Annotated in this window: 59 protein-coding genes (2 of these 59 cut by a window edge); 30 read left to right on the top strand and 29 right to left on the bottom strand. The window is 50.2% G+C overall.

Annotation, left to right across the window (positions count from 1 at the left end):
* The 4 genes from DQW12_RS06130 to DQW12_RS06115 form a co-directional block, all read left to right on the top strand.
* Positions 1–151, top strand: partial view of a S9 family peptidase gene (locus tag DQW12_RS06130; protein ID WP_232819904.1) — the 3' end only. The gene continues 2,291 nt to the left of window position 1, outside the view; the window shows 151 of its 2,442 coding nt (coding positions 2,292–2,442); the start codon falls outside the window, past its left edge; it ends in the stop codon at positions 149–151.
* Positions 152–242: 91 nt separating this feature from the next.
* On the top strand, positions 243–860 hold the full coding sequence (locus tag DQW12_RS06125; RefSeq protein ID WP_113906958.1) for a glutathione S-transferase family protein: 618 nt from the start codon (positions 243–245) through the stop codon (positions 858–860).
* 75 nt (positions 861–935) lie between these two features.
* Positions 936–3,272: a Tex family protein gene (locus DQW12_RS06120; protein WP_113906957.1), complete on the top strand. Its 2,337-nt coding sequence runs from the start codon at positions 936–938 to the stop codon at positions 3,270–3,272.
* Positions 3,273–3,274: 2 nt separating this feature from the next.
* Entirely contained in the window at positions 3,275–4,198 is a 924-nt protein-coding gene (locus tag DQW12_RS06115) for an AEC family transporter (RefSeq protein ID WP_113906956.1), read from the top strand.
* Positions 4,199–4,200: 2 nt separating this feature from the next.
* On the opposite strand, the gene DQW12_RS06110 is transcribed toward DQW12_RS06115, so the two are convergent.
* From DQW12_RS06110 to DQW12_RS06100, 3 genes are all read right to left on the bottom strand, one after another.
* A complete protein-coding gene (locus tag DQW12_RS06110) occupies positions 4,201–4,959 on the bottom strand; it encodes a putative metalloprotease CJM1_0395 family protein (RefSeq protein ID WP_157957863.1) in 759 nt (252 codons plus the stop codon).
* A gap of 17 nt (positions 4,960–4,976) precedes the next feature.
* Positions 4,977–5,216 (bottom strand): hypothetical protein, encoded by a 240-nt coding sequence (locus DQW12_RS06105; protein ID WP_113906954.1) that lies wholly within the window; start codon positions 5,214–5,216, stop codon positions 4,977–4,979.
* A 66-nt stretch (positions 5,217–5,282) separates the two neighbouring features.
* The gene (locus tag DQW12_RS06100; protein ID WP_113906953.1) at positions 5,283–6,380 is read right to left on the bottom strand and encodes an acyl-CoA desaturase; all 1,098 of its coding nucleotides are present in this window, start codon (positions 6,378–6,380) and stop codon (positions 5,283–5,285) included.
* Positions 6,381–6,515: 135 nt separating this feature from the next.
* On the opposite strand from DQW12_RS06100, the gene fabR reads away from it, so the two are divergent.
* Positions 6,516–7,145 carry an HTH-type transcriptional repressor FabR gene (gene fabR / locus DQW12_RS06095; RefSeq protein ID WP_113906952.1) on the top strand — a complete coding sequence of 210 codons (630 nt, stop codon included), beginning with the start codon at positions 6,516–6,518 and terminating at the stop codon, positions 7,143–7,145.
* Between the two features lie 50 nt (positions 7,146–7,195).
* Entirely contained in the window at positions 7,196–9,202 is a 2,007-nt protein-coding gene (locus DQW12_RS06090) for a S9 family peptidase (RefSeq protein ID WP_113906951.1), read from the top strand.
* Between the two features lie 271 nt (positions 9,203–9,473).
* On the opposite strand, the gene pckA is transcribed toward DQW12_RS06090, so the two are convergent.
* Complete coding sequence (gene pckA, locus DQW12_RS06085; protein ID WP_113906950.1) at positions 9,474–11,075, bottom strand: phosphoenolpyruvate carboxykinase (ATP); 1,602 nt, start codon at positions 11,073–11,075, stop codon at positions 9,474–9,476.
* A gap of 99 nt (positions 11,076–11,174) precedes the next feature.
* A complete protein-coding gene (coaD, locus tag DQW12_RS06080) occupies positions 11,175–11,672 on the bottom strand; it encodes a pantetheine-phosphate adenylyltransferase (RefSeq protein ID WP_113906949.1) in 498 nt (165 codons plus the stop codon).
* A 205-nt stretch (positions 11,673–11,877) separates the two neighbouring features.
* On the opposite strand from coaD, the gene DQW12_RS06075 reads away from it, so the two are divergent.
* Genes DQW12_RS06075 through DQW12_RS06060 form a run of 4 tightly spaced genes read left to right on the top strand, consistent with a single transcriptional unit; the run spans position 11,878 to position 15,269 of the window.
* Positions 11,878–13,068, top strand: coding sequence for a glycine C-acetyltransferase (locus DQW12_RS06075; protein WP_113907234.1), 1,191 nt, complete (start codon positions 11,878–11,880; stop codon positions 13,066–13,068).
* 41 nt (positions 13,069–13,109) lie between these two features.
* Positions 13,110–14,138 (top strand): L-threonine 3-dehydrogenase, encoded by a 1,029-nt coding sequence (tdh, locus tag DQW12_RS06070; protein ID WP_113906948.1) that lies wholly within the window; start codon positions 13,110–13,112, stop codon positions 14,136–14,138.
* Between the two features lies 1 nt (position 14,139).
* Complete coding sequence (glpE, locus tag DQW12_RS06065) at positions 14,140–14,466, top strand: thiosulfate sulfurtransferase GlpE (RefSeq protein ID WP_113906947.1); 327 nt, start codon at positions 14,140–14,142, stop codon at positions 14,464–14,466.
* Positions 14,466–15,269, top strand: a complete 804-nt coding sequence (locus tag DQW12_RS06060) for a rhomboid family intramembrane serine protease (RefSeq protein WP_113906946.1) — start codon at positions 14,466–14,468, stop codon at positions 15,267–15,269. Before glpE ends, DQW12_RS06060 begins: the two co-directional genes overlap by 1 nt.
* An 8-nt stretch (positions 15,270–15,277) precedes the next feature.
* Here DQW12_RS06060 and DQW12_RS06055 read toward each other — a convergent pair whose 3' ends face one another.
* Positions 15,278–15,673 (bottom strand): flagellar basal body-associated FliL family protein, encoded by a 396-nt coding sequence (locus DQW12_RS06055; RefSeq protein WP_113906945.1) that lies wholly within the window; start codon positions 15,671–15,673, stop codon positions 15,278–15,280.
* A gap of 154 nt (positions 15,674–15,827) precedes the next feature.
* Here DQW12_RS06055 and DQW12_RS06050 point away from each other — a divergent pair, with 154 nt between their 5' ends.
* Positions 15,828–16,433 carry a chorismate--pyruvate lyase family protein gene (locus DQW12_RS06050; protein WP_113906944.1) on the top strand — a complete coding sequence of 202 codons (606 nt, stop codon included), beginning with the start codon at positions 15,828–15,830 and terminating at the stop codon, positions 16,431–16,433.
* Positions 16,434–16,471: 38 nt separating this feature from the next.
* Positions 16,472–17,347, top strand: coding sequence for a 4-hydroxybenzoate octaprenyltransferase (ubiA, locus tag DQW12_RS06045; protein ID WP_113906943.1), 876 nt, complete (start codon positions 16,472–16,474; stop codon positions 17,345–17,347).
* A gap of 11 nt (positions 17,348–17,358) precedes the next feature.
* On the opposite strand, the gene plsB is transcribed toward ubiA, so the two are convergent.
* A complete protein-coding gene (plsB, locus tag DQW12_RS06040) occupies positions 17,359–19,839 on the bottom strand; it encodes a glycerol-3-phosphate 1-O-acyltransferase PlsB (RefSeq protein WP_113906942.1) in 2,481 nt (826 codons plus the stop codon).
* Between the two features lie 194 nt (positions 19,840–20,033).
* Here plsB and lexA point away from each other — a divergent pair, with 194 nt between their 5' ends.
* From lexA to DQW12_RS06010, 6 genes are all read left to right on the top strand, one after another.
* Positions 20,034–20,657 (top strand): transcriptional repressor LexA, encoded by a 624-nt coding sequence (lexA, locus tag DQW12_RS06035; RefSeq protein WP_113906941.1) that lies wholly within the window; start codon positions 20,034–20,036, stop codon positions 20,655–20,657.
* Entirely contained in the window at positions 20,654–21,082 is a 429-nt protein-coding gene (locus DQW12_RS06030; protein WP_113906940.1) for a SulA-like leucine-rich domain-containing protein, read from the top strand. The genes lexA and DQW12_RS06030 overlap by 4 nt, the downstream gene beginning before the upstream one ends.
* A gap of 287 nt (positions 21,083–21,369) precedes the next feature.
* Positions 21,370–22,512, top strand: coding sequence for a cytochrome c oxidase subunit II (gene coxB, locus DQW12_RS06025; RefSeq protein WP_370444352.1), 1,143 nt, complete (start codon positions 21,370–21,372; stop codon positions 22,510–22,512).
* Positions 22,513–22,523: 11 nt separating this feature from the next.
* Complete coding sequence (ctaD, locus tag DQW12_RS06020) at positions 22,524–24,119, top strand: cytochrome c oxidase subunit I (RefSeq protein WP_113906939.1); 1,596 nt, start codon at positions 22,524–22,526, stop codon at positions 24,117–24,119.
* 2 nt (positions 24,120–24,121) lie between these two features.
* Positions 24,122–24,697 (top strand): cytochrome c oxidase assembly protein, encoded by a 576-nt coding sequence (locus tag DQW12_RS06015; RefSeq protein ID WP_113906938.1) that lies wholly within the window; start codon positions 24,122–24,124, stop codon positions 24,695–24,697.
* A gap of 9 nt (positions 24,698–24,706) precedes the next feature.
* Positions 24,707–25,594, top strand: a complete 888-nt coding sequence (locus DQW12_RS06010) for a cytochrome c oxidase subunit 3 (RefSeq protein WP_113906937.1) — start codon at positions 24,707–24,709, stop codon at positions 25,592–25,594.
* Positions 25,595–25,609: 15 nt separating this feature from the next.
* Here DQW12_RS06010 and DQW12_RS06005 read toward each other — a convergent pair whose 3' ends face one another.
* Entirely contained in the window at positions 25,610–25,831 is a 222-nt protein-coding gene (locus DQW12_RS06005; protein WP_232819902.1) for a DUF2909 family protein, read from the bottom strand.
* Positions 25,832–25,852: 21 nt separating this feature from the next.
* On the opposite strand from DQW12_RS06005, the gene DQW12_RS06000 reads away from it, so the two are divergent.
* The 5 genes from DQW12_RS06000 to DQW12_RS05980 are packed head-to-tail and all read left to right on the top strand — an operon-like array spanning position 25,853 to position 29,735.
* Entirely contained in the window at positions 25,853–26,626 is a 774-nt protein-coding gene (locus DQW12_RS06000) for an SURF1 family protein (protein ID WP_113906935.1), read from the top strand.
* Positions 26,627–26,628: 2 nt separating this feature from the next.
* The gene (locus DQW12_RS05995) at positions 26,629–27,201 is read left to right on the top strand and encodes a redox-active disulfide-containing membrane protein (RefSeq protein WP_113906934.1); all 573 of its coding nucleotides are present in this window, start codon (positions 26,629–26,631) and stop codon (positions 27,199–27,201) included.
* Positions 27,202–27,212: 11 nt separating this feature from the next.
* Positions 27,213–28,223, top strand: a complete 1,011-nt coding sequence (locus DQW12_RS05990) for a COX15/CtaA family protein (protein WP_113906933.1) — start codon at positions 27,213–27,215, stop codon at positions 28,221–28,223.
* Positions 28,216–29,106, top strand: a complete 891-nt coding sequence (cyoE, locus tag DQW12_RS05985) for a heme o synthase (RefSeq protein ID WP_113906932.1) — start codon at positions 28,216–28,218, stop codon at positions 29,104–29,106. Before DQW12_RS05990 ends, cyoE begins: the two co-directional genes overlap by 8 nt.
* The gene (locus tag DQW12_RS05980) at positions 29,106–29,735 is read left to right on the top strand and encodes an SCO family protein (protein ID WP_232819901.1); all 630 of its coding nucleotides are present in this window, start codon (positions 29,106–29,108) and stop codon (positions 29,733–29,735) included. Before cyoE ends, DQW12_RS05980 begins: the two co-directional genes overlap by 1 nt.
* A gap of 7 nt (positions 29,736–29,742) precedes the next feature.
* Here DQW12_RS05980 and DQW12_RS05975 read toward each other — a convergent pair whose 3' ends face one another.
* Positions 29,743–31,098, bottom strand: coding sequence for an MATE family efflux transporter (locus tag DQW12_RS05975; RefSeq protein WP_232819900.1), 1,356 nt, complete (start codon positions 31,096–31,098; stop codon positions 29,743–29,745).
* On the opposite strand from DQW12_RS05975, the gene DQW12_RS05970 reads away from it, so the two are divergent.
* On the top strand, positions 31,088–32,209 hold the full coding sequence (locus tag DQW12_RS05970) for a polysaccharide deacetylase family protein (RefSeq protein ID WP_157957862.1): 1,122 nt from the start codon (positions 31,088–31,090) through the stop codon (positions 32,207–32,209). The genes DQW12_RS05975 and DQW12_RS05970 overlap by 11 nt on opposite strands.
* A 63-nt stretch (positions 32,210–32,272) precedes the next feature.
* Here DQW12_RS05970 and DQW12_RS05965 read toward each other — a convergent pair whose 3' ends face one another.
* The gene (locus DQW12_RS05965; RefSeq protein WP_113906930.1) at positions 32,273–33,676 is read right to left on the bottom strand and encodes a DUF4397 domain-containing protein; all 1,404 of its coding nucleotides are present in this window, start codon (positions 33,674–33,676) and stop codon (positions 32,273–32,275) included.
* A gap of 113 nt (positions 33,677–33,789) precedes the next feature.
* Positions 33,790–34,368, bottom strand: coding sequence for a Fe-S biogenesis protein NfuA (gene nfuA / locus DQW12_RS05960; RefSeq protein ID WP_113906929.1), 579 nt, complete (start codon positions 34,366–34,368; stop codon positions 33,790–33,792).
* Positions 34,369–34,550: 182 nt separating this feature from the next.
* Here nfuA and DQW12_RS05955 point away from each other — a divergent pair, with 182 nt between their 5' ends.
* Entirely contained in the window at positions 34,551–37,262 is a 2,712-nt protein-coding gene (locus DQW12_RS05955) for a M14 family zinc carboxypeptidase (protein WP_113906928.1), read from the top strand.
* Here DQW12_RS05955 and DQW12_RS05950 read toward each other — a convergent pair whose 3' ends face one another.
* Positions 37,263–37,937 (bottom strand): ComF family protein, encoded by a 675-nt coding sequence (locus DQW12_RS05950; protein WP_113906927.1) that lies wholly within the window; start codon positions 37,935–37,937, stop codon positions 37,263–37,265. It lies immediately after the preceding gene.
* Between the two features lie 79 nt (positions 37,938–38,016).
* On the opposite strand from DQW12_RS05950, the gene bioH reads away from it, so the two are divergent.
* Positions 38,017–38,811 carry a pimeloyl-ACP methyl ester esterase BioH gene (gene bioH / locus DQW12_RS05945; protein WP_113906926.1) on the top strand — a complete coding sequence of 265 codons (795 nt, stop codon included), beginning with the start codon at positions 38,017–38,019 and terminating at the stop codon, positions 38,809–38,811.
* Here the strand turns inward: bioH and mutM are convergent.
* Both mutM and DQW12_RS05935 read right to left on the bottom strand, forming a co-directional pair.
* On the bottom strand, positions 38,808–39,617 hold the full coding sequence (gene mutM, locus DQW12_RS05940; RefSeq protein WP_113906925.1) for a bifunctional DNA-formamidopyrimidine glycosylase/DNA-(apurinic or apyrimidinic site) lyase: 810 nt from the start codon (positions 39,615–39,617) through the stop codon (positions 38,808–38,810). The two genes, bioH and mutM, sit on opposite strands and share 4 nt — an antisense overlap.
* A gap of 14 nt (positions 39,618–39,631) precedes the next feature.
* Positions 39,632–40,051 (bottom strand): hypothetical protein, encoded by a 420-nt coding sequence (locus DQW12_RS05935; protein WP_157957860.1) that lies wholly within the window; start codon positions 40,049–40,051, stop codon positions 39,632–39,634.
* A 233-nt stretch (positions 40,052–40,284) separates the two neighbouring features.
* On the opposite strand from DQW12_RS05935, the gene DQW12_RS05930 reads away from it, so the two are divergent.
* Positions 40,285–40,929, top strand: coding sequence for a 2OG-Fe(II) oxygenase (locus DQW12_RS05930; protein ID WP_232819899.1), 645 nt, complete (start codon positions 40,285–40,287; stop codon positions 40,927–40,929).
* Between the two features lie 7 nt (positions 40,930–40,936).
* On the opposite strand, the gene DQW12_RS05925 is transcribed toward DQW12_RS05930, so the two are convergent.
* The 6 genes from DQW12_RS05925 to coaBC form a co-directional block, all read right to left on the bottom strand.
* Positions 40,937–41,314: a hypothetical protein gene (locus DQW12_RS05925; RefSeq protein WP_113906923.1), complete on the bottom strand. Its 378-nt coding sequence runs from the start codon at positions 41,312–41,314 to the stop codon at positions 40,937–40,939.
* A 64-nt stretch (positions 41,315–41,378) separates the two neighbouring features.
* Entirely contained in the window at positions 41,379–41,534 is a 156-nt protein-coding gene (gene rpmG, locus DQW12_RS05920; RefSeq protein WP_007420939.1) for a 50S ribosomal protein L33, read from the bottom strand.
* A 28-nt stretch (positions 41,535–41,562) separates the two neighbouring features.
* The gene (rpmB, locus tag DQW12_RS05915) at positions 41,563–41,799 is read right to left on the bottom strand and encodes a 50S ribosomal protein L28 (protein ID WP_072154225.1); all 237 of its coding nucleotides are present in this window, start codon (positions 41,797–41,799) and stop codon (positions 41,563–41,565) included.
* Between the two features lie 126 nt (positions 41,800–41,925).
* Positions 41,926–42,519, bottom strand: coding sequence for a nucleoid occlusion factor SlmA (slmA, locus tag DQW12_RS05910; RefSeq protein WP_113906922.1), 594 nt, complete (start codon positions 42,517–42,519; stop codon positions 41,926–41,928).
* A 15-nt stretch (positions 42,520–42,534) separates the two neighbouring features.
* Positions 42,535–42,993, bottom strand: coding sequence for a dUTP diphosphatase (gene dut, locus DQW12_RS05905; protein ID WP_113906921.1), 459 nt, complete (start codon positions 42,991–42,993; stop codon positions 42,535–42,537).
* The gene (gene coaBC / locus DQW12_RS05900; protein ID WP_113906920.1) at positions 42,986–44,242 is read right to left on the bottom strand and encodes a bifunctional phosphopantothenoylcysteine decarboxylase/phosphopantothenate--cysteine ligase CoaBC; all 1,257 of its coding nucleotides are present in this window, start codon (positions 44,240–44,242) and stop codon (positions 42,986–42,988) included. Before coaBC ends, dut begins: the two co-directional genes overlap by 8 nt.
* A 110-nt stretch (positions 44,243–44,352) precedes the next feature.
* Here coaBC and radC point away from each other — a divergent pair, with 110 nt between their 5' ends.
* On the top strand, positions 44,353–45,027 hold the full coding sequence (gene radC, locus DQW12_RS05895) for a RadC family protein (protein ID WP_113906919.1): 675 nt from the start codon (positions 44,353–44,355) through the stop codon (positions 45,025–45,027).
* Here radC and gpsA read toward each other — a convergent pair whose 3' ends face one another.
* From gpsA to DQW12_RS05880, 3 genes are read right to left on the bottom strand one after another with little or no spacing between them, the layout of a single operon-like run.
* Complete coding sequence (gpsA, locus tag DQW12_RS05890; RefSeq protein WP_113906918.1) at positions 45,028–46,047, bottom strand: NAD(P)H-dependent glycerol-3-phosphate dehydrogenase; 1,020 nt, start codon at positions 46,045–46,047, stop codon at positions 45,028–45,030. It abuts the gene before it with no gap.
* Positions 46,047–46,541, bottom strand: coding sequence for a protein-export chaperone SecB (gene secB, locus DQW12_RS05885; RefSeq protein WP_113906917.1), 495 nt, complete (start codon positions 46,539–46,541; stop codon positions 46,047–46,049). Before secB ends, gpsA begins: the two co-directional genes overlap by 1 nt.
* A gap of 46 nt (positions 46,542–46,587) precedes the next feature.
* On the bottom strand, positions 46,588–47,052 hold the full coding sequence (locus tag DQW12_RS05880) for a rhodanese-like domain-containing protein (RefSeq protein ID WP_113906916.1): 465 nt from the start codon (positions 47,050–47,052) through the stop codon (positions 46,588–46,590).
* Positions 47,053–47,302: 250 nt separating this feature from the next.
* Here DQW12_RS05880 and gpmI point away from each other — a divergent pair, with 250 nt between their 5' ends.
* Positions 47,303–48,844: a 2,3-bisphosphoglycerate-independent phosphoglycerate mutase gene (gene gpmI / locus DQW12_RS05875; protein ID WP_113906915.1), complete on the top strand. Its 1,542-nt coding sequence runs from the start codon at positions 47,303–47,305 to the stop codon at positions 48,842–48,844.
* A gap of 75 nt (positions 48,845–48,919) precedes the next feature.
* Positions 48,920–50,020: a murein hydrolase activator EnvC family protein gene (locus tag DQW12_RS05870; protein ID WP_113906914.1), complete on the top strand. Its 1,101-nt coding sequence runs from the start codon at positions 48,920–48,922 to the stop codon at positions 50,018–50,020.
* A 66-nt stretch (positions 50,021–50,086) separates the two neighbouring features.
* Here DQW12_RS05870 and DQW12_RS05865 read toward each other — a convergent pair whose 3' ends face one another.
* From DQW12_RS05865 to ftsY, 6 genes are all read right to left on the bottom strand, one after another.
* Positions 50,087–53,287 (bottom strand): ligand-binding sensor domain-containing protein, encoded by a 3,201-nt coding sequence (locus DQW12_RS05865; RefSeq protein ID WP_198683913.1) that lies wholly within the window; start codon positions 53,285–53,287, stop codon positions 50,087–50,089.
* 63 nt (positions 53,288–53,350) lie between these two features.
* Positions 53,351–53,602 (bottom strand): YkgJ family cysteine cluster protein, encoded by a 252-nt coding sequence (locus tag DQW12_RS05860; protein ID WP_113906912.1) that lies wholly within the window; start codon positions 53,600–53,602, stop codon positions 53,351–53,353.
* Positions 53,603–53,636: 34 nt separating this feature from the next.
* Entirely contained in the window at positions 53,637–54,497 is an 861-nt protein-coding gene (rpoH, locus tag DQW12_RS05855; RefSeq protein WP_113906911.1) for an RNA polymerase sigma factor RpoH, read from the bottom strand.
* A 204-nt stretch (positions 54,498–54,701) separates the two neighbouring features.
* A complete protein-coding gene (ftsX, locus tag DQW12_RS05850) occupies positions 54,702–55,655 on the bottom strand; it encodes a permease-like cell division protein FtsX (protein WP_113906910.1) in 954 nt (317 codons plus the stop codon).
* Complete coding sequence (ftsE, locus tag DQW12_RS05845; protein ID WP_113906909.1) at positions 55,652–56,350, bottom strand: cell division ATP-binding protein FtsE; 699 nt, start codon at positions 56,348–56,350, stop codon at positions 55,652–55,654. The genes ftsX and ftsE overlap by 4 nt, the downstream gene beginning before the upstream one ends.
* Before the next feature lie 3 nt (positions 56,351–56,353).
* A protein-coding gene (gene ftsY / locus DQW12_RS05840) for a signal recognition particle-docking protein FtsY (RefSeq protein WP_232819898.1) crosses the window boundary here: on the bottom strand, positions 56,354–56,543 show its 3' end. It continues 989 nt past the right edge of the window; only the last 190 of its 1,179 coding nucleotides appear in the window; the start codon falls outside the window, past its right edge; its stop codon occupies positions 56,354–56,356.

The raw sequence follows: 56,543 nt of genomic DNA, 5'->3' as shown, positions 1-56,543 counted from the left end.
GGTGAAAGGATTGGGCGGCACCACCCGCTTGGTCATGTTACCACTCGAGTCGCACGGTTACCGTGCTCGAGAGTCGGTACTGCACATGCTATGGGAAACCGTAGAATGGCTTGACGAATTCGTAAAAAATGCCGAATCTGAAGCCAATTAAGTAACACGTTACTTTTGAACACCAGCCGCGACGGGAAACCTCGCGGCTTTTTTCTCTAATAATAACGTTAGGCTAATGAACAGGAGCCAACATGAAACTCTACGAAATGGCAATTGCCCCAAACCCGCGCCGAGTGCGCATGTTTTTAGCCGAGAAAGGGCTACTTGATCAGGTTGAACGTGTTGAAATGGACCTGCAAAAAGGCGACAACCTTAGCCCGGAGTTCATCGCCAAAAATCCCATGAAAAAAGTACCGGTGCTGGAGCTCGACGACGGTACCTGCATTGCGGAAACCATGGCGATTTGCCGCTACCTCGAAGAAAGCTTCCCAGACCGGCCCAACCTGTTGGGCAGCACGCCAAAGGAAAGCGCAGAAATTGAACAATGGCTGCGCTGGCTTGAGTTCTATTTCTTCTTGCCAACAGGCATGGCTTTTCAGCATTTAAGCGGATACTTCAAAGACCGTATGACGCCGAATGAAGCGTGGGGCAACGAGTGCAAAACCAATGTGGAAAAGTTCTTCCATTTTCTGAACAAGCAACTTGAACATAAAGAATGGCTTGCCGCTGGCCGCTTCACTGCTGCCGACATTAATGCCCTCTGCACGGTTGATTTTGCCCGCGTCGTAAACGTAAGAATTCAGCCAGAACAGAAGCATTTACAAGCATGGTATGAGCGCGTGAGTGCAAGGGAGTCGGCAAAAGCCTGATTCTGCGGTACTATAGCGGCCGTTTTTGCGGGCTACAGCGCCCGCATGTTCAAGCTCGTATAGGAATTTAGTTGTATGTCTGCTGTTTCGCACATGATTGCGCAAGAACTCAATGTTCGCCAAGCCCAAGTTGACGCTACCATTCAGTTGCTCGACGAAGGTGCTACGGTGCCTTTTATCGCTCGCTACCGCAAAGAAGTAACCGGCGGTCTCGACGACACCCAACTGCGTACTTTAGCCACAAGGCTAGTGTACCTGCGCGAACTAAACGATCGCCGTGCGGTTATTTTAAAAAGCATTGCCGAACAAGAGAAGCTCAGCCCGGAATTACAACAGGCCATTGAGCAGTGCACGTCGAAAACCGAACTTGAAGACCTTTACCTTCCTTACAAGCCCAAACGCCGTACCAAAGGGCAAATTGCGATTGAAGCGGGTATTGAACCCTTAGCCGATGAACTGCTTAGCAATGACGCTGCGGATCCAGAGGCCATAGCGCTGCAATATATAAACGCGGAAGCCGGATTTGCGGACACAAAAGCGGTACTCGAGGGGGCGCGCTTTATTGTTATGGAACGCTTTGCCGAAGACGCGCAACTACTTAAACATGTGCGTTCGCAATTATGGCAAGAAGGTATTTTGGAGTCAGCCATGGTGCCCGGCAAGGAAATCGAGGGCGCCAAGTTCCGTGACTATTTCGACTACCAAGAGCCGTTGAAAAAAGTACCTTCGCACCGCATGTTAGCGTTATTGCGTGGCCGTAACGAAGGCGTATTGCAATTGAAGCTTAACGGCGACCCCGACAACACAGGCGCTTACGAAGGCCGCATTACTGCTCATTTTGGCCTTACACTTGCAGAATCAGCGGTGGGCAAATGGCGCCAGCAAGCGGTGCAATGGACTTGGCGTATTAAAATACTGCCACGTATGGAAACCGATCTGCTTGGGCAGCTTAGAGATCATGCCGAACAAGGTGCTATTGGCGTATTTGCGACGAATCTGAAGGACTTACTGATGGCCGCACCGGCTGGCGCAAAAACGACCATGGGGTTAGATCCAGGGTTACGAACCGGTGTTAAAGTTGTGGTGGTCGACACCACCGGCAAGCTATTAAACCACACTACAGTATTTCCGCATCAGCCGCAGAACCAGTGGGACAAGTCGTTGCGTTCTTTGGCGGCACTGTGCAAACAGCATAAGGTGGAGTTAATCGCCATTGGCAACGGCACCGCTTCACGCGAAACCGACAAACTTGCCGGCGAATTACTCAAAGCCTTACCCGAACTTAAAATGCAAAAAATAATGGTGAGCGAAGCCGGAGCGTCTGTGTATTCAGCCTCGGAACTCGCTGCCCACGAGTTCCCTGCCCTCGACGTTTCATTCCGTGGCGCGGTTTCTATTGCCCGTCGGTTGCAAGACCCGCTTGCCGAGCTGGTAAAGATTGAGCCGAAGTCGATTGGCGTGGGTCAATATCAGCACGATGTCAGCCAGTCGATGCTCGCCACCAGCCTCGACGCAGTGGTTGAAGACTGCGTAAACGCGGTCGGGGTAGAATTGAACACAGCGTCGGCACCATTGCTAGCGCGGGTTGCCGGCTTAAACCGAAACTTAGCACAAAATATTGTACTGCAACGCGACTTAGAAGGGTCGTTCAAAAACCGCAAAGCGCTTTTAAAAGTACCTCGTTTAGGGCCAAAAGCTTTCGAACAAGCGGCAGGATTTTTGCGCGTAGCGGCGAGCGACCATCCGCTCGACCGCTCAGCCGTGCACCCAGAGGCTTACCCTTTGGTAGAACGTATCGCCAAGCAGCACAACAAAGCGCTTGCGGATCTGATTGGCGACGTGAACTTTTTACGCAGCTTAAAGCCGGAAGACTACACCGACAACCAGTTTGGTTTGCCCACGGTTACCGACATCTTAAAAGAATTGGAAAAGCCAGGCCGTGACCCTCGGCCAGAATTCAAAACCGCAGAGTTTAAAGAAGGCGTTGAAACGCTTAAAGACCTAAAGCCAGCGATGACACTCGAAGGCGTGGTGACCAATGTGACCAACTTTGGTGCTTTCGTTGACATTGGCGTGCACCAAGACGGGCTGGTGCATATTTCAGCCCTTGCCGACACCTTCGTGAGCGACCCACACGAAGTGGTGAAAGCCGGTCAGATAGTGAAAGTGAAAGTGTTGGAAGTAGACCTCGAACGCAAACGTATTAGCCTTACCATGCGTTTAAACGACGAAATTCCACAGCCAACAATGACCTCGACAGCAAAGCCAAGCACAGGCAAATCGGCGGGCCGCGCAAGCAAAGGTCAAACGCGTAGTAGCGGAAGTGGCAAGGCCTCCACACCTGCGGGTAGCGGAAATGCCGCCATGGGGAACGCTTTTGCAGAAGCGTTCGCAAACGCGAAAAAACGTTAAGCATGGAAAGCCTTGGCCTTATTTTGGCGTATTTGGCGATTGGGTGGGTACTGCAACGTACCCACTCACTGCCCGAAAACTCTGGCTTGGTGCTGAATCAATACGTAATTCACGTTGCCGTTCCGGCAATGATTCTACTGCATTTGCCTAGCCTTGAGGTGAGCGCAGCAGTACTTACCCCCATATTTACCCCTTGGGCCATGTTCGCGCTTGCTATTGGTTTAGTATTGCTGTGTAGCCGGTTGTTCAAGTGGGGCCGTGATCTCACGGGTGCCATGCTTATTGTCGTACCTTTAGGAAACACCTCGTTTCTCGGCTTTCCTATGGTGGAAACCTTCTATGGCACCAGCGCCCTGCCGTTCGCTGTACTTTATGACCAGGCGGGTTCGTTTTTGGCGTTAGCGCTCTTCACGTCGGTAATCGCGGCTCACTATGCCAATACGCAAAGCGGTAGTAAACCAAGCAAGAAAGAGCAAGCCGTAGCGCTGTTGCGTTTCCCTCCGCTCATCGCCTTGCTGGTTGCTCTTTCCGTAGGCCAAACCGAGTACCCAAGTATGCTGCAGCAGCTATTCGAAGTGCTCGCCGCCACCTTGGTACCGGTGGTGATGATTGCGGTGGGTTTTCAACTTAAATTTAAGGTGCTCCGCGCCGATATTCCGCCGTTTATAATCGCACTGAGTATTAAGTTGCTGGTCTTGCCGCTCGTAGCGCTGGCGAGCTTCTATTGGATTGGCCTCAACGACGTCGCTGCGCAAGTCTCCGTGCTCGAAGCCGCCATGCCGCCCATGATCACCGCGGGAGCATTAGCCATGAGTGCAGGATTACGGCCGCGGCTGGTTGCGGGTATCGTCGGCTATGGGGTGGTGCTAGGGATGGCGACTTTACCAATAATGCACTGGCTTACGCAGCAAGTGCTCGTAGCTTAAGCTCAGGCTTGTGCGAGAACGGAATTTTCTTGTGGCCGGAAGCTCCTTTGGTACGCCGACTCAATGGCACTGCCACGGGTAGCCCAACGCTCAAGCTCTTGGTCCGACACATCTGCATTGAGTGCGTTTTCTTGTCCACTTTCGGCGTTCGCTTCACGCTGCGCTTCGCTCATTTGTTGGCGAGCTTCTACTTCTTTTCGTTGGGCGTCGGCGGCAACCTGACGGTCTGCCGATGAAGGCTCTTCAGGCGCTAACGCGGCGCGACGTACAATTTGCATTTTCAACACAGTCGCTGCAGGGTCGTCAGGAATAGGGGTAACGTCTATATTTACTTGCCCGCCAACCGCATAATTGCGCCCGTCGGGGCCTTGTTCAAAGTCGTACTGGGGCGAACCTGCATACTGACCACCCACACTTGCGTGGGTTTCCTCATGGCGCCGCACTTCTTGATCGCGTTGCTTTAACTCTTCTACTTTCTTTTCTTCGCTTTCGGAAAGCGTATTGCTTTGCTCGTCGTCCTTTTTGGCGCGACGGCGCAACTGTTCGCCTTCTTGGCGAGCGTCGGCTACTTGCTTGGAAAAATTAGGAATACCGGGTGGCGGCGCGCGATCAGGGCTTGCGCCCATGCCACGTTCACGGGCAAAACTTTCGCTTTGCGAAACTTGGGTAATCACTTCTCGAATTTGGTTTTCGCGGCGCGCACTGTCGGTTGGTCCAGCAATAGACGCTGGAACAAAAGGAACCGAAGGTGTAACCGCCATAACCATAAAAGTACTCGCTACGCTTTAATATTAAGTACGGAACCAATCATACTACTTTGCGTTTCGAGTACGCGCGCATTAGCTGCATACAGTTTTTCTCCCGCAAGTAAGTCGACCTGCGCTTGCACGCTTGCACTGCCACCTTCTGTGGCACGAGTAGCAATACGTTCGCTGGCGTTAGTCACTTGCGCACTGGCATTGGCTAAGCCTTGCAAGCTGTTTGCATACCCTGCGGAATTTGCAGCCTGAATATACATGAGAAAACCTCCTCGAAACTGTTTAATTATTGCGCAATCAGCTCGAGGAGGCAAGTTCTTTAGGGATTAAGCGAGCGCGATTTGACGGCGAAATACGCGCTTTTGTTGCTTAAAGTTACGCTTCAAGGTTTTATACTGAAGCTTCAACTCTTTCACTTGGTGATTGTCGGCAAACGCTTCACGCTTAGCGTCGACCCATGCTTTACGCTTAACGTTCAGTTCACGAATAGTTTGAATGAGGTGGTCGTATTCCAGACCCATTCGGTCCACCAATGAACTGCGTTTGCGCTGGGCGTTCTGCCACAGCATTTCTAAGCGCGCTTTTTCAATTTGGTATTTGTTTACGCGCTTTAAATTCCGCGTTAAACCAAACCAAGCCAGTGAAGCAATTAACCACTTGGTGGGGTCGAACTGATACCAACGCACGCCATTTCTGTAGTCGCCTGCAAAAATATGATGGAAGTTGTGATAACCCTCACCAAAGGTTAAAAACGCCAAAAAGCCGTTGTCGCGGGCGCTATTGCGCTCCGTATAAGGCCGTTTGCCCCAAATGTGCGCCAGCGAATTAATGAAAAACGTACTGTGGTGGCTCACGACTAAGCGAAGAAAGCCTGCGAATAGCAAGGCGCCCCAAATTTGCCCAAGTAACACACCGATGAGCAACGGCACACCAAAATTCATGAGTAGCGTTAGCGCGAGATAATGCTTGTGCTGCCAAATTACAATCGGGTCTTGCTGTAAGTCTTTTACATTCGAAAAGTCACCATACCGGTGGGCTTGGTACTCACGTAGCATCCAGCCAATGTGGGCGAACCAGAATCCGCGGCTAATGGAATAGGGGTCTTTATCGATGTGGTCGACATGTTTGTGATGTTCGCGATGATCAGCACTCCAGTGCAACACACTATTTTGTACCGACAATGCGCCGCCGAGCGCGAAAATGAAGCGCACAACTGGGTGCGCGTCGTAGGTTTTATGCGACCACAAACGGTGATAACCCGCTGTAATCGACAACCCGGACCAAATTGCTAAACTTAAAAATGCAACAATTAAGCTGGTGCTCACGCCTTCAAAGTAGATGTACAAAGGCACGCCAATGGCGGAGACAAGAAACGTGATACTAAATACCGAAATATTCAGCCACAATAAAGGTGGTTTTTTCATAGAAGCTCATTTCAGCTAACAAGTGTACGCTGAATTTATCTTTTATTTGACGATTGATCAAGCTTAGTTTTGTAAATTGACCGTACAGATGTTCACTGTTAGGCTTGCCGCATTCACCTCAAGGAGTTTGCTGTTATGGCCGGAATACGCGCTCAGCAAAAGGAAAAAACCCGCCGTGCGCTGATCCAAGCTGCACTGAACCAACTGTGTCCGGAGAGCTCCTTTTCAAGTTTAAGCCTGCGCGAGGTATCGCGAGAGGCAGGCATAGCGCCCACCTCTTTCTATCGCCATTTTCAGAATATGGACGAACTCGGTTTAACCCTTGTTGACGAAGGTGGTTTGGCATTGCGGCAACTGCTCCGGCAGTCGCGCCAGCGTATTGCCAAAGGAGGGTCCATTATAGAAATTTCGGTGCATACCTTTATGGACTATGTCACCCACAATAAGAATATTTTTCGCTTAATGCTGCAAGAGCAAGCCGGAACCACCAAAGACTTTCGCTTAGCCATTGCCCGCGAAATCGATCATTTCAAACAAGAGCTTACCGACTACTTAAAGGCAGAACGCAACATTCCGGCCGAACTCGCTCGCGCTCAAAGCGACGCCATTGTGCGTGTTGTATTTAGCGCCGGCGCAGACAGTTTAGACCTGCAGGCAGAGGACCGAGCGCGGCTGACTGCTCAAACTATTTTGCAGGTGCGTATGGTGGCCCGGGGTGCCAATTCTATGTTGCCGCCGAATCTGTCCGAACCCAACGTTTCTTGATACACTCGGGCAGGTATTTTTTGTTAATCACTTCTGAAAGGAGTTTTATTATGGCTCGACTTTGGGTCTGGCTGGGCGCTGCAATGCTTGCTATGAGCAGCGCTTACGCACAAGACGTTACACTCGAACACATTGTTACCACTCAGTCTGTGAATCAGGTCATCACCACCAGCGACGGCAAACACACTGCTTTTACGCGGGTACGCCCGCGTGACCCATTCACTGAAGCCGACGGTTCCTCTTATATAGAGCTGTTTATGCGCGACGCTGAAGGGAACGAAACCCCCTTTGTTACCGGCGACCTTCGGATTGGTCAAATTGCGTTTAGCGCCGACAACAAGCACTTGTACTATTTGGCCCGCCGTGGTGACGACAAGCATACATCTTTGTATAGCATTCCGGTCAGTGGCGGGGAATCTACTCGCGTACTCCAGCACGACACGGCAATTTCTAGTTTTAGCGTAAGCGACGACGGTAAATGGATTGCGTTTCGCGCTAGCGACAAAGGCCCCGAAAAACAAACGGAGCTGAACAAAGCCGGTTTCCGTGCCAAAGTATTTGAGGAAGAACTGCGCATGGTGCGCGTACATTTGTTGAATTTAGAAAACAACGAAGTAAGCGCTGTTCCGTTCGACGAATATGTGGTTTCTGCCCAGTTCCGCCCAAACAGCACACAGTTGTTGGTAAAAGCAGCCCCCACTCCATTTATCGACGACACCATGATGCTGAGCAGCTTTGTGCTGATCAATACCGACGGCAGTGAGGTGACGCGCTTCGAGTCTGAAGGGAAGCTCGGCGACGCAGTGTTTTCCGCCGACGGCTCTCGCCTTGCCTTTATCGGCGCCCAAGATAAACATGACCCTGCTACTGGTCGCATTTTCTTGGCTAATCTTAGAAATGGCAGTGTGGAAAAACTGTTACCTGGTTTTGCCGGTCACTTTAAAGACATGGTGTGGAAAGACAACAACACCTTGATTTGGCTTGCCGACATTGGTACTGAAACCACTATTGTTAGCCATAACTTACGCCGCGATCGGCAAACAGCCTTAGTACCTACTGGGCGCGTTATTGCCATGCGGTTTGGAAACATGGCCAGCGACGGTACCCTCACGCTTATTGCCAACAGCCCTGCCCACCCTAACGAAGCCTTTAGTTTGAAAGGCGATCGGCTTACCCGGTTAACCGACTCGAACGCATGGTTACATGACGCCCGTCAGCCTCGCCAAGAAGTGATTCGCCACACAGCGCGCGACGGCCTCGAGCTCGAGGGCATTTTAGTGTACCCACACGACTATCGGGAAGGGCAACGCGTTCCGGTGATTATGGCCATTCATGGCGGACCCGAAGCACACATTCGTAATGGTTGGAATGACCGTTATTCCACGCCAACTTGGTTTACTGCCCAGCATGGTTTCGCTACCTTTTATCCGAACTATCGCGGCAGTACCGGTCGTGGCGTTGAGTTTTCGAAGCTCGGTCAAAACGATTATGCAGGTAAAGAGTTCGACGACATCGTAGATGCCAAAGAGCATTTGGTGGAGATTGGCTTGGCGGACCCTGACCGTGTTGGCATTACCGGTGGTTCCTACGGTGGTTATGCCTCGGCTTGGGGTGCAACCAAACAAACCGAGCATTTTGCCGCTAGTGTAATGTTTGTTGGTATCAGCAATAATTTGTCGAAGTTTGGTACTACAGACATTCCTAATGAAATGCATTTAGTGCACGCCCGTAGCTACCCATGGGACAAATGGCAGTGGTATTTAGAGCGCAGCCCTATTTATTGGGCAGAGCAAGGTCGCACGCCGATCTTAATCATGCACGGTGAAGAAGACACCCGCGTTCACCCTAGCCAGTCGATGGAGCTTTATCGGTACCTAAAGGTGCACGGCAATGTGCCGGTGCGTTTAGTGCTCTATCCCGGTGAAGGCCACGGTAACTCACGTGCAGCGTCACAGTTAGACTACGCCTACCGCATGTTCCGTTGGATGAACTGGTATTTAGTCGACCAGAAAGAAGGCATACCGCCTCACGAGCTCGACTTCGCCGAACGCCTCTAACCCCAAAAGCAGCGCACCCGCGCTGCTTTTTTTTCACCCCAACTACGGGGTCAGACCCTCTCAAGCTAGGGTCAGAACAAAGAAAAAGTTCGGACAATACAAAACCTTACATCCCATTTGCGGATTAACACCAACTTTGGGGTCAGAACCCGGTTGCTGTAGCCCAGTAAAATGGGCTTGAAGGTGAAGAAAGTGTTATCTGACCCCATAGTTGAGGGTTGGTTTTGGCTATAAAAAAACCCGCTGATGCGGGTTTTTCCGTTTTGCTATTTTAGAGCTGGGGGCCGGCGGCGACGAGGGCTTTACCTTCGTCTGTGTCGGTAAACTTCTCGAAGTTAGCCACAAAGCGCTTCGCTAAATCTTTGGCTTTTTCGTCCCATTCTTCAACGTTAGCGTAGGTATTTCGCGGGTCGAGAATGCTGTTGTCTTCTAAATCGTGCAGCGCCGTAGGCATTGCAATGTTGAAATACGGCAACTGTACAAATTCAGCATCTTCAATTGAGCCGTCGAGAATTGCATCGATAATAGCGCGTGTGGCTTTAATCGAGATACGCTTACCTGTGCCGTTCCAGCCTGTATTAATCAAATACGCCTGAGCACCCGCATCTGCCATCCGCTTTTCTAAAACTTCTGCATACTGCGTAGGGTGCAAACTTAAGAATGCAGCACCGAAACAAGCAGAGAAGGTTGGCGTAGGTTCAGTAATACCGCGCTCAGTACCTGCTAGTTTCGCGGTAAAACCAGACAAGAAGTGGTACTTAGCTTGTTCAAAGCTCAACTTAGAAACCGGCGGCAATACGCCAAAAGCGTCGGCGGTTAAGAAAATAACTTTCTTCGCATGGCCCGCTTTTGAAACCGGTTTTACAATGTTGTCGATATGGTAAATCGGGTAAGAAACGCGGGTGTTTTCAGTTTTTGAATTATCGTCGTAGTCCACGGAACCGTCATCTCGAACAGTTACATTTTCCAGTAACGCGTCACGACGAATTGCGCGATAGATATCGGGCTCTGCTTCTTCCGAAAGGTTAATGGTCTTGGCATAACAACCACCTTCGAAGTTGAACACACCGTCGTCGTCCCAACCGTGCTCGTCGTCACCAATGAGTTCACGCTTTGGATCTGTCGACAAGGTCGTTTTACCCGTGCCTGACAAGCCGAAGAATACCGCTACGTCACCTTGTTTGCCGACGTTTGCCGAACAGTGCATCGAAGCGATACCTTTCAGCGGCAAGAAGTAGTTCATCATTGAGAACATACCCTTCTTCATTTCGCCGCCGTACCAAGTGCCGCCGATCAGCTGCATGCGTTCGGTGAGGTTAAAGGCTACAAAGTTCTCAGAGTTCAAACCTTGAGCTTCAAAGTTAGGGTTGGTGCACTTCGCACCATTCATCACGATAAAGTCTGGCGCAAAACCGTCAAGCTCTTCGCTCGAAGGGCGAATGAACATGTTCTTAACGAAATGCGCTTGCCAAGCCACTTCGGTAATAAAACGTACCGCAAGACGAGTATCTGCATTGGCACCGCAAAAAGCGTCGACCACAAATAAACGTTTACCTGAAAGCTGTTGGGTAACTAACCTTTTCAATTCACCCCAGGTTTCAGTAGAAATAGGCTTGTTGTCGTTCTTTCCTTGATCAGACCACCACACGGTATCACGGGTTGTGTCGTCGCGAACAATGTACTTATCTTTTGGCGAGCGGCCGGTAAAAATACCGGTGTCTACCGCTACGGCACCATTGCTAGTAACACGGCCTTTTTCATAGCCAGAGAGTTCGGGGCGGGTTTCTTCTTCGAATAGTAATTCATAGGAAGGGTTATAAATAACTTCGGTAACGTCTGTGATGCCGTATTGGCTAAGATCCAGCTTGGCCATGCCAAAGACTCCTGCGGGTCGGGTTTTAACGTAATAACAGAAAACGCGATAATACTGTTTTATGACAAAAAAAGATAGGCCGAAAAGTGCTCAATAGCGTTAATTTTGCGCCTTTCTTCGCGCAAATTCCGCACGCAAGGCGCGCGCAACTTCGGCATTGGTAAATTGGTCTACGTCGCCTTTATGGAGTGCAACCTCTTTTACCAAAGTCGACGAAATAAATGAGTTCTCTTCCGAAGGCGTTAAAAATACGCTTTCCAGCTCGGGAAAGAGTCGCCGATTCATATTCGCCAACTGAAACTCGTATTCAAAATCGGCAACAGCGCGCAAGCCACGTACCAGTACCCGAGCCTCTTGTTCTCTCGCTAAATCAGCCAGTAGCCCTGAGAATCCAATTACTTTCACATTCGCTAAGTGCGCCGTAACGTGCTCCACTAAGCGCACCCGTTCTTCCAATGAAAACAACGGTTGCTTACTGGTATTGGCCGCCACAGCTACAATGACTTCATTAAATAATTTTGCCGCGCGCTCAATAAGGTCGGTATGCCCATTAGTAACGGGGTCGAACGTGCCCGGATAAATCGCTCGTGTATACATAAATAAAAGCTGCCTTCAGCGTTATTAATACTTTATGGGCAAAGCATAGCTGATTCAGCGTTTACGCGCATCCGTCCTTCTACATTTACAGGGTAAGACCAGCTAAGCTTAATTTTAACGTGCGAATAAAGCCCGAGATGCGTAAAATGAGCAACCCAGTATGGGTGCAATTGCGCACGAACACTTTTCCCGCAAGGAGTACGGCATGAGTAACGCCTTTTACCAACAATTACGTGAACAAATTGAAGATGTGAGGTCGGAAGGCCTCTACAAAAGTGAGCGCGCAATTACGTCTTCACAATATTCTGAAATTGAAGTGAACGGAAAGCGGGTACTCAACTTTTGCGCGAACAACTATTTGGGTTTAGCGAATCATCCTGACCTTATTAAAGCCGCTCAGCAAGGCCTTGAAACCCATGGTTTCGGTGTGGCTTCGGTACGATTTATTTGCGGCACACAAAATATTCACAAGCAGCTTGAAGCGAAACTCAGCGAGTTTTTGGGTACCGAAGATACTATTCTCTATTCCTCATGTTTCGACGCCAACGCCGGCTTGTTCGAAACCCTTTTGGGCCCAGAAGATGCCATTATTAGTGACGCGCTGAACCACGCCAGTATTATTGACGGCGTTCGCCTCTGTAAAGCCAAGCGTTATCGTTACGCAAACAATGACATGGCGGAGTTAGAAGCACAGCTCAAGCAGGCCGATGCAGACGGAGCGCGGCACAAGCTGATTGCCACCGACGGTGTGTTTTCTATGGACGGCATTATTGCCAACTTACCCGCTATTTGTGACCTTGCCGATAAGTACAACGCACTGGTTATGGTTGACGACTCGCACGCTGTAGGCTTTGTTGGCGATCAAGGGCGAGGCACTCACGAGTACCACAACGTAATGGACCGCGTTGATATTATTACCGGTACCTTAGGCAAAGCGCTGGGTGGCGCGTCGGGTGGCTTTACTGCGGCAAAAAAAGAAGTGGTTGAATGGCTGCGCCAACGTTCGCGCCCTTATCTATTCTCTAATTCCTTAGCACCGAGTATCGTAACTGCCAGTATTCGCGTATTAGAAATGCTCGAGCAAGGCAATGACTTGCGCGAAACACTGAAAAGCAATAGCCGTTATTTCCGTGAGCGTATGACCGCCGCAGGCTTTACCCTAGCCGGCGCCGACCACGCTATTATTCCGGTAATGCTTGGCGACGCGAAACTGGCGGCTAAAATGTCAGAGCGCATGCTGGAAGAAGGTATTTATGTGGTCGGTTTCTCATTCCCTGTCGTACCCAAGGGGCAAGCGCGTATTCGTACCCAAATGTCGGCGGCACACACACGTGAGCAGCTCGACCGGACTATTGATGCGTTTATTCGCGTGGGCCGTGAACTGGAAATCATTTAAGTCTGTTTATTGAATTCACATTTTGAATACGAGGTCGTGTAATGAAAGTGCTCGCGAAATTAAAAGCTGAACCTGGTTTGTGGATGACAGAAGCCGAAAAACCAGACTACGGGTATAACGATCTACTCATTAAAATTCGTAAAACCGCGATTTGCGGCACCGACGTGCACATCTATAAATGGGACGAGTGGTCACAAAAAACGATTCCTGTAGGTATGACGGTAGGCCATGAGTATGTTGGCGTTGTTGAAGCCATGGGCGACGGCGTGCGCGGTTTTGCGGTAGGCGATCGCGTGAGTGGCGAAGGCCACATTACCTGCGGCCATTGCCGTAACTGTCGTGCGGGTCGCCGTCACCTCTGTCGCAACACTGTGGGCGTTGGTGTCAATCGGCCAGGAGCTTTTGCCGAGTACCTTGTTATTCCAGCCGATAATGCATTTAAGTTGCCGGACGAAGTTACCGACGATTTAGCGTCAATTTTTGATCCCTTCGGTAACGCGGTACACACTGCTTTAAGTTTCGATCTCGTTGGCGAAGATGTACTCATTACCGGCGCCGGCCCAATTGGTATTATGGCCGCGGCCGTTGCCCGCCATTCGGGAGCTCGCCATGTGGTGATTACCGACATTAACGATTACCGCCTTGAACTTGCCACCAAAATGGGTGCAACCCGCGCAGTGAATACTAGCAAAACTGATCTTGAAACTGTTATGCGTGAACTGGGTATGAAAGAAGGGTTCGACGTTGGCCTTGAAATGTCGGGTGTTCCCGCTGCGTTTAGCCAAATGCTCAATACCATGAACCACGGCGGCAAAATTGCCATGCTAGGTATTCCCCCAGAAGACATGGCAATCGACTGGAATCAGGTTATTTTCAAAGGCTTGGTTATTAAAGGTATCTATGGCCGTGAAATGTTCGAAACTTGGTATAAAATGGCGGCTCTCATTCAAAGCGGATTAGATTTAAGCCCAATGATTACTCATCACTTCCCTGTTGATCAGTTTGAAGCAGGCTTTCAAACTATGATTTCTGGGCAGTCTGGCAAGGTTATTCTCGACTGGAACGCTTAATATGACGCAATTTCAACATATAAGCATTGAACAGGCTCATGCTCGCTTACAAAATGGCGAGCTCGTGGTTGCCGACATTCGCGACGCTCGCTCCTTTGCCATGGGCCATATTAAAGGCGCATTCAACCTGAATAACGACAATGCAGCGGCATTCGTAGGCCAACAGGATAAGCAGCAAAGCGTTATTCTGGTTGCTTGCTACCACGGTGCGAGCAGCCAAAGCGCGGCACAATATTTGTGTACACAAGGGTTTGAGCAGGTGTATAGCCTCGACGGCGGCATGACCGCTTGGGCTTCGCAATACCCTACGGAACTCGAGCGCAGCTAGTGAAGAAGCTTGTTACCCGTAACTCGGCTGAACACATACAACCGCTTTACGAGGTATTACGCAACGCTGGCGTTCCTGTTTCGGTTACTGAAGAGCAGGGGCGCTTTCATTTGTGGCTGATCCAACCGGCATTCGAAGCGCACGCGAAAGCCCTGTTGGCTGCCTACGAAGAAAATCCACAAGCGTTCGCAGCGGTTCAACCTCAAAGCCAAGCCGTATGGGCGCCGCTTTGGCGGAGTTTAGCGAAACAGGCTGGCATTTTTACCTTTCTGGTTACGCTCGCCGTATTAGCGACAGCGCTCTGGCAACTGCTTGATCCGCAACACGCGTTGAGCGCTATGATCATCGCCCATCCGTCAATGCCGTCGCTAAATGCCGCCGAGCCTTGGCGGCTGGTATCTCCCGCATTTTTGCACTTTTCTGCCACGCACCTTATTTTCAATTTGTTTTGGTGGTGGTATTTGGCTGGGCGGGTGGAATTATTTCTCGGCCGAGGCGTTCTTATTGCCCTTTTTCTGTTCACTGCAATCGCCTCAAATCTCGCCCAGTACCTTGTTTCCGGTCCGCTCTTCGGCGGCCTCTCGGGCGTGGTTTACGGGTTATTTGGATTCGCTATGATCATGAGCGCAAAGCGCGGCGGTCCGCTTTATCTACCCCCTGCGCTCTTGGTGTTTATGATTGGCTGGTTAGTGCTTGGCTACACTGAGGTGCTTTGGGTGGACATGGCGAACGAAGCCCATTTTGTCGGCCTGCTCAGTGGCATTGTCGCCGGCGCATTCGTTCGCTTTGGCTTACGAAAATAACGTGCTAATTACTGATACACATACTTGGTGAATAATAAATCAAGCACCAAATCTTGCCCTGTCTCGCGCAAAATAAGTTCTTTCGCGGTTTCCAAACAGGCTTGGCGTATCTCTTCCCGCCCGGTCAAAGAGCGAATACGCCCCTCCGACTCCGTGCTTAAAATACGAATAAATGCATCTCGCAGTAATGGCGCATGGTATTCAATGGTTCTTAGATCTTCCGTGCTCGGCACCATAAGATCAATCGACACCCGAATATACCCAAGCCTACGTTCACTGGCGTCGCGTATGTAGTTGGTGGTAATGTCGGGCTCAAAACCAAAATAAGCGCGGCTTTGGGCGGTCACCTCGGGTGAGCACAATAGGCTGCTTAATAGCAATAACAACGCAATTTTAAACTTCATACGGTTCCTTAGCAGCACATTAGGTTGTGGCTTTGTATCGGCAGCACAGACAGCGACTAAAGTAGATGTTATGCTTAGCGCCGCTTTTATGGCTTGCCATAATGCTTACCAGCGTTATCAACAGCCTCTATTATACACATGAATAGCGTAGAATATGACGAACAGCTTTTCTGCCCCCAACCTTGCGCCATTTCTTGGCCGCCATAATGCACTTGAGCAGTCGGCGCATTGGTGCACTGAAGCGCCAAAAAACGAGCCTCTGCTGAGCTCTTGGTTACGCGACGAAGGCTCATTAACGGCCAAGCTGAAAGCAGCATGCACAAAATTCCAAGTTTGTGTTCTACACCAAGCAACGGAGCCCTGCGGCAAGGAAGAAGCAACCTTCCTTAACCTAACACAGGGTCAGTCGACACTTGTGCGCGAAGTGCTACTGTTGTCTGGCCGAGTACCTATGGTGTACGCCCGCTCTGTATTACCGCTAAGCTCATTAAGCGCGCACTATCAAAACCTTATGGCACTCGGTTCAAACCCACTTGGCGAACAGCTTTTCGCTCACACCGATATTCGGTTGGGACCCATCCAAGTGTCTGAATTCAAACCCGATACTGCAATTAAAGCGCTCGATAATCAACTCAACGCAGTCGAAGCTCAGCTGACAGAGCAGCCTTCACTGTGGGGCCGTCGCCGTCGCTTCGAATTACCCGACGGCCCCATTTTAGTAGCGGAAGTATTCCTTTCTGCTGCGCCTTGCTATGCTTAAAGCAGCTGCCTGACCTATCGCAAAAAAGAGGAACAACAATGAACCGTTTAGACGCTTATCGCGCGCTGATGCGAGTTGATAAACCAATCGGCACTTGGCTATTGGCGTGGCCAACCTTTTGGGCACTATTGATTGCCGCCCATGGTGATCCGTCGGTTCGGCTTGTGGTTATTTTTGCTGTTGGCGTGTTTCTTATGCGTTCCGCAGGCTGTGTGATCAATGACTTCGCCGACCGCAACATAGACGGCAAAATAGCGCGCACAAAAGACCGCCCATTAGCGGCAAAAAAAGTAACCTCCACCGAAGCACTTGTGCTTTTTGTTGTACTCATTTCGCTCGCGTTTTTACTGGTGTTAACGCTTAATAAATTGACAATGGTGCTGTCGTTTGTGGCTGCAGCGCTCGCTATTATTTACCCCTTTATGAAGCGCATTACACATGGTCCGCAGTTTATTCTTGGCGCTGCCTTTAGCATGGCTATTCCCATGGCTTTTGCCGCAGCAACCAATTCTATTCCACTTATTGCATGGATCTTGTTTGCAGCGAATTTAACGTGGACCGTGGCCTATGACACTGAATATGCCATGGTAGACAGAACCGACGATTTACTTGCAGGGGTGAAATCAACGGCGGTAATAACCGGCAAATGGGACGTTGCCTTTATTGCGGGCCTACAGCTTATAACCCTAGCGCTACTTGCTTGGGTGGGTGCCATTATTAACGCAACGCCTTTCTACTGGCTAGGCCTTGCAGCTATGGCAGTTTTGTTTTTGTGGCAGCTTGTGCTGATTCGCAACCGAGACGCCGACGCCTGTTTTCTTGCCTTTCGGCAAAATCATTACGCCGGCATGCTGTTTGCTCTTGGTCTTGCCCTGCATTACTGGTTACCGCTACCGTTCGGCGTTTCGGTGTAAGCAAACACCGCTTACGCGTCGTTATCCGCAACGGCAGCTGGCCGTTGCTGCTCCTGTAACAGAATCTTTATCGAGTCGCGAATGGTAAGCTGAATAGCACTGCCGAGTAAAAAGTCGACCTCTTCGCTGAGTGCTTCGGTACGCGCGTCGGATATATAACTGCCGTCGTTAGCAACTACAATATAGCGCTCCTGCTTAAGCACTCCCACTAGGGTGCTAAATACCTTTTTGTCGTAGAACTCGGGCGCGTCAATGCCATGCCGCGCGCCCAAACGAATAGCCACAAGTTCACTAAAGCGCTCTAAATCGGAGCGGGAAAGCGAGGTTGAGCGTTGCAATAGTTCCAGCACAATTCCATAGCGAGCGAGCGTTTCACCGGCAGCATTTGCCAGCAATACAAGCTGCACATAAGCTTCAGTGTCGCGCTCCGGCAATGTCAATTGTTCGTCCGCTTGCTGGAGCCAGCCCAAGGCCAAAAACTCTTCGCAAATAGACCCAACATAGGGTGGTATGTCGTTCTCGTTGTGGCTTAGAAATAGCTCTGCTTGTAGAATCGGATAGAGTTTTTCTACAAAGGCCACCGCCGACGCAACGGTAAAGGTTTTGTGGCCACGAGCAAAACGGGCCACCAATGCAGGTACAATATACAGATGCAAAATGTTGTTGCGGTAATAAGTCATACTCAAGGCTTGCGAGTGCTCTAAGCTCACCACTATGCCCGCCTCGTCTTCATGTACTTTAAACTTGTTCATGCTTGTTGCATGCTGCCAGTATTCCTCCGCATCAAACTCAGTATCTGGCCCATGAACCCAATCGCTATAAGGCACAGCTTTCTGTAATCGCGTGTAAGCACCCACTTGCGCTACTAGTTCCTGTTTAGTCAGAGTTTCACGCTCGGCGCTGAGCAAGCAGAGCGCCGTTAAGTTCATTGCATTAATGGCTGCTCCGTCATTTACGCGGCGCATTAAAATTTCTGCAAGTTGATTCACAGCCGGGGTTAACCAACGGGGTTTTGCCGGCTCTTCTGTGCCTGTTGTTACCGAGTCCCGCCAATCGGGAGCGGTGCTGTCGAGATAATCAGACAAACGCACTGGCTTACCAAAGGTTACAAAGCCTGTGCCGAAGTTTCGTAGCTTACGCAAAATGCCAAAGACTTGAAAAACCGACTCTTTCTCTTTGTTCTTTCCCTGCAGCTCATTGTGGTAAGTGCTTACTTCCATTACGTGCTCGTAACCTACGTACACAGGCACGAGACTTATGGGGCGGTTAATGCCGCGCAACTGTCCCTGCAAGGTCATGGCTAACATGCCGGTTTTCGGCGGCAGTAAACGACCGGTTCTGCTGCGTCCCCCCTCCATGAAATACTCAATGGCGTAGCCTTTTTGGAACAGCCGGCCTAAATATTCTCTGAAAACCGTTGAGTAGAGCTTATTACCGCGGAAACTACGGCGAATAAAAAATGCGCCACCACGCCTAAAAACTGGCCCCAGCGGGAAAAAATTAAGGTTCACACCCGCCGCTATGTGGGGAGGCACCAAGCCTTCTTGATAAATAATGTAGCTCAGCAGCAAATAATCCATGTGGCTACGGTGGCATGGCACATAAACAATCTCGTGACCGTCTTGGGCTAGCTTACGCACCATTTCGCCGTTGCGAACCGAAATGCCGCGATAAATTTTTGTCCACAGCCAACTGAAAAAGTGGTCACCAAAACGAACCAAACCTTCGCGATAATCCGCGGCTATTTCACGTAAATAGCCGCGTGCGGCAGCCTCGGCTTTTGCTTCACTAATACGTTTACTCTTGGCCTCTTCTCGAATCGCTTTTCTTAATGCCGGCAACCGCAATAACTCAGCAATAATTTCTTCTCTACCCGTCAGTTTAGGCCCCGCTACTGCATGCCTTAGCCGCGCGAAATGGGTTCGCGCAACGCGTGTGAGTTTATGCGCTAAATCTTGATCTTTACGCTGCGAGTCGGCCATCGTACGCAAACTCACAGGCTGTGAAATACGCACCAAAACATTACGGCCAGAAAACAAAACTAAAAGAAACTTCTTCCATTTACCCGGTATTTCGATATCGGCCACCATGGTTTTACCGTCGCGCCTATTTTTACCTGGCTCACGCCCCCAAAATAGGCCCACCGGATGCATGAGCACGTTAATGTTGGGGTTCTTCTCGTGCAAATCGAGTAACTCCGAAAACCCACTTAATGGCGGATACCCAAGCCGTTTGCGGGTGTCTTCTACATACACCACCCGCGGATAACTTTGCCCGTTGATAACCAAGGGCTCCGTTGGGTCCGGCAATCCAAGCCCACATAATGCATTGCGCGCTACCACAAGATCAGCCGCTGAAGGACCGCGCATAACGTACACGATATGATCTGCCTGCGACGGCTCCGCCTCATGCTCATCCGCAATAGCACGAAACCGCGTGAGTAGCCGAACAGGCCAGCGTAAAAGATAATAGAAACGCGACGTATGATTCATGGGAGCTCCAAGCCTTACCTAACATGGCTGTTTAAAACTGTACGATCATACCACTGAAACTCTGTAAAGCGCCAACACCCCGCCAGTCGCTGCCTGCTCATTTTTTAACAGTTTACCCTTGCACAGCAAAAAATACTGTATATACTGACAGCATACTGTATGAATAAACAGCTGCTGACAGAGGTAACTCCATAATGCGCCCGCTTACCGCTCGACAAAGTGAAATTCTTGAACTCATTCGTAGTCATATTGACGCCACTGGCATGCCGCCCACTCGTGCTGAAATTGCTCAGCAACTCGGTTTTCGCTCGCCAAATGCGGCAGAAGAACACTTAAAGGCGCTCGCCAAAAAGGGTGTTATCGAAATGATGCCCGGTACGTCGCGCGGAATTCGCTTGGTGCAAGCGGACGTTGCAGAAGAGTTTCTCGGTCTCCCGCTTATTGGTCGGGTTGCTGCAGGTGAACCCATTTTGGCGCAGGAGCATGTAGAAGCGCATTACAAAGTCGACGACACCATGTTCCACCCGAATGCAGACTTTCTGCTTCGCGTAAGCGGCATGAGTATGAAAAACATCGGTATTCTGGACGGCGATCTACTTGCGGTACATAAAACCAACGAAGCCCGAAACGGGCAAGTGGTGGTTGCGCGGGTAGACGACGAAGTGACTGTTAAGCGTTTTGAACGCAAAGGGAAAGTTGTTTTACTCCACCCGGAAAACGAAGAATTCTCAATTATTCGTGTCGACCTTGAGCAACAACCGCTCAGCATTGAAGGTTTAGCGGTCGGCGTGATTCGCAATGGAGGTTGGCAAGTATGAACCACTCTACACTTAGAAAGCGCATTGCACACCCCGGCCTTTGGGGCCATGAAGCCCAGCTAGAAAATGCTAGCCAAGTAGAGTGTGAGCCGTTAGTTGAACAATTATGGGCGACCCTGAGTAGTATGCGCCACCAGCAAAATCAATGGGTAACGCTTATTGGCAAACCCTCGCCGGTATTTGTTCAGCAGTTACTTGCTGCCGGTATTCAAAAAGAGCGCATTCGTTGTATTTTGCCCAGTTCTCCCGACGCAGCAGTTTGGGCATGCGAGCAAGCACTACTTTTAAATAATAGCCAAATCGTTATTGCATGGGTGGCAAACTGCTCCGAGCGTGACCAGAAACGCTTGCAGCTTGCGGCGCGCAGCAGCAAAAGTGTCAACTTTTTGTTTACCGTAAACACCCAAAATACCCCTCTCCACTAACCCTAAAATAGGGTTTCCCCTGGGGCTGTTAACAACAGCCCCTTTTTTATTAACATCTTTGGTGTTATTTTGTTCTTGCTGACTTAAAAAGTGCCACTCCTGTGGTATCTAAACTAAAACAATAATCATCCGTTCTAAGCGGACTATAAAAATAACAACAAAGAGTGCAGCAAGGGCTGAGATTTCAGGGGAAAGTTGTTCCAGTACCTGCCTACCTCTTTGTTCTTCATGCGTTTTGAGCCGCCCCGAGGCTATCGAAATGCGCGAGGAATAAGAGGAGATGTCGAGTGAAAGCGAGGCTAACGCGTTGGTTCACTGCTATGGTTGGGCTATTTCTAACACCCGCTACTTTAGCAAATGAACTTCGATTAAACATGACATCCGGTGCTACCGATATGAGCCAAACGGTGTATGACCTACACATGCTGGTTTTCTATATTTGCGTGGTTATTGGTGTCCTTGTATTCGGTATCATGTTTTGGTCGATCCTTCGTCATAGAAAGTCACGTGGGGTTACACCCGCCACCTTCCATGACAACGTGAAGGTCGAAATTGCATGGACTGTAATTCCATTTTTAATTCTTATTGGTATGGCGGTTCCCGCCACCCTTACCCTCTTAGAGCTAGACAACACTGACGACTCAGAGCTCAGTATTGTAGTTACCGGGTCGCAATGGCGGTGGCATTATAACTACTTAGATTACGACGTAGAGTTTCAAAGTATTCTCGCTACCCAAAATGAACAAACCTATGGGCGCCTACCCAAAGGCGAGAACTACTTGCTCGAGGTTGACCGCGCGCTGGTTATTCCAACCGACCGCAAAGTGCGCTTCTTAATTACTTCAGACGACGTAATTCACTCCTGGTGGGTACCTGAGTTCGCCATTAAAAAAGACGCGAACCCAGGGTATATCAATGAAACGTGGACTCGGGTAAACGAACCGGGCATTTATCGGGGCGTTTGTGCTGAATTGTGCGGTCAAGGCCACGCATTTATGCCTATTGTGGTGATTGCAAAAAAACCGGCTGAGTTCGACGCGTGGATTCAAGAAGAAGAATCGCGTATTGCAGAGCGCCGCGCCGAAGAGGAGCGCTTGCTCGACATGGAAATGAGCATGGACGAGCTAATGGAGCTCGGTCAGAACATATACTTGTCACAATGCGCAGCTTGTCATCAGCCGAATGGCCGCGGTATTCCGGGCGTGTTCCCGGGGCTTGTGGGTGAAGGTGTTTCTGTTGGCGATCGTAACGCTCACATTGATATTGTAGTGAATGGTTCTGCAGGGACGGCCATGCAGTCGTTCCGCGCCTCCTTGTCAATGAGTGAACTGGCCGCTGTGATTACCTACGAGCGTAATGCGTGGGGCAATAATACAGGCGACCGCGTACAACCCGCCGACATTCACAATTTCATCCAGGGCAATCAATAGGAGACTAGGCTATGAGTACCGTAGTTGCTGATTCACATGATGCCCACGATGAGCATCATGACCATAAGCCCACCGGCATTAAGCGCTGGCTATTTACCACGAACCACAAAGACATAGGCACGCTCTATTTGTGGTTCAGTTTTATTATGTTCTTCTTGGGCGGTTCTTTTGCGCTTGTTATTCGGATGGAATTGTTCCAACCGGGTATGCAAGTTATCGACCCCCATTTCTTTAACCAAATGACAACCATGCACGGCGTTATAATGGTGTTCGGTGCTGTTATGCCGGCCTTTACCGGGCTTGCGAACTGGATGGTGCCGCTCATGATCGGTGCACCCGACATGGCCTTACCGCGCATGAACAACTGGAGCTTCTGGATACTCCCCGTTGCCTTCTTGATCATGCTGTCGTCTATGTTTGTTCCGGGCGGCGGGCCAGCCTTCGGTTGGACCTTCTATGCACCGTTGTCAACCACCTACAGTGGCGACTCCACCGCCTTGTTCGTGTTCGCTATGCACATTATGGGGATGAGTTCTATTATGGGAGCGATTAACGTTATCGTAACCATTATGAATATGCGCGCCCCAGGCATGACCTACATGAAAATGCCGCTGTTCGTATGGACTTGGTTTATTACCGCGTTCTTGCTTATTGCGGTAATGCCAGTGCTGGCGGGTGTGGTGACCATGGTCCTCACCGACAAGTTCTTTGGCACTTCCTTCTTCAATGCCGCTGGCGGCGGCGATCCCGTACTGTTCCAGCATTTGTTCTGGTTCTTTGGGCACCCAGAAGTGTACATCATGATCTTGCCGTCGTTCGGCATCGTGTCGGCCATTATTCCAGCCTTTGCTCGTAAGCCGTTGTTTGGTTACGCCTCCATGGTGTATGCCACGGCCTCCATTGCAGGCTTGTCGTTCTTGGTATGGGCACATCACATGTTTACCACTGGGATGCCCACCTTTGCGTCGTTGTTCTTCATGTACATGACCATGCTCATTGCCGTGCCGACAGGCGTGAAGGTGTTTAACTGGGTGAGCACGATGTGGCGCGGTGCTATGACCTTCGAAACGCCTATGCTCTTTGCCTTAGCGTTTGTAGTGTTGTTCACCATTGGCGGCTTGTCTGGCATTATGTTGGCCATCACTCCTGTTGATTACCAATACCACGACACCTATTTCGTGGTGGCTCACTTCCACTATGTACTGGTAAGTGGTGCGGTGTTCTCCATTATGGCCGCAGCTTATTATTGGCTGCCCAAATGGTCGGGCGTTATGTACGACGAAGCTTTAGGTAAACTGCATTTCTGGTGCTCCTTAGTGTCGGTGAACATTCTGTTCTTCCCTATGCACTTTGTTGGCTTGGCCGGCATGCCGCGGCGTTATCCAGACTACGCGCTGCAGTTTGCCGATATCAACGCCATAGTGAGTGTTGGTGGCTTCTTGTTCGGGTTCTCCCAGCTTATCTTCCTTGCCGTAGTTCTAAAGTGCGCCATGAAGAAAGGCGAAAAAGCACCTGCCAAACCTTGGGAAGGCGCGGAAGGGCTCGAATGGACGGTTCCGTCACCTGCACCTTATCATACGTTTGACACCCCACCAGAGGTGAAGTAGCCATGAGCGAGCAGCACAAGCAAACTGACCATAGCAGTATTATTACCAAGCTCCTTGCTTCGGTGGTCATCATGTTCGCCTTTGGTTTTGCACTGGTACCACTCTACGAGAAGTTCTGTGAGTTGACTGGCTTTAACGGTCGTACAGACAACACAGCTTCTGTTGCGAGTGAAGGTATGCTGATCGATACTTCGCGAACCGTTACCGTGGAATTTACCACGCGTACTGGGCGCGGGGCGCCATGGTCGTTTCGACCCGAGGTACAGTCGGTCACCATGCATCCAGGTGAGATAAAGGTGGTGAATTTCCTCGTGGAAAACCACATGAACGACGCTCGTGTTGCTCAAGCTCTGCCCTCTGTATCTCCGGGCACGGCGACACTTTACTTAAATAAAACTGAATGTTTTTGTTTCGAACAACAACCTTTGGCGGCGAATGAGAAAGCCGTAATGCCGATGCGATTCTATTTGGACCCAGACTTACCCGATGATATCCGTCGCCTCACGCTGTCGTACGTAATGTATGACATAACCGACCAAATTCAGGGTCGTTCTCAAACCGCCAGCCGTTCGGAGTAAGGAATATCTATGAGCACTGAACACCATAATTCAACGAAATATTATGTTCCAGACCAAAGTATATGGCCCATTATTGGCGCTCTCGCGCTTGGCCTCATTGCGTTTGGCGCTGGCCACTACACCATTGAATACTCGAACGAAACCAAGGGCTTTGGGCACTATGTGCTCGGTGCAGGTTTATTCGTATTATTTGTCATGCTATTTGGTTGGTTCCGCGACCAAATTAACGAGTCACGCTCAGGGCTTTATAACGCCCAATTGGGTGAGTCGTATAAACAAGGCATGCTGTGGTTTATTTTCTCGGAAGTGATGTTCTTTTTGGCATTCTTCGGAGCACTGTTCTACGCACGAATGATCGCAGTGCCATGGCTTGGCGGCGCGAGCAATAATGCCATGACCGCCGAAGTTCTATGGCCGACCTTCGAAGCAATTTGGCCATTAACCACTACCCCAGACGGCACGACTACGCAGGCCATGGGCTGGCTTGGGCTACCGCTCATTAATACGGCTATTTTGGTGGTGTCTTCGGTTACCCTGCACATTGCTCATGTAGCACTCGAGCAGGGAAACCGCGGTAAGTTAAAACTTTGGCTTATTATCACCTTGGTACTCGGTTTTACCTTCCTCGCGTTACAGGGGTATGAGTATGTGCATGCGTATCGTGATCTAGGCCTCACGCTACAGTCGGGTATTTACGGCAATACCTTCTTCTTACTGACCGGCTTCCACGGCTTACACGTTACCCTCGGGGCGGTAATGCTGACTATCATGGCCTTCCGCGTATTTGCGGGGCACTTCGACAAAGATAACCAATTCGCGTTTGCAGCGTCGTCTTGGTATTGGCACTTTGTTGACGTGGTATGGATTTGCTTGTTTGTATTTGTTTACATACTTTAAGAAAAAACCGTGCCCCTACGGATAGGGGCGCGGGTTTGGCTCAATAACGCCGGTACTCAATGCAATGATAATTAATAGAATTACCAGCACTGAGAACAACACGCGTTTGCCAATATAGTGAGACATAGACGGTCGACCTTCTTCGTTCCGCAATACGGCAAACAGGCCACGGAACAAGTTGGTAATCACATAAAGCAGTAGTGCAACTAAAAGCACTTTTAAAATAATAATAAGCACGATGTATCCTCAAAGGTTGTTATGGCTGTCCTTCGCATTGGTTCTTTTGATTTTCGGCTGAATCCGTTCGCCCTTATTGCTACTTTGCTTGCGATTGGGTTAATGATCAAGCTTGGAGTCTGGCAAATTGAACGGGGCCAAGAAAAACAGCGCATGCTCACGCAGCACCAGCTTGCGTCGGAAGTTGCCATTAACGAAATTACGGAATCGCAACTGCCTACGCTTCAGGATAAACCCGACGAACGCATTCGCGCGCATGTAACCTTTGCGCAAGATCGCTACTTTCTGGTGGAAAATCAAATTCACGAAGGCCGGGTGGGTTATCACGTAGTGGCCTTAGCGCAACTGAGTAACACGACTAACCGAGCCGCCTTATGGATACCGGTTAACCTTGGCTGGATTCCGGCGCCACCGAACCGCAGCGAAAACCCACAGCTTCACATACCCGCAAGTGCAAATCTGGCCGGTCGTGTGCACTTGCCACAACAGCCGTTTTTACTCCAACAACAACACGTTTCCCAACAATGGCCGGCACGCATTCAGTACCCTGAACTTGCGGTAATGCAAGCACATATTGAAAGCGAATTAGCGCCCTTTATGTGGCGCGTCGAGTCGGGAACTCCATTTTATAACAATAACAACGCTTACGTTCGCGACTGGCCCATAGTGTCGATGGAGCCGCACCGGCATTACGCCTACGCGGTGCAATGGTTCGGATTAGCACTGGCAGCCGCAGTTGTATTTTTAGTGGCTGCAGCGAAACGTAAGCCTGTCGTTCAAGCAGAGGAGGCATAAAGATGTCGCCTGAACAAAATTCCGCGTTACAGCAACGAAAAAATAGAAAATTACTTCTTACCGTAGCCGCTATTTTCGTTTTACCCCTTGTGCTTGCGCAGCTCGTGCTGGCATTAGGTTGGTACACTCCCGGCGTGTCAAATAAGGGCAACCTTATTAACCCACCTATTGAAATGAGCAGCGAAGAAAACAGCCGTTTGCCAGACACATGGCGCATTGCAACCGTGGTTCCCGCCTCATGCAACGACGCCTGTTTAAATGCATTGTATGTATTAAGCCAGTCTTATCATGCACTCGGGCGAATGCAAAATAGGGTTACCCCCGTAGGTTTGCAGGCCGCCGACCGCTTGGTATTACCTGAAGTTCCAAGCGACAGCCAGCTGCAATTCATTACCGCGCCTGGGGCCGTATACGCGCTTGCCGACATTCCCGCAAATAGCTTGCTGATTATCGACCCGCTCGGTAACGTGGTGATGTGGTACGAAGGCAGTAGCGACCGGCAAACCACTATTATGCAAGCCCGAGACTTACTCTCAGACTTAAAGAAAATGCTAAAAATGTCGCGTGTGGGCTGAGGTAGAATGTTATGAAAAACATCACAAAAATTTCGTTATTCTTAGTGGTTATCGTGATTGTGCTCGGTGCATACACGCGTTTAACCGATGCTGGCTTAGGTTGCCCAGACTGGCCCGGCTGTTACGGATTTATCAAACCACCGCTTACTGAAGATCGTATGCTGCAGGCTGAGTCGGCATTTCCGAACGCGCCTATTGACCACGCCAAAGCATGGAACGAAATGATTCATCGTTATGCAGCAGGTATTTTGGGGCTACTTATTTTTGCCATCACCGTTATTGCCATTCGGCGCAAAATCAAACAACCGGAGCTTAACAAGCCCTTTAAGCACCCTATCGGCTTAGGCGCACTTATTATTTTTCAAGCTGCACTTGGTATGTGGACCGTTACCATGATGTTGCAACCGGCCATTGTTATGGCGCATTTATTGGGCGGCTTCACCACCTTTACCCTACTTGCGCTGCTTTATTTACGCGAAAGTGAGTTTGTGCCACCGGCAATGGACTATGGTTTAAAGCGACTGTTGCCGCTCGCGTGGTTGGTACTCATTGCCGTACTGATTCAAATTGCACTCGGCGGCTGGGTTGCGGCCAATTACGCAGCGCTCGCTTGTGTCGATTTACCGATTTGCCAAGGTAACTGGACAGAACGGCTCAACTTCACCGGGGCCTTTAGCTTGGTTGAAGCAGAAACCTATGAATTCGGCGTACACACCTACGACGAGCGACTCACCATGCATGTTAGCCATCGTATTGGCGCTATTGTTGTGCTCGGAGCCATGTTGGTTTTGCTCGCACAACTTTGGCGCAATGCGCGCAGCCGGTGGTTTCGAAGTGCTGCGGCAGTGCTTACCGCGCTGTTATTTTTACAAATTACCCTAGGTGTACTCAACGTAGTACTCAGCCTGCCACTGCTGATTGCCGTGGCACATAACGCAGTTGGTGCTTTATTACTCGTTAGTATGGCGATACTCGTTTTCGCATTGAAAAAACTTTCAGCCAAGGAGGCTACTCATGGCTAATGCAATCACCCTTACGCGCCGCGCAACTTGGCGTGAATACCTCGAACTCACAAAACCCAGAGTCGTTGCCCTGCTCTTGCTTACGGCGCTCGTAGGAATGTGTTTAGCCACGCCGACTTGGGTGGACATTAATATTCTGTTACCCGCAATGGTGGGCATAGGGCTCATGTCCGGCTCTGCCGCGGCGGTGAATCATCTTGTTGACCGGCACATAGACGCCCGTATGGCTCGCACATTACGGCGACCGCTGCCGACAGGTGCGCTGTCGCCCCGCAGGGTACTGGCGTTTGCGGCACTGATTGGTGCGCTTGGCTACATTATTCTTGAGCTCTTTGTGAACCGTATAACGGCGCTGCTCACCCTCGCGAGCTTGGTTGGCTACGCATTTATTTACACCATGTACTTAAAGCGCGCCACGCCGCAGAATATTGTCATTGGCGGGCTTGCGGGTGCAGCTCCGCCACTGCTGGGATGGACAGCCGTTACGGGTGAAATTCATGCCTTCCCGCTGTTGTTGGTGATGATTGTTTTCACTTGGACCCCGCCTCATTTCTGGGCGCTTGCGGTGCACCGCGCGAAAGATTACGAGCGCGCTGAAATTCCCATGCTACCGGTTACCCATGGCGTTGAATTCACCAAAACCTGTATTTTGCTGTATACCGTGTTACTCACAGCCGTTTGTGTGCTGCCCTATTTAGTTGGTATGAGCGGGCTCTTGTACTTAGTGGGCGTAACCGCTTTGAATATTGGATTTTTAGGCTATGCCTGGAAGTTAAAGTATAAAGCCGACAAATTCACCGCCTTTAATATGTTTAAATACTCTATTTGGTACCTTATGATTCTGTTTGTTTTACTTTTAGTTGATCATTACGGGTTTACATAATGCGCGTTATTTTTGTAATTTTTTTGGCTCTTGCAGCGGTTGCCGGCGCAACACTGTATTCGAACATGACTAACCGTCCGCCGCAGCTCGAAGCAGCGCGCATTTACGACAGCAGCCGCCCGCTGCCGGAGTTTGTGTTAGAAAGCACCCATGAAGCCGAGGCCACCCTCAAAAGCTTAGAGGGGCAATGGACCTTCCTTTTTACCGGCTACACCTATTGCCCCGACATTTGCCCTACAACTATGTCGTTGCTGAAGTCGCGCTATGAAGAGTTAGCGGCCAGCACCGACTACCCCATTAAAATATGGATGATTTCAGTCGATCCGAAACGCGATGGATTAGAACAGTTAACGCGCTATGTAAACTTTTTCGGCGACGACTTTATTGGTGTGCGCGCAGAGCATGCCGAGTTGCATCCTTTCGTAACCAGCATTGGCATGATGTACTCTATTCCAGAGCCCGACGAAGAGGTTTATGAAGTGGCGCACAGTGCCGCTATTGTTTTGGTGAATCCTGAAGGGCGCCAGCACGCAATATTTCAGCCCGTTCATCGGCCCGGTGAGTACACCACAATAGAGCCCAACTTGTTTGTGAATGACTTTCAAAAAATTGCCCGCGCTTATCGATAGCAAGCAGCTAGGCGTGGCTAAAGCGCCGCTCGAGTAAGTGCCGCCAATACAGAAGATAAGCTTGTGCTACACCGCGAGCAGCCATAAAACAGCACAACGAGAACCATAAGCCGTGGTTGCCCCACCCTTGGGTTAACCACCATACGGGAAAAAAGACCCCAACACCTGCAAACAGCATCGTGTTTCGCATTGCTCGGCTCGCCGACAAGCCAATAAACACACCGTCGTATAAATAGCTCCAATGCGCGAGCAAAGGTAGAACTACAATCCAACCCAAATAACTACTGGCCTCCCGAAGAACCGAAGGAATATTGGTAATGAGGCCAATAATAAAAGTACCGGCAAATGCGAAGAGCAACGCATAGACAAGCGCAAACAGGCTCGACCAAAGCAAACCGGCTGCAATCCACTTACGAGCGTTGGCAAGCTGTTTTTGCCCTTTTGCTTGCCCAACCAAGGCTTCCACCGAGTATGCAATGCCGTCGAGCCCGAGTGAAATAAGCATAAGAAATTGCAATAGCACCGCATTGGCTGCAACCACGACTTGGCCATGGTAACTGGCCCAAGCAGTCATCATGGCCATGCACAAGTGCAATACCAAGCTGCGAATAAAAATATCGGTATTCATACTCGCCAGCTTCCGATAGCGCGCAGCATTCCACTGCCACCAGTCGCGCCGACTCATACGCAAGTGTCGAATGATCACGGTAAGGCCTACCGCGGCGGTACACCACTCGGCAATAACGCTGGCCAATGCCGCGCCCCGCACATCCATATTCAGGCCAATCACGAATATAAGATCACCCACCACATTGATAGCATTGGTGAGAATCACCAAGCCCATGGCAATACGCGCTTTTTGCATACCCAATAGCACACCGAGAATAACCAAGGTAAGCAATGCCGCAGGTGCACCATACAAACGAATAGACACATAGCTGCTGGTGAGTTGTTTTAGATCAGCACTCGCCGACACCAACTGAAATACAATAAATAGAATCGCCGGGGTGAGTGCAAACAAACATAGTCCTAGCCCGAGAGCAAAGTAACTGGCGTCTACGAATACCGTTTTCTGGCGGGCTAAATCTTCTGCCCCATAGGCCTGTGCGACAAGACCTGTCGTGGACATGCGTAAAAATACCGCCATAAGGTACACAAACGAAATCGCCATAGCCCCCAGCGCTACCGCACTCAGGTAGATAGAATCGGGCAAATGCCCTATGATGGCTGTGTCAACAAGGCCAAGTAACGGGGCGGCAATGTTCGAAATGACCATGGGTAAGGCAATGGCAAACATACGCACATGGTCGGCACGCTTCAGTGACCGAATTGAGTGAAAAATGGAGAGTTTTATGAGTTTCAAAACGACGTTCTTCAACACCAAAGTAGGCTTCCAACGCGCACGCACCGTAATGGTAGCGCTTTTGCTCGCAAGCGTTATGCAAGCCCTATTTGCCAACACAGCTGTAGCGGAAGCAGAGCCCAGCGTGTCGATACTAATGTACCATCATGTGAGCGAATCAACACCCCGTGTTACCAGTGTGAGCCCTGACGAACTTAGGGAACACCTCGCGTATTTAAAAGACAATAGCTTTACGGTGATTGATATTCGCGACGCCATAGCAGGTGTTCGTGGAGAAAAACCATTGCCCGAAAAGGCCGTAGTATTGACCTTCGACGACGCCTACGAAAATATTTTCAGCCAAGGGCGTCCCATTTTAAACGAATTCGGGGTGCCTTGGACCTTGTTCGTGACCACTGACCCTATTGGCGACACACCAAGCCAGTATATGAGCTGGGAGCAAATTGAAACCCTCCATAACGAAGGTGTGGTGATTGCGAATCACACTACCGATCATGCCCACATGCCTCGGCGCAAACCCAACGAAAGCGAAGCGCAGTGGCTTGAACGCATGCGCGCCAATATTCTTGCCGCCGAGCAAACGCTGGAACAGCGTATTGGCGTGAACCATAAATTATTTGCTTACCCTTACGGTGAGTATAATAACGCCCTTGCGAACCTGGTTGAAGAACTAGGCTATATTGGCTTTGGTCAGCATTCGGGTGGTTTTGGCGCAACCAGCGATTTTCGCGCCATTCCACGCTTTGCCGCTGCAGGCGTGTACGCAAACTTGCGTACTTTAGGCACCAAAATGGCGGCGCTAAGTTTGCCCGTTATTGAAGCACACTACAGCGACACCTTACTTACCCACACGGAAACACAACCCGTTCTTGAGCTTGAAGTCAGCACCCGCGACTTCCATAAAAGCCAATTGCAGTGTTTCTTCGGCGGCGACGCACAGGCCCCAGAGTGGCTGTCTGACACCCGTATTCGGATTCAGTCACCTGCGGAAATTGGCCTTGGACGTGTGCGTTATAACTGCACTGCACCTAGCATCAGTGATCGGGGTCGGTTTTATTGGTATTCCATTCAGTGGATTCGACCCGATACAGAAGGCAATTGGCCGGGTTGAACTTGCACAAAAAAACCGCCCAGAGCAACGCTAAGGGCGGTTTTGGTTTAGTTTAAAAGGTGATTAAGGCACCAGAAAGTCATCTAATACGATCAACTGCGGCAAGCTTTCGCCTTCACTTGGGTCTACGGCAATAGCGGTATATAAGCCACCACCTGCAAAGTCGAGCAGTAACGGACCAATAGCAGCTGTTTTGGTACCAGCGGCTGTTACCGTTACATAGTACTCACCCGGCATGAGTGACACGTTACCGGTGGTTTGCAGGGCTGCAGCGTCGAAGTCTACGCCTGCAAATGCAGGTTCAGCATCGGCGATATCAGCAGTAGCAGTTACATAAATGTCTACTTCACCCGCAGCTGGAGAGGCGTGCACAATGCGCACGATAGACTCTGTCGCTACACGGCGGTTCTCATCTTCGAGTACGGCTGGGCCGATAGTACCGTCGGTGAGGCTACCTACAGCAAGAACAGTGTAGGCTTGTGCATTGGTTAACGGCAATCCTTCTACGTCAATAACTACGGTGTCATTCGCGCCAGCGGGCGTTACTTGAATGTCATACGCAGCGGCAGGTAGGTTTACGTAACCGGCAAAGTCTAAAAACTCTAAGCTTGGAATCGCAACGTCACCATTCACCAGCACATCTACCGCAGGTGCGTCTGCTACTGCATGCACCACACGAAGGTCGGCGCCCGTGTCTACAGAATGTAATACGGCAGAGCCTTCACCGTCAGCAACGAGCAATGCGATAGGGCGGTCATCTGCATTTGCACCTACGTTTGGCGTGGCGGCAATCACAAGGTCTGCACCGTCAGGCAATGCAAGTTCACCCGAGTCGAACACAACCGCGGTTGGATCGCCCGAAACAGTAATACGTACTTGGTAATCACCGGCTGGAACTGACACTTGCGGCGTATAATCTTGGTAGGCAAGAGTAGCTGCTGGCTGCTCTGCGCTTAAGTCTGCGCCAAACTCAGTCAAAAATACATCGACCGTGAGGTCAACCGGTACACCGTGCAACACCTGAATGCGAGCATTGCCGGCTTCAACCGCTGTATTTTCATTGGCAATCAGTAAGGGTTCAAGAGTTTCACCAGCAACACTGCCTAGCGCAAATACTTCGTAGCGCATTTCGCCAGTAAGTTCTAAATCTAACGGGCCAATAACCGTTGCTGTTGAGCCGTCGGCTAAAAGTGCGTCGACACCAACGCTGTAATCGCCTTCTTCAACAGTAGCAACACCTGAAGACACCTGATAATCTACGCCTTCAAGAAAATTGTCGCCATTTACAGTTACGTTTACTGCCGGAGCATCTGCCGAGCCATGATGAACACGAATGTAGCTGTCTTCAGGTTCTGGCGCCGCCGGAGGATTCGGCTCAAGTACAGTTGGACCGCTTGAACTACTTCCGCACGCCGCTAGGGCTAGAGCGAGCGCCGAAACGCTCAGAGATAGTGTGATCTTGTTCATGTTATTTCCTCATAGTGTTTGTCAGCAAACATCACTACGAGTGCAGAACGTGAACAGGATCACCTTTTTTTATCAAATCGTGTTAAGGAAATGTAAGGATTGTTCTTTCCGTGTTAATAATACGAGTGTTCACCACGGCTATGTTCGGTTGCATCCGCCACGCCAGTAAGCTCGTTCGGGAACAATTCAACCAATTGCTTTTCAATGCCTTCTTTCAAGGTTACGTCGACCATTGAGCAGCCATTGCAACCGCCACCAAACTGTAAGATCGCCACGCCTTTTTCGGTGATTTCCGTTAACACAACTTGCCCACCATGGCTGGCAAGCTGCGGGTTAATTTGGCTTTGAATAACATAATCTACGCGTTCAATTAACGGCGCGTCGTCGGCTACTTTTTTCGCTTTTGCGTTTGGCGCCTTCAAGGTCAGTTGTGAACCGAGCTCTTGTTCAACATAGTCAATTTCGGCGTCTTCTAAAAACGGTGCACTTTGCTCGTCTACAACCGCGTCGAAGCCTGAGAACGGTAAAATAATGTCGTCGGCTTCAACCGCGTCTGGCGGGCAGTAAGACACGCCACATTCTGCATTCGCTTGGCCAGGATTCACTACAAATACCCGAATATTGGTGCCGCTTTCTTGCTGCGAAAGCAAATTACGAAAATGCCCTTGAGCACTGTCTGAAATGCGAATCATGACGTTTACCACCTCCTGCCAAGCCCGCGCCTTTGCACACAGCTTGGTTGTTGAATTCAATATACCCGACTAAATTAGTCGGCTTTATTCTATCGCAATATGTCGGCTGTGCATAGTGTTGCACTAGCCTATGCTACGCCTTTTTGGTAGCTTCTTTACATTCTTGGTAAAGGAGTTCATACATGAAACAGTGGTGTACAAAACATTGGCGTGCGGGCCTTATTTCGGCCGCGGTGGTACTGGCAACCTCTACAGCACCGGCCCTCGCACAAACAGACAACACGCCTGCAGGCTATAGCGGAGGCACTAACATTGAGGCGCTTACGCTCGACTACTATATGCCCTCAACACTGAATGTTACTTTCGACGAGCGCATTCCAACGCCACGCGAAGTGTTAGGCTATGAGGTTGGCCAATGGCATGTGCGCCATGACCAACTTGTACGCTATTTCGAAATCCTCGCCGAACATTCTGACCGCATCACACTTGAAGAAACAGGCAGAACCCACGAGCAGCGCCCGCTCATTATCGCCAAAGTTTCCGCCGCTCAGAATAACGATCGCCTTGAAGAAATGCGTGAAGCCCACATGGCCGTGTCTGACCCTAGCCAAAACGTAAATGCAGCAGAAGCGCCGCTGGTTTTATATTTAGGCTACAGCGTGCATGGCGATGAATCGTCGGGCTCTAACGCAGCGCTAATTCTCGGCTATTATTTAGCCGCAGCTCAGGGCCCTGAAATTGAAGAATGGTTAGCAAACACTGTTATTTTGCTCGACCCGTCGCTGAATCCAGATGGTCTTGCTCGCTTTGCGCAATGGGCGAATCAGTACAAAAGCATGACGGCAAACACCGACGGCCAGCACCGTGAACATATTCAAGACTGGCTACGTGGCCGGCAAAACCACTATTGGTTCGACTTAAACCGCGACTGGTTGTTACTGCAACACCCAGAGTCGCAAGCCCGTATTCGTACCTATCAGCAGTGGTTGCCCAACGTATTAACCGACCATCACGAAATGGGTACCGACGCAACCTTTTTCTTTCAGCCGGGTATTCCTTCGCGGAAAAACCCTCTTACGCCCGACGAAAACGTTGAGCTTACTGGCTTAATTGCCGAATACCATGGCGAAATTCTCGACGAAGTGAGCAGTCTTTACTATACCGAAGAGTCGTTCGATGATTTCTACTACGGCAAAGGTTCGAGCTACCCAGACGCGCAAGGCACCATCGGTATTCTGTTTGAGCAAGCGTCGAGCCGTGGCCACATGCAAGACAGCGTGAACGGTTTAGTGAGCTTTCCTTTCACCATTAAAAATCAGTTCTTAACCTCGCTTTCGAGTATTCGGGGTTCACATGAAAACCGCGCAGCATTGCTCACCTACCAGCAGCGTTTCTTCAAAGAGAATATGGAGCTTGCGCGGGCTGAACGCTTCGACGGCTATTTATTACGGGAAAGCCAAGACGGTGCGCGGATGCAAGAGCTGCTGCGTATTCTGAAGGCACACCGCATTGACGCCTACGCCGTAACTGAGTCGTTCCGCGTAAACAGCGAAACCTACAACCCGGGCGAAGCCTATTTCGTGCCGATCACGCAGCGTAACTATCGGTTACTCAAAGGCGCGTTTAGCACGCAACAAGAATTCCCCGACAACACCTTCTACGACGTTTCAGCATGGACCTTGCCCATGGCCTTTAACGTTCAGTTTGAAGAGGTACGCCGCAGCCGTCGCTTTAACTTGAGCGACACGCCGTGGGCCGGTGCTGAGCCGTTTTCAGGAAACACGTTAGAAGACACCCGTGTGGGCTACATTTTTAGTTGGGAGCCCTATTTTGCGCCTCGCTTGCTTGCGCAGCTCCAAGCACAAAATATTCATACCCGGTTAGCGGCCACTGAAATTACAGTAAGTACACCGAGCCAAGGTGAAGTGAAATTCCCTCGCGGCTCCGTAATTGTAACGCGTGCATACCAAAGCAAGCCTTGGAGCGAAGTACAAGCGCAGTTGCAAATGCTTGCCGACAACAACGAAATTCCAGTCACAACAATAGCACGCGGTCTTACTCCAACTACCGGCATGGACATTGGTAGCCGTAGTATTGAGCCGGCGCAAATGGCAAAAGTGATGATTGTGATTGGTGACGGCGTGAATTTACAAGAGAGCGGCGAAGCGTGGTACTACCTCGACCGCCATGTAAATATTCCCGTTAGTTTGGTTGAAACCGACCGCCTAACGCGTGTCGACTTGAGCCGCTACACCCACATTCTAATGGTTGACGGCTGGTACAGTGGTTTGAATGAAGCTGTGCGTAATCGATTAAGCCAATGGGTTCGCCAAGGCGGCACCTTAATCGGTCAAAAACGCGGTGCCCAGTGGATGACCGAGAATAACTTACTGAACGCCAAAGTGGTGAGTTCAGAAGTATTGCGCGAGCCCTTCCCAACAGAAGGCTTAACCTATGCGGATCGCGATCACTTCTACGGTCAGCAACGCCTAGCCGGCGCAATATTCGGTACCACAGTAGACTTAAGCCACCCGCTTATGGTGGGTTACAGCCGCGCCGATTTGCCAGTATTTAAGAACAGCACTATGGCATTCGAAAATAACACAGCGCCCTTTGTAGACGTTGCACGTTATGCGGAACAACCGGTACTTGCAGGCTTTACCTCACAAGGAAACCGCGACACCTTAAGCCAAAAAACCGCCATTGTTGCGCACCGTTTAGGTCGAGGACGAGTCATTGGATTTGCCGACAATGTGAACTTCAGAGCGTTCTTCTGGGGCACGTCGAAGCTATTAAGTAATGCTATTTTCTGGTCGCCTTACATTGCCGCGTCTGCCGGCGAAGAAGACGAAGCAGAGGCGGCAGCCGCAGAACAAGAGGCGCACAGCCACTAGTTAGTTAAATGAAGGTGGTGGCGTATAGGCAAGCGCCCATGCGTCAATGACCACTCCACGAGAGGGCAATACCGAGGCTAATGCGCCGAGGGTTGCCCCTGTGGTTATCACATCATCTACGAGCGCAACCCGCGAACCTTTTGGTAAAACTTCAGTAGCCTTAAAGCTTTCGGCAAGCAGTGCCCGCCGTTGCTGAGCCCCTGCTTTATGCGCCTTTCCCCGCGTTCTAACCCGCTGTGCACTATGGCAAACCTCAATACCCAAGAGATCACCTAAGTGGTCGGCCAATCGCTGCGCTTGGTTAAACCCTCGTTGGTACCATGCCGCATAACTTTGCGGCACAGCCAGAAGTAAGTTCGGCATACGAATACGTTGCTCTCGATACATAAACACCGCATGGGCGGCGATTAACTCGGCCATGGCGAACGCCTCGTGTTCACCCTGGCGAAACTTATAAAGGGCAAGCCAACGCTTTACCGTGCTTTGATACCAAAGTGGCGCTAACGCCATGCGTACTCGCTGTGGCGGCCGATACATGAGGCCTAAAAGATTCACCGGCGGGCAACGGGTTAAGTCTTGAAAACACACTGCACACAGGTGAAGCCGTTCGGCGGATTCCTGCTCACAGAGAATACAACGCCCCTGTAATTTCATTTTGCTTCGGTTGCGTATCATGGGTACCATCCTTGTCGTTGTTTGTGACATAACAACGCTGAACCAACCATTTATATAGCCGAAGGGTTTCTTTATAGCGATGAAAATAGCGGTTAACGTACAAGGAAAGGGCACACCTTGGGTTTTCTTACATGGCTGGGGAATGCATAAAAGCATTTGGCGGCCAGTAACTGACGCCCTCCATGAGCAAACAAGCACACCTGTGCAAACTCTAACGCTCGATCTGCCCGGCTTTGGCCGCAGCGGCTGGCAAACCAACCTCGCGCAATTCGACGCTATGGTAGACGCGGTGGAAAGATGTTTAACCGCACAAGTAAGCACGCCTCTGTATTTGGTCGGGTGGTCGATGGGCGGGCTTATTGCACAAGCGCTTGCGTTGCGCGGAAACCTCTCAGTAAACGGATTGGTGTTAGTGGCCAGTACGCCTAAGTTTACCGAAGCGGAGCAATGGCCGGGGATTCAAGCTCGTGTACTTGCCATGTTTCAAAAGCAATTGAAACTCGATTTTTCCGCAACCATTGCACGCTTTCTGGCAGTACAAGCCATGGGGAGCCCGCAAACGCGTGAAGACATTCGCACCATACAACAACTGCTTGCCGACGCACCGCCCCCGCATCCGGAAGCACTGGCAGCCGGTTTAGCATGGCTTGAGCAGGTCGACCTTAGGCGAGAGTTTAACGCTATTACCTGCCCAAGCATGCGCATTTACGGCAAACGCGACAGCTTGGTGCCCGTGAAACAGTGCGAGCGTATTGATAAACAAAACGATAGTGCGCTTATTTATGAGCAGAGTGCGCACACGCCTTTTCTAAACGAGCTACCGCGCTTTGTTGCCGACCTACTGGCCTTTGGGTACCGAACGCAAACTCATTAACGCTGACAAGCGGCGCAAAACACGGTACTGCGCTGCCCCAACCGTATTTCTTTGAGTGGCCGCTGACAGCGCACACAGGGCTTGCCCGCTTGCCCATAGACACTCAATTCAATCGCAAAATAACCTGGCTGCCCGTCGGCTCTACTGAAGTCCTTTAAGGTGGTGCCGCCTTGGGCAATTGCACGCTGCAACACGTCGCGTATGGATTGCGTGAGCTCCCGGTAACGCGCTTTGCTTATTTTGCCTGCTGCGCGGCGCGGGTCTATACCACTCATAAACAGAGACTCGTTCGCATAGATATTGCCTACGCCAACCACCACATGGTTGTCCATAATAAAGGTTTTAACCGGCGCAGCTTTACCGCGAGATTTCTCGAACAAGTAGTCGGCATAAAAGGCGTCTGACAAAGGTTCGGGGCCCAGTTTACTCAATATCGAAAGTTGTTCATTGGGCGCTTGCCACAGCACAGCGCCAAACCGGCGCGGGTCGTTCAGCCGTAAGCTTTGCCCTTCGGCGGTAATCAGCTCGAAGTGGTCATGCTTTTGTAACGGCGTACCCACCGGCAGCACTCGCAATTTCCCCGACATGCCCAAATGCAGCACCAAGGTTCCGGCGTTGCTACACAGCAATAGATATTTAGCGCGCCGCTGTACAGCGCTGATCGTATGGTTTTCTATGGCGGTAACGGTCGCGGGAATCGGCCAGCGCAATTGCGGATGATGAATATGGACGCGGGCTACCCGCTGATTCAATAAAAAAGGCTCAATACCTAAGCGGCTCACCTCAACTTCAGGTAATTCTGGCACGAACAACAACTCCTCTACTGCGGTTTGAGTTGGCTTGGACTTGCGTCAACCACACGAAATACTTGGTCGGCGCCCGGAAGCGCTAACAACGCCTCGTTCTGATAGAAAAATACGCCCACCATAACGGGCGCGGGTTCGTTCGCAAAGGTCAGCTCTACCCAATATTCTTCGCCCTGCAACATGGTGTTCGTGGGTGCAATGGTAATACGCTGCCATGTGTCGAGCCAAGCGGTGAAGGCTTGTTCTGCTATAGGGTTGCCCCGCTGCTGCTGCCACTGATTACCCACTCGGGTAAATCGATAGTTCGGATCGGCAATGTCCACCACCACAGTGTTTAGAAAAGGTTGTGCGCTTTCACTGCCACTTATATTGCGGTTTTCATGCCCCAAAAAATAGAACGCGAACATAAGCAACAGCACAATGTAAATAAGCACATTGTTCCAACCCCGTTTGGAAAGGGTGAAACCCAATAGGGTTCTTTGATCACTCTCATTCTTACTGAATCTCGACATATAAGCTTGATTTCAAATAGAATTAATAACTACCTTCAGCGTAAAAAGGTGCTTATAGTAGCTCCCCTAGCAACCAAGAGTGGCGCCCCTAGCAACCAAGAGTAGCGCTACCTGCTCATGCTAGAGTACCGAGCATAGCGCAAGTGGCGAACGGAGTGAATGCATTGCAAACGGCTATTTTAGAACACCAGCATGAAATTGCCGACGCGCTCGTTGAGCGCGGCTACATTGTTTTGCCAAACTTTCTCCCGCAAGCGAGCGCTGAACTTCTTTATAACTACGCCAGTAGTTTACCCCAGGGTGAATGGCATTTGGCTGGGGTAGGTCGCGAGCAGCAACATACGGTAAACACCCATGTACGCAGTGACGAAATTCACTGGCTTAACCCTGCACATCCACTCGAAGCTTTGTGGTTAGAGCATATGGAATTACTTCGCGTTAGCCTCAATCAGTCTTTATTTATGGGGCTGTTCGACTACGAAAGTCACCTTGCCCGTTACCAACCCGGCAGCCGGTACCAAAAGCACCTCGACGCCTTTAAAGGCCGAAGTAATCGAGTACTTTCCACTGTGTGTTACTTAAACCCGGAGTGGCACGACAGCGACGGTGGTGAGTTAGTTATTTATGGCAAACGCGGCCAAGTGTTGGAAAAAATAGTACCTCGCCAAGGCACGCTTGTGGTTTTTCTTAGCGACGCTTTTGTTCACGAGGTATTGGTGTCGAATCGGTTGCGGCTCAGTTTAACCGGTTGGTTTAGGCACAACACCAGCAGTGGCCAACGCATTGACCCAGCGCAGTAGACCGAACTTACTTCGGCGGACCGTTACGCCAACGCTGATAAAGCGCTGTAGCCCAACTTGCGTAATAAGTAGCAATACTAAGCACTAATAGCATTAACGCGCCTAACGACACATGCGGACCAAACCGCAGGCCAAGTGCGTCGAGCAGAAGCAGTGCCACATTTAACGCCATGGAGGCGGAGAGAAACAGCAGCAAACGCGGTGAACGCACCCCAACGCCTGTTGCCACACCCGACGCAAGCAAAACCAACAGAATATGGTAACCATGCTGATAAACCGTTTGGGTTACTAACAGCTGCCACAAAAATGGTGGCAAATAAGAAAGCATAACCAACACATAAAAAGCGCGGAGCTTTTGTGCAGGTGTTTGCAGGTTTAGTTTCATGCGGTACTTCATGGGGCGTTTTTAAGGAAAGAAAATAAAAAACCCGGCGGAAGCCGGGTTTTTATTATTTGATTTTCGCTTCTTTAAACATCACGTGCTTGCGAACTACTGGATCAAACTTTTTGATCTCGAACTTCTCAGGCATGTTACGTTTGTTTTTATCTGTGGTGTAGAAAAACCCTGTACCAGCAGAAGAAACGAGACGAATTTTATCACGCATCTTAATATTCCTTTCGTTCTAGCCGGTATTAAACCCGGACACCTTTAGCACGCAAATCTGCAAGAACTGAATCAATACCGTTCTTGTCGATGATACGCATACCTTTTGTTGAAATACGCAGTTTCACCCAACGCTTCTCGCTTTCTACCCAGAAACGGTGAGACTGAAGGTTTGGCAGGAACCGACGGCGGGTCGCATTGTTCGCGTGTGAGCGGTTATTACCAACCACTGGCCGCTTTCCTGTTACTTGACATACTCGAGACATTATCTATTACTCCGAAATTGCTTGCAGCTCGCCTGATAGCCCTGATGGCTTTGCCCTAAATTCGAGGGCGCAATTTATACAAAAATATCGCTGCAAAAGCAAGCAATTTCTCAAAAATAGGAGAAATTATGCATGCAGCAGTTGATGCTCAATCACGTTCCATTGTGTGTCGAATTGAGCTGTTGGCTTAATTTTAAAGCCCGACCGAACGAATTGTAACAGTTTACCCTCGGTGTATGCCATCACCACATTGGTTAAAATGCCCTCATCGGTGGAAAATTCTTTTCCTTCCCGTAATCTGCGCTCTCTGAGCACTTGCTTCATTTGGCTCTCAAGCTTGTCGAACAGCCCTACTACCCGCACTCGCAAGCGCTCGTGTTCGCCCATTAACGCGTCGCCTGTGAGCACGCGGCTCATGCCGGGGCTCTGCTCAGCAAAGCGCAAAATAAGTAACACCATTTCGCGTACACGGCTTAAGGTGTCTTTTTGTTGTTCCAGCATACGGTTCATGCTGCCAAGCAGAATGTCTTCAATAAGGTTGATCAGGTCGTCGAACATTTTCGCCTTCGACGGAAAATGCCGATATAACGCTGCTTCCGAAACACCAACTTCAGCGGCTAACTTTGCAGTGGTAATGGGCTGCCCAAGGTGAGTTGCCAACATATGCGCCAACGTACCTAAAATCTCTTCCTTACGGTTTTGCTTACGTGCTGTGGTCATAACTTTAATGCTCTCTTAGTGGCGCCCTGAGTGGCCAAAACCACCCTCTCCCCGATCACTTTCACTAAATTCACTCACAATATTAAAGTCGGCTTGTACTACCGGAATAATAACTAATTGTGCAATGCGCTCGCCTGGCTCAATAGAGAACGTTGTAGACCCTCTATTCCATACCGACACCATCAATTCGCCCTGATAATCAGAGTCGATCAACCCGACTAAGTTACCCAGCACTATGCCGTGCTTATGGCCTAACCCCGAGCGCGGTAAAATGGTTGCAGCTAAGTTCGGATCGGCAATATGAATCGCCATTCCGGTGCCAATCAATTCCGTTTCGCCAGGCTGTAAAGTTACCGCATGGCTTAGGCATGCGCGTAAATCGAGCCCCGCAGACCCCGGCGTAGCATAAGCGGGTAATGGAAAGTCTTTACCTACACGAGGATCAAGAATTTTAACGTCGATTCGTTTAGACATGATTTTTCTGTTCACTTATCAGTTGAATTAAGTCGTGGGCTAACTCGCTCTTGCCACGATTGCTAAAAGCTTTGCTGCAGACCTGCTCACTACTACTCTTACCGCTGGGCTCGCGCCAAAACACCTCAACGGCATTCGTGTCGCTATTAAAGCCTTGCTCAGGCACGCTTACGTCGTTCGCCACTATCATCTGAATGTGCTTGCGCTCTAGTTTCGACACTGCGTACTGCTGCACATTCTGCGTTTCCGCCGCAAACCCTACCGTGTAAGGCGCTGATTCTAAACCCGCCACCCAAGCTAAAATGTCCGGATTTTTTACCAAAGTAAGCGTGAGTTCATCTTGATCAGGCTGCTTCTTCATTTTCTGCCCACTGACCTGCTGTAAGCGAAAATCAGCAACCGCCGCACACCCAATGAAAATTGTCGCGCTATCAATCACTTCAGCAACTGCATGCTGCATATCTTCTGCACTTTCCACATTTATTCGCGTAACGCCTTGTGGCGTTGCTAAATGCACAGGGCCAGCAACTAAGGTAACTTGTGCGCCAGCCGCCGCCGCGGCTTCCGCCAACGCAAAGCCCATTTTACCGCTGCTGTGGTTGCTTAAAAACCGCACCGGATCAATCGCTTCTCGCGTGGGCCCTGCGGTAATCACCACGTGCTCATTCGCCAGTACAAGGCTGTTCGACAATTGAATGGCGTGGCCAAAATAATTCTCTATTTCAGCAACAATTTGCTCAGGCTCTAGCATACGGCCAGCCCCCACCTCGCCACAAGCCTGCGACCCTTCTGCGGGCCCCCAAACTAATTTACCGTCGGTTATTAACGTGTTTACATTCCGTTGTACTGCCGGTGCAGCCCACATCAGCCTATTCATGGCTGGCACTACCGCAATGGGGGCGTCGGTAGCAAGGCACAAGGTCGTGAATAGGTCATCGGCAAAACCATGAGCAAGCCGCGCAATAGCACTGGCCGTAGCCGGTGCCACTACTACCAAGTCAGCCCAGCGGGCCAGTTCGATATGCCCCATTGCAGCCTCAGCCGCGGGATCGAGTAAATCGTGGTGCACCGCATGGCCCGACACAGCTTGTAAGGTAAGGGGCGTAATAAAAGACTTCGCGCCTTCAGTCATAACCACGCGCACATTCACGCCACGATCGCGCAAACGGCGAACCAGCTCAGGCGTTTTATAAGCAGCAATGCCGCCCGTTAAAATCAGCAATAGATTACGGTTTAAAAGTGCTGTCATACTTGCTCTCAGCGAAGTGAGTCCTTACGTTAGATTAACACGGACACGCTTGACTTGGCGATACCTTGCACACACTGCAATTCACCAAGCGGCTTAATCAAGGAGACGATATGCACATTCGTGAATGGCCCAACACCGAAAAACCCCGCGAAAAGCTCGCTCAATATGGCAGCCAAGGGCTCAGCGACGCAGAGCTATTAGCAATACTGTTTGGTACCGGAACCGCCGGTAAGGACGTAATGACTTGGGCAAGGCAGGTATTACACGAAGCGAATGGTTTGGGCGCATTGCTCGCCATGCCAGCGGCTGAGCAGTTAAAAATTCATGGGCTGGGTAATGCGCGCTGCATGCAACTGCAAGTTATTATGGAGTTGTCGAGGCGTTATCTTGCAAGCACACTTGAAAAGGGTGAAAGCTTTACCCGTCCGCAAATGGTTAAAGATTACCTTGCAGCACAATTGCGCCACCAACCGCGTGAAGTATTCGCCATACTTTTACTCGACAGCCAACACCGGCTTTTACACTACAAGGAACTTTTCTACGGCACCATTAATGCCGCTCCGGTTTATCCACGCGAAATTGTGAAATTGGTGCTCGAAAAAAACGCGGCGGCCATTATTCTCGCACACAATCACCCGAGCGGAGTGGCAGAGCCAAGCCAAGCCGACCAACGTGTAACCCAGCGCATAAAAACTGCGCTGGAAACCATAGACGTGAATGTACTCGACCATTTTGTAATTGGTGCGGGTGAAACGGTTTCGTTTGCCGAACGAGGCCTACTGTAATTACAGGCTTTCGCTGGTGCGTGCTCTGCCTAAAAGGTTATGAGCCGCCTCCAGTGGAGCTTTACCTTCGTACAGCACATAATAAAGCTGCTCTACAATAGGCATTTCTACACTATAGCGCTTCGACAACTCGAACACTTCGCGGGTATTTCGGTAACCCTCTACAGCTTGCCCAATGCTGTCCATTGCTTGCTCAACCGTTTTGCCTTCGCCAATGGCTAAACCAAAGCGGCGATTACGCGACTGATTATCGGTACAGGTTAAAATAAGGTCGCCAAGCCCAGCCATACCCGTAAAGGTTTCGGGTTTACCGCCTAACTCTAAACCCAGCCGAGTGAGTTCAGCGAGCCCTCGGGTAATAAGAGCAGTGCGCGTATTGGCACCAAACCCTAGCCCGTCTGCCATGCCGGCACCTATGGCAATAATATTCTTTACTGCGCCGCCAAGCTGCATACCCACTAAGTCGTCGTTCGAATACACCCGAAACGACTTGTCACAGTGCAAGGTTTCCGACAACTCCGCGACAAACTCGGGCTGCGTAGCGGCTACCGCAATTGCTGTGGGCATACCTTGCGCCATTTCGCGTGCAAAAGTAGGACCCGACAGCACCGCAAGAGGCCGATCGGCGCCCAAAATTTCCATCGCCACGTCGGACAATAAACGCCCGGTGTCTGGCTCGAGACCTTTAGTGGCCCAGGCAACACGCGCATTGGGTTGCAAAAAGGGTTTAATTTGCTTTAACACAGCAGAAAAGCCGTAACTTGGCACAACCACAAGCACGATGTGAGCGCTTGTCACCGCGTGCGCTAAGTCTGAAGTTGGCTCAAGCGCCTCAGGGAACGGAATACCATTCAAGTAGCGCTCGTTACTCCGCGAGGCTGCCATAGCCGTCATTGCTTGTGCGTCGCGCCCCCACAAATAAGTAGGAACACCTTTACGCGCAATACAGATAGCAAGGGCGGAGCCATACGACCCCGCCCCCAGAACAGTTACCCGACGTTGCTGCGGATTTTCGCTCATTACGCGTCTAACTTTTGACCTTGCGCAGCTTGTTGCTGCTGAATGTGTTGTGCGAACACCGCGTCGAAATTTACCGGCGCTAAATTCAACTGCGGGAAGGTGCCGCGGTTCACAAGGCTTGCAATTGCTTCACGCGCATACGGGAACAAAATGTTCGGGCAGAATGCAGCCAATAAACCTGGTAACTGCTCTTCTGGTACTTGTGAGCCAATTGCGAAAATACCTGCTTGTGCAATTTCACACAAAAATGCCGTTTCTTCACCAATAGTATTTTTTACGGTCAATGTAAGCACAACCTCATGCAAGTTCTCTTCAAGCTTGCTGTTGCTCACATTCATGTCCACGCTTACATTTGGACTCCACTCTTTACGGAAAATAGCTGGAGAGTTAGGCGCTTCAAAAGAAATGTCTTTTACGTAAATGCGCTGAATAGCGAATTGTGGTTCTGCTTGTTGTTGAGCGTTCGCTCCTGCGTTTTGCTGTTCGTCAGCCATGGTCACTACCTTTTATTAAAATGAATGTATAAGTTTGCTTAGCGCATTACTTTTTTTTCTTCGCTTTTGCTGCGCCGCTGGTGGGTGCGCCTTTGCTCAAAGGCATATTCGCACTTTTCCAAGCTTGCAGCCCACCTTGCAATACAGAGACTTTATTAAAGCCTGCTTTCGCGAGCAGCGCCGCTGCCGTTCGAGCTGTATTTCCATAGTTGCATACGGTAACAATGGGGGCATCTTTGAATTTATCAAGCGCTTTTATATCGCCTTCTCGAATTTTTTGTAAAGTAAGCCAGCGCGAACCATAAATATGGCCTTGGGCGTACTCTTCCTCGCTCCGAATATCAAGAAAAACGCCACCCCGGTTGGTCGCAATTGTGGCATTTTGCGGATTCAGCAACGTAACGTTTGAAAAACGGTTCTTCACAATATCTGTGACAAGCATAAAGAATACAACGAGCCACAAGGTACTGAGAATGTAGTGCTCGGTTACAAATTGAATAAACTGGTCCATGACCTCTCCTAACTTCTGACTGGGTCACCTCTTGAACAAGAACGCACTTGCAACAAGTGTATTCCCTTGGGACTGATTTCCCGCGTCTACATTTCGACTTTAAACAATGAAGATAAACAACGCGCAAGAGTATACCGACTATCGGCCTCACGATCAGCAAAAAATACCAGCAAGAGGTGCTTCAAAGTGGCAAATGCAGTAAACTACGGGCAAATTATCACCAGCAATAGATACGCATTAAGGAGTTGTTATGGCAGTTGAAGTCGGCCGAAAAAAACCGCTAGTGTTACTTATCCTCGACGGCTGGGGAAGCCGAGAAGACGCCCCCGACAACGCCATATCACACGCTCACACGCCCGTTCTCGACGCACTTTATCAGTCTGCACCACACACCCTAGTAGACGGCTCCGGCATGGCGGTGGGTTTACCCGATGGGCAAATGGGCAACTCAGAAGTTGGCCATGTTAATTTAGGGGCTGGCCGCATTGTTTACCAAGACTTCACTCGCATCAGCAAGGCGATACAAGACGGTGACTTTTTTGCCAACCCAGTGCTGACCGAAAGTTTAGCCAAGTGCGTTGATGCACACGGCACGGTGCATATTATGGGGCTACTCTCGCCAGGTGGCGTACACAGCCACGAAGACCATTTATTAGCCATGGCAAAACTTGCACATCAGCGCGGCGCGCAGTCTATTCAAATTCACGCCTTCCTAGACGGGCGTGATACGCCACCTCGTTCGGCGGCGGAAAGTATTAAAAAATTCGAAGCCGCATTTGCCGAAATTCCAGGTGCGCGCTTCGCCAGTTTATGCGGTCGCTATTTTGCAATGGACCGCGACAACAGGTGGGACCGTGTTGAAAAAGCATGGCGTTTATTAGTGGCCGGTGAAAGTGACTGTGTGGCCGCTACTGCAGAACAAGGATTAGCAAACGCCTACGACCGTAACGAAAGCGACGAGTTTGTGAAACCCACATGGATTGAAGGCGCACAACCCATTGCCGACCAAGACACGGTGTTTTTTATGAACTTTCGAGCAGACCGCGCGCGCGAGCTCACTCGCGCATTTGTTGAGCCCAACTTCTCTCACTTTGAGCGCCACGCGCCCAAGTTAAGTGCTTTCGTAATGCTTACCGAGTACGCCGCCGACATTCAAGCGCCTATCGCCTTCCCACCGGAGCCATTAGAGAACGTTTTCGGTGAATGGCTAGAAAAACATAACAAAACCCAACTTCGAATTAGCGAAACCGAAAAATACGCCCATGTAACCTTTTTCTTTAGTGGCGGTCGGGAAAACACCTTTAAAGGGGAAAAACGCGTTCTCATTCCGTCACCTCAGGTTGCAACCTACGACTTACAACCCGAGATGAGTTCCGTAGAGCTTACCGACGCCTTGGTAGACGCCATTAGTTCCGGTGAGTACGACGCGATTATTTGTAATTATCCGAATGGCGACATGGTGGGCCATACGGGTAATTTTGACGCCGCCGTGAAAGCCTGCGAGGCGGTCGACACTGCTGTAGGGCGAGTGGTTGAGGCAATACGCACCTATGGTGGCGAATGCCTCATTACCGCCGACCATGGCAACGCCGAACAAATGGCAGACCATCAAACCGGCCAGAGCCACACCGCACACACCAGTAATTTAGTACCTTTTATTTATGTGGGTCGTGATGCTACCCCAGTTTCAGGCGGCCGCTTGTCAGACATTGCCCCCACCATGTTACATCTCATGGGCATGGCGCAGCCTCCTGAAATGACAGGTAAAACATTAATGCAATTAAAAGGTTAGCAAGGCGTGTCAGCGATCCGGCGCGTTTTCTGTTTTGCTGTATTCTGCTTAGTAATAGGTCTAAGCAGTTTGCCTATGCCTAGCTTTGGCATACAAACAGACAGCGGCGCCGAACGCCAGCGTACCGAACAGCAGCTAAAAGACTTACAGAGCGAAATAGAACAACGCCGACGCCAAATGGAACGGCGGCAGCAACAGCTCACGCGAAGTGAACGAGCATTGCGAGACCTAGAGCAACAAATCAACCAAACTAGCCGGAGCTTGCGGCGCATTGAAAGCAACATCGCAGAGGTTCAACAACGCATTCGTGCGCTCGAAACCGAGCAAGAAAACCTTACCGCAAGCCTACACGCACAAGCAGAACTCCTGTCGGACCAAATAGAAGCCGCATATCGCGCGGGTAACTATAGCTTCCTTCAGCTTTTGCTTAACCAAGACCACCCGGGCCGTTTTGAGCGTTTACTGGAATATTACCGCCACCTTAATGAAGCGCGTGTTGCGCAACTGCAAGCACTTCGCGAAACCGAACAGCAACTGGCCCTCGTAGGTGCTAACCTAACCAACGAACAACAAGCGCTTGCACAGCGGCGTAGCCAGCAACAACAAGAACAACAAACTTTAGAACAACAGCAGCAACAACAGGAGCAACGCGTTTTAGCATTACAGCAAGCGCAAGGCTCTGAAGCCGAGGCGCTGCAAAATCTTCTCCAGAACGAGCAACAACTCACAGAGTTACTCGCCGCTCTTTCCAATGTGCTCGACAGCGTTAATATTGAGTTAGCAGGTCTTGGCGCGCTTCGCGGTAGATTAGAGTGGCCACTGCAAGGCCCTGTAGTGCACCGTTACGGGAGCAGCCGCAGTAGCCAAGTAGATTGGCGCGGCATAGTAATTCAGGCTCAAGAAGAAGCACCGATACAGGCCATTGCAGACGGTCGTGTGCTATTTGCAGACTGGTTGCGTGGCTATGGGTTAGTGATTGTACTCGACCACGGAGAAGGCTTTATGAGCCTGTACGGCTATAACCAAGCGATTATGTACGAAGTGGGCGATCCCGTACAAAAAGGGCAAGTTATTTCGCTTGCTGGAAAAAGCGGAGGGCAACGAGAGCCGTCTTTATATTTTGAGATTCGACAGAACGGAGACCCAGTAAACCCACTTACCTACCTTAAGCGTTAAACTCACCCCCTTCGTTTCTTGTGTTAGTGCATCATTCTTTCTGTAATTTCGCCTGAGCTGAAAAACCTAAATTTTTATATTTTTAGGAATGCTAATAGTAAATACGGTTCCTCGGCCTACGCTGCTTTTTAACTTAATGTCACCCTGTAGTATTTGCGTAACAAAGTTATACACAATATGCAGGCCTAAACCTGAACCGCCACTGCCACGCTTAGTGGTAAAAAATGGGTCGAAGACTTTTTCTGCAACCTCGTTTTCCATGCCTATTCCGTTGTCGCTAAATGTAATGATCAAACGTTCGTTGTTTTCCACAACCCTTATAGTCATAGAACCTTGGGGAGCTTCAAATGCATGAGTAACTGCATTCACAATTAAATTGCTGAGTACCTGAAAGAGTGCGCCAGGGTAGGTATTTGCAACAATATCTTCATTGCATTCAATCAACAGCTTATGCTGGGCACGAGCATAAACGGGGTGTAACGAGTGGCTCACTTCCAGCAAAAATTCCGCCACAGCAAACTGGCGTTGTTGCTGGCTCGACTGGTCAACCGCTACTTGCTTGAAACTGGTAATCAGTGTTCTTGCGCGTTCTAAACTGCGCAAAATTAATTCCGACGACGACCGTACATGGCTTCCGTACTGATGGAACTCCGTTCGTGTTAATTCACCCTGCTCCATTCTTTTGAGTACTTTTTGAGTGAACTCGTCGAGTGTTGAAGCGGCCGTTACCGCTATACCAACTGGCGTATTAATTTCGTGTGAAACACCGGCTACGAGGGCGCCTAACGATGCCATTTTTTCGCGTTCAATTAAATCTTTTTGAGCATTGTTGAGCGCGTTTGTGCGTTCTGCTATAACCTCGGCAAGATGTTTTGCATTGCGTTCTAAATACCGCGTACGCAACACCATTACACCGTAGAACAGTAGCATGAGTACAGCCGCAACGAGCATTGCAAACCAAGGTGTTTGCCAGAAAGCCGGGAGCACTTGAATAGGAATTTCGATTTTATGGGGGCTCCATTCACCGTAACGGTTAGACCCTTCAATATAGAGCGTGTAGTGGCCCGGCCACAAGTTTCCATAAGAGGCAATACGCCTACTGGCGTCGGTTTCTGTCCAATTACGGTCGAAGCCTTGCAGTTTAAATCGGTACCTGTTGCGGCTCGGCTCTGAATAATCGAGCGCGGCAAATTCAATGGCGAAGGAGCGCTCATTATTAGCGATAACCAGCTGGTTGTGAATGCGTTGCAGCGACTGGTTTTTACCATTCGTACGAAAGCCAGTAACAACAACTGGGGGGCTATAGTGCCACCGCTGAAAATTTTCAGGCGTTATGGCTAACAGCCCGCGGCTGCCGCCGAACAATAATCGGCTGTCCTGCGTTTTGGTATAGGCACGATACCAAGAAGTACCAATGTCTACGCCATCCGCTCTGTGTAAGGGCCACATTTTATTGGCTGCTGGATCGAACACAAACTCGGGCGTCCAAACACGCTGTTGCTGGTCTTCGAGTAAGTTCGCCCCAAAAGCAACCCCTTCGAAGCCATGCTCGGCACTAATGCTACGACCATTAAATTGTAAGGTTTTGGTATTAGGCTGCCACTGCCAAAGGCCCTCTGGGGTGTCTATATAGAGCCCATACGATGCCGACCATAACAGCCCCAGCACACTCGTTTCGGCTAACGGCACTCCGTCGGCGCGCACACCGCTCACGGGCTCTAATGTTGGTTGTGAAGACGCTGCTTTTTCAGGTGAAATATAGTACAACCCCGACGTGCCTGCCCCCAGCCAAATACCGCCCTGCGGGTCTTCCACCATTGCATTCACGGAGTCGGTAAATGGATTCTCGTTCGCTAAACCTATAGGAACTACGCGTTGTTCAGCGGGTCGCCATACACCAACCCCTCGGCCTGTGGCTACCCATAACCCACCCTTAGCTGTTGTCATCAGCTTGCGTACACTGGCATTCCAAAATGGAACGGGTTGGTGCTCTAAACTATGCGGATCAACGCGGTACAAGCTCGACGGGTTCGCCCCCACCCACACCCAACCTTGTTGGTCTTGCGCCAAAGCACTTATCCAACCTTCTGGAATATCGAGCTGAATAGGCGTTATATTTCCGCTCTCTCGCTGCCAGCGATCAATACCTTTACCACGGGTACCAATCCAAATGTCGCCGGAGTCAAGCTCTAACACACTGCTCACGTTGGGGTCTGACAAAGCATGCTCTGCCATTAAGCTAAATCGTAAGGTTGCGATGGCGCCCGACCCTGACTGCAGCCGTTGTACACCTCCGCCATACCCGGCCACCCAAAATTGCCCGGCGCTGTCTTTTAATAACGCCCGAATGTCATTATTGGCGAGGCTAAAGGGGTTCGACGGATCATGAGTGAGCGTATCCATACGCTCAAGGCTCGTAGCGTTAAGCCGCGCCACGGCGCCATGGTAAGCAACCCAAAGCTCACCATTAAACGGCTCGCCAAACGCATAAATAGTGTCGCGGGTTGGTATATGAGTTAAAGGGCTTACCTCTTGTGTTTCTGGCTCCACGCTAAACGCTCCAGCACCTTCAGTTCCCACAAAAAGTTGGTGTGTGAGCGGTGTTTCCTTCGCAACATAAAGGGTACGTACCGAAACATTGGGCAATACCTGCTGGATTTGGCTTGATTGCACAGCATACAAACCCGTGTTGGTGCCTACCCACAAAGTATGCTCAGTGTGGTTCGCCAGCGCCCGCACATTGTTTAGCTCGCCATGGGGCAATGCTTCAACTTGAAACGCATTCGAAGCATTCAAAACTACTTTAAACACACCTTCAGACGTTCCGAGCCACACGCCATTATTTCCCGCGCCCGCCAAAGACGTAACCCGCCCGAGAAAGAGGTTTTCTGGTGTTTGCGACAACCTTATAAAGTGATCCTGTTCGGGCACATACACCGACAAACCGCCCGGCTCACTGCCGACCCAAACGCGCCCTGCTGGGTCGGCGTAAAGTGCACGGATAAAATTCCCCGCTACCGTCTGCGAATCGTCTGCTGTAGATCTGAATAATTGAAAGCGGTAGCCGTCGTAGCGAAGCAACCCTGAGGGTGTTCCCAACCAAATAAAGCCCGCAGCGTCCTCAACCATAGTGGTAATAACATTGTCGGGAATGGCGTCTATGCTGCCTACTCGCTCAAACTCGACAGTTTGTTGAAAGGCCTGCGCGGAGGGCGCAAAAAGCAAAGTGCAAAAGTAGCAGAGCAAGGCAAGCAAAGGTCTACGCACAAAAATCACTCATTACCGAAACATTACCTGAGCATAAGTCTCGGCGGCTAACACGTCAATCGTTCAACGGGTATCCTGCTCAAGCTGCACAAGTAAAATCAGGGCTTCGTCGCGGCTCTGTCCGCACACATAGTCTTGTGCAGTAAAGTCGGCGCATACTTTAGGGCGCTCTGGAGAATGAAAAATGCCACAGCGATAATTGGGCGTGAGATGAATACAAGGGGTATTTGCGGGCTTACCATTGGGCATGCCCGGTATAGGGCTAGATATAGAAGGGGCGATACAGCAAGCACCGCACCCTTCTCTACATTGCATAGTGATTACATTGCATAGTGACTACATTGCATAATTACTGCATTGCTACGCGCAATTTCTTCATTGCGTTTGCTTCAAGTTGGCGAATACGCTCTGCAGAAACGTCGTAGTAGGCGGCAAGATCTTGCAAGGTTGTTTTATCATTTTCTAACCAGCGCGCGCGAACAATGTGTTGGCTACGTTCGTCTAAGCTCGACAATGCATAACTCAAACGCTGATTAGCATGATTTTCCCAGTCTTCCGCTTCCACAGTTTCTGCCACATCGGAACTGTGGTCTTCTAAATACTGAGCGGGTGAGAAGCTGCCGCCGTCGCGCGCGTCATCGTCGTCGGAGCTAAGCTCAAACGCTTGATCATGTGCGCTCATGCGTGATTCCATTTCCAGCACTTCCGCTTTGGTTACCCCTAGCTCACGCGCTACTGCGTCTACTTCTGCGCCGGTAAACCAGCCGAGGCGTTTTTTGGCTTTACGCAGGTTAAAGAACAATTTGCGCTGTGCTTTGGTGGTTGCCACCTTCACAATGCGCCAATTCTTCAACACAAATTCATGAATTTCGGCTTTAATCCAGTGCACGGCAAACGACACTAAGCGAACCCCTACCGTTGGGTCGAACCGCTTCACGGCTTTCATTAAGCCTACGTTGCCTTCTTGAATTAAATCAGCTTGCGGTAAACCATAGCCGCTGTAGCCACGGGCTACGTGCACCACAAACCGTAGGTGAGACATAATCAATTGCTTTGCTGCGCTTAAATCGCCGGTTTCTTGTAAACGCTCAGCGAGCGACTTCTCTTCTTCAGCTGTTAACATCGGAATACTGTTCACCGATGTAATATATGCTTCTAAACTTCCCGTTTGTGGGACCGTTAAAGCTAAGCTGTTCATTTGTGCAGTCATCGACAAACCTCACTTCAAGCGAATGTATGACCTAACTTATCGAATTTACTTCACTGTGTGTTTGCTTTACATCAGCCAAACCCCACAGCCTTATTATACGTTCAACACTTAGAGCCATAAAGAGGGAATAAGTTCCCGAACAAAGCATTTTAGCAGAGCTAACCTTGCCTGCAACTATGCATTTGTTAATGAATGTTCCTGAGGTTACCGTGGTTCTATTGCAGCAACATGACGGCGAACCGCAATCCAAGAGCCGAGTAAGCCTAAGCCTACCGCAATACCCCACAATACCATGAGTTCCTGTAAGTTGAGCCCCGACAAGCGAAATTGACTGTCGTACAATACCGTTACACCGGCAACCGCGCGGGCAATCCACCACACTAACAATGCGGTAGCAACCCAAGCCACAATGCCGCCTATCAAGCCGTACCAAAAGCCAGTGTACAAAAAAGGCCGTTGAATATAGCCGTCGGTAGCACCAACGAGTTTCATTACGACAATTTCGTCGCGGCGGTTCAGGATCATTAGCCTTATGGTATTGCCAACAATAAGAATAACCGCGCTACAGAGCAGCAGAGCCAAGGCGCCGAGCGCATCTTCAACCAAGCGAATAAGCGCTTGTAAGCGCTCTAGCCATTGCAAATCCAGGCTGGCACTCGTAACTTCTCGCGCCTGACTAAGCTCTGCCAATAAACCTTGGGCGCGCTCAACAGAGCGAAACTCTGCGGTTGGGAATACAATCACTACGTCGGGTAGCGGATTTTCTTGCAGGTAGTCTAGTGCGCTGCCAAAGCCTGAAAGTTCTCTAAATTCGCGTAGCCCTTGGTCTTTTGCAACCACCTCTACGCGCTCTACATCTGTACGCAGCTGCATACGCTGCGCAAAGGTTTCAACGTCACTCGCGGTTAGGTCTTTGCGCAAAAACAACGATATTTCGGCAGCGTCATTTAGCCCACTGGTCACCGCTTGGCTATTTTTTACCACCACATAAAGCGTGCTAGGTAAGGTTAAACTGAGCCCCAAAACAAAAATAGTCATCATCGACGCCACGGGGTTGCGGGTTAATTCGCCTAAACTCCCTAACGCTTGTTGTAGGTTGTGTACCCAAAACATAGTGAAGCGACGAAACCATGAAATATTCACTTTGCCGCTACTCATAAAACCGAGCCTTCTTCATGTTGCGGTTCATGGGCGAGGCCATCGTTTATCATTTGCCCTTGTTTTAAGGTAAGTGTTCGATACTTCATCCGCGCAATTAAGCCCAGATCATGGGTGGCGATAAGAACAGCCACGCCCACGTCGTTAAAGCTTTCAAACAGTCGCATAATTTCCATCGACAGCTTGGGATCTAAATTTCCGGTAGGTTCGTCGGCGAGCAACAACGGCGGTTTGTTTACAATGGCGCGTGCTATACCCACCCGCTGTTGTTCACCGCCCGAGAGCATCATTGGGTAGTGCCGCTCTTTACCTGCAAGGCCAACTTTATCGAGCGCCGCCTGCACTCGCTTGCGCGCTTCACCTTGCGTGTACCCTTCTATATAAAGCGGCAGGGCTACGTTGTCGAAAATGGTTTTTTCCAATAACAAGCGGTGGTCTTGAAAAATCATTCCAATGTCGCGGCGCAGAAAGGGGACTTGCTTACGCCCTACCTTGCGCAAGTCGTGGCCATTAATAACGACCCGGCCAATGGTAGCGCGCTCCATAAGCGCAATAAGGCGTAATAACGTGCTTTTCCCGGCACCGCTGTGGCCTGTTAAAAATGCCAACTCTCCGTTATTGAGCTCAAAACTCACCTGTTTTAGCGCTTGAAAGCCGCCCGGGTAGGTTTTACTCACTTGCTCAAAACGAATCATGTTTTAATCCTTTTGCTGAAGCCCACTGACGTCGTCGAAAAGCGCACCGACAAATTCCTGCGCCTGGAATGGCCGCAAGTCTTCAAGCTGCTCGCCAACCCCTATGTAACGAATTGGAATACCGAACTGGTGCGCAAGGGCAAAAATAACACCACCCTTCGCAGTGCCGTCGAGCTTGGTCATCACTAATCCT

It is taken from the genome of Aliidiomarina celeris (assembly GCF_003316875.1).
Taxonomy (GTDB): domain Bacteria; phylum Pseudomonadota; class Gammaproteobacteria; order Enterobacterales; family Alteromonadaceae; genus Aliidiomarina; species Aliidiomarina celeris.
The sequence above is the reverse complement of the archived record's forward strand: the minus strand, read 5'-3'. Positions and strand labels throughout refer to the sequence as shown.

Excerpts from the sequence above, each read along its gene's own strand:
- coaD (WP_113906949.1), bottom strand. The coding sequence starts at position 11,672 with ATGTATACACGAGCGATTTATCCGGGCACGTTCGACCCCGTTACTAAT.
- DQW12_RS06000 (WP_113906935.1), top strand. The coding sequence starts at position 25,853 with ATGGCTGTCCTTCGCATTGGTTCTTTTGATTTTCGGCTGAATCCGTTC.
- gpmI (WP_113906915.1), top strand. The coding sequence starts at position 47,303 with ATGGCAGTTGAAGTCGGCCGAAAAAAACCGCTAGTGTTACTTATCCTC.
- DQW12_RS06120 (WP_113906957.1), top strand. The coding sequence starts at position 936 with ATGTCTGCTGTTTCGCACATGATTGCGCAAGAACTCAATGTTCGCCAA.
- gpsA (WP_113906918.1), bottom strand. The coding sequence starts at position 46,047 with ATGAGCGAAAATCCGCAGCAACGTCGGGTAACTGTTCTGGGGGCGGGG.
- DQW12_RS05990 (WP_113906933.1), top strand. The coding sequence starts at position 27,213 with ATGAAAAACATCACAAAAATTTCGTTATTCTTAGTGGTTATCGTGATT.
- ftsX (WP_113906910.1), bottom strand. The coding sequence starts at position 55,655 with ATGAGTAGCGGCAAAGTGAATATTTCATGGTTTCGTCGCTTCACTATG.
- coaBC (WP_113906920.1), bottom strand. The coding sequence starts at position 44,242 with ATGACAGCACTTTTAAACCGTAATCTATTGCTGATTTTAACGGGCGGC.
- DQW12_RS05860 (WP_113906912.1), bottom strand. The coding sequence starts at position 53,602 with ATGCAATGTAGAGAAGGGTGCGGTGCTTGCTGTATCGCCCCTTCTATA.
- DQW12_RS06105 (WP_113906954.1), bottom strand. The coding sequence starts at position 5,216 with ATGTATATTCAGGCTGCAAATTCCGCAGGGTATGCAAACAGCTTGCAA.
- DQW12_RS06015 (WP_113906938.1), top strand. The coding sequence starts at position 24,122 with ATGAGCGAGCAGCACAAGCAAACTGACCATAGCAGTATTATTACCAAG.
- DQW12_RS05925 (WP_113906923.1), bottom strand. The coding sequence starts at position 41,314 with ATGAAACTAAACCTGCAAACACCTGCACAAAAGCTCCGCGCTTTTTAT.
- ftsE (WP_113906909.1), bottom strand. The coding sequence starts at position 56,350 with ATGATTCGTTTTGAGCAAGTGAGTAAAACCTACCCGGGCGGCTTTCAA.
- tdh (WP_113906948.1), top strand. The coding sequence starts at position 13,110 with ATGAAAGTGCTCGCGAAATTAAAAGCTGAACCTGGTTTGTGGATGACA.
- DQW12_RS06090 (WP_113906951.1), top strand. The coding sequence starts at position 7,196 with ATGGCTCGACTTTGGGTCTGGCTGGGCGCTGCAATGCTTGCTATGAGC.
- lexA (WP_113906941.1), top strand. The coding sequence starts at position 20,034 with ATGCGCCCGCTTACCGCTCGACAAAGTGAAATTCTTGAACTCATTCGT.
- DQW12_RS06100 (WP_113906953.1), bottom strand. The coding sequence starts at position 6,380 with ATGAAAAAACCACCTTTATTGTGGCTGAATATTTCGGTATTTAGTATC.
- plsB (WP_113906942.1), bottom strand. The coding sequence starts at position 19,839 with ATGAATCATACGTCGCGTTTCTATTATCTTTTACGCTGGCCTGTTCGG.
- DQW12_RS05870 (WP_113906914.1), top strand. The coding sequence starts at position 48,920 with ATGCCTAGCTTTGGCATACAAACAGACAGCGGCGCCGAACGCCAGCGT.
- DQW12_RS06115 (WP_113906956.1), top strand. The coding sequence starts at position 3,275 with ATGGAAAGCCTTGGCCTTATTTTGGCGTATTTGGCGATTGGGTGGGTA.
- cyoE (WP_113906932.1), top strand. The coding sequence starts at position 28,216 with ATGGCTAATGCAATCACCCTTACGCGCCGCGCAACTTGGCGTGAATAC.
- fabR (WP_113906952.1), top strand. The coding sequence starts at position 6,516 with ATGGCCGGAATACGCGCTCAGCAAAAGGAAAAAACCCGCCGTGCGCTG.
- DQW12_RS05980 (WP_232819901.1), top strand. The coding sequence starts at position 29,106 with ATGCGCGTTATTTTTGTAATTTTTTTGGCTCTTGCAGCGGTTGCCGGC.
- DQW12_RS06055 (WP_113906945.1), bottom strand. The coding sequence starts at position 15,673 with ATGAAGTTTAAAATTGCGTTGTTATTGCTATTAAGCAGCCTATTGTGC.
- DQW12_RS05995 (WP_113906934.1), top strand. The coding sequence starts at position 26,629 with ATGTCGCCTGAACAAAATTCCGCGTTACAGCAACGAAAAAATAGAAAA.
- DQW12_RS06010 (WP_113906937.1), top strand. The coding sequence starts at position 24,707 with ATGAGCACTGAACACCATAATTCAACGAAATATTATGTTCCAGACCAA.
- DQW12_RS06125 (WP_113906958.1), top strand. The coding sequence starts at position 243 with ATGAAACTCTACGAAATGGCAATTGCCCCAAACCCGCGCCGAGTGCGC.
- DQW12_RS05880 (WP_113906916.1), bottom strand. The coding sequence starts at position 47,052 with ATGGACCAGTTTATTCAATTTGTAACCGAGCACTACATTCTCAGTACC.
- DQW12_RS05965 (WP_113906930.1), bottom strand. The coding sequence starts at position 33,676 with ATGAACAAGATCACACTATCTCTGAGCGTTTCGGCGCTCGCTCTAGCC.
- nfuA (WP_113906929.1), bottom strand. The coding sequence starts at position 34,368 with ATGATTCGCATTTCAGACAGTGCTCAAGGGCATTTTCGTAATTTGCTT.
- rpmG (WP_007420939.1), bottom strand. The coding sequence starts at position 41,534 with ATGCGTGATAAAATTCGTCTCGTTTCTTCTGCTGGTACAGGGTTTTTC.
- DQW12_RS05970 (WP_157957862.1), top strand. The coding sequence starts at position 31,088 with ATGAGTTTCAAAACGACGTTCTTCAACACCAAAGTAGGCTTCCAACGC.
- DQW12_RS06050 (WP_113906944.1), top strand. The coding sequence starts at position 15,828 with ATGACGAACAGCTTTTCTGCCCCCAACCTTGCGCCATTTCTTGGCCGC.
- rpoH (WP_113906911.1), bottom strand. The coding sequence starts at position 54,497 with ATGACTGCACAAATGAACAGCTTAGCTTTAACGGTCCCACAAACGGGA.
- DQW12_RS06110 (WP_157957863.1), bottom strand. The coding sequence starts at position 4,959 with ATGGCGGTTACACCTTCGGTTCCTTTTGTTCCAGCGTCTATTGCTGGA.
- DQW12_RS05955 (WP_113906928.1), top strand. The coding sequence starts at position 34,551 with ATGAAACAGTGGTGTACAAAACATTGGCGTGCGGGCCTTATTTCGGCC.
- pckA (WP_113906950.1), bottom strand. The coding sequence starts at position 11,075 with ATGGCCAAGCTGGATCTTAGCCAATACGGCATCACAGACGTTACCGAA.
- glpE (WP_113906947.1), top strand. The coding sequence starts at position 14,140 with ATGACGCAATTTCAACATATAAGCATTGAACAGGCTCATGCTCGCTTA.
- DQW12_RS05950 (WP_113906927.1), bottom strand. The coding sequence starts at position 37,937 with ATGATACGCAACCGAAGCAAAATGAAATTACAGGGGCGTTGTATTCTC.
- dut (WP_113906921.1), bottom strand. The coding sequence starts at position 42,993 with ATGTCTAAACGAATCGACGTTAAAATTCTTGATCCTCGTGTAGGTAAA.
- rpmB (WP_072154225.1), bottom strand. The coding sequence starts at position 41,799 with ATGTCTCGAGTATGTCAAGTAACAGGAAAGCGGCCAGTGGTTGGTAAT.
- secB (WP_113906917.1), bottom strand. The coding sequence starts at position 46,541 with ATGGCTGACGAACAGCAAAACGCAGGAGCGAACGCTCAACAACAAGCA.
- radC (WP_113906919.1), top strand. The coding sequence starts at position 44,353 with ATGCACATTCGTGAATGGCCCAACACCGAAAAACCCCGCGAAAAGCTC.
- slmA (WP_113906922.1), bottom strand. The coding sequence starts at position 42,519 with ATGACCACAGCACGTAAGCAAAACCGTAAGGAAGAGATTTTAGGTACG.
- ubiA (WP_113906943.1), top strand. The coding sequence starts at position 16,472 with ATGAACCGTTTAGACGCTTATCGCGCGCTGATGCGAGTTGATAAACCA.
- ctaD (WP_113906939.1), top strand. The coding sequence starts at position 22,524 with ATGAGTACCGTAGTTGCTGATTCACATGATGCCCACGATGAGCATCAT.
- DQW12_RS06075 (WP_113907234.1), top strand. The coding sequence starts at position 11,878 with ATGAGTAACGCCTTTTACCAACAATTACGTGAACAAATTGAAGATGTG.
- bioH (WP_113906926.1), top strand. The coding sequence starts at position 38,017 with ATGAAAATAGCGGTTAACGTACAAGGAAAGGGCACACCTTGGGTTTTC.
- DQW12_RS06030 (WP_113906940.1), top strand. The coding sequence starts at position 20,654 with ATGAACCACTCTACACTTAGAAAGCGCATTGCACACCCCGGCCTTTGG.